Origin of the sequence: Micromonospora pallida, assembly GCF_900090325.1 — a bacterium.
Classification (GTDB): domain Bacteria; phylum Actinomycetota; class Actinomycetes; order Mycobacteriales; family Micromonosporaceae; genus Micromonospora; species Micromonospora pallida.
In genome coordinates this window covers 3592214-3649502 of sequence record NZ_FMHW01000002.1, presented here as the reverse complement: position 1 = coordinate 3649502, position 57289 = coordinate 3592214, and the positions used below count along the sequence as shown (strand labels likewise).

The window sequence follows — 57289 nt, the reverse complement described above, 5'->3', positions numbered from 1 at the left end:
ATCGCGTACGCCACCGGTGTCGGGGTGGTGCCGGTACGCAAGGCAGGCAAGCTGCCCCGGGCGACCCACTCGGCCTCGTACGCGTTGGAGTACGGCGAGGCGACCCTGGAGGTGCACCAGGACGCGTTCACCGCCGGTCACCGGGTCCTGGTGGTCGACGACGTCCTCGCCACCGGGGGCACCGCCGAGGCCACCCTCGACCTGGTCGAGCGGGCCGGGGGCACGGTGGCCGGATTCACCGTCCTGATGGAGTTGGCCTTCCTCGGCGGCCGGGAGCGGCTGGCCCCGCGTCCGGTCCATGCCCTGCTGACCGTTTGATCCGACAGCCGTCGGACGGACCCGGCGCGGGCCCTCCGGCGGAGCGGCACACCAGGTCCCCGGCGGGTAGCATTGCCCTTTGCTGACCGGGCGGGGCGACCCGCCGGCGGCACCAGCACGGCGCCCGCCCGGAGACGGGCGGGTGGCCGGAGCGCCAGCCGGTGACGGCGGCGCGAGCAGAGCAGACGCGAACAGCGTAAAATTGCCGGCCCCGGTCGGCCTGGAGTAAAATCGCCGGCCCCGGTCGGCGGCGTACCCGGTCGACCGGTTACGGTCGGCTCTTTCCGGCGAAGGGTGAGGAGGCCGGTGTCCTACGATGTCGTTCCTCCGGTGGAGGGCACGGTGCATCCGACAGGCGACGCGGACAGCTCGGCGACCGACCGGACCGGCCTCGGTCCGGCCCGACCTTCCGGTAACGGCAGCGCTCCGACCGGCGTCGGTGAGACCGGCCTCCCGGCGGCCCCGAACGGCGACGGCCCGGCGCCCCTGGGCGCCCCGCTGCTGGCCGACGACCCGAACGACCTCCCGCCGGTGGGTGGGTTCGCCCTGGCCAACGCCCCCACCGGTCGACGGGTCCGGGCCCGGCTGGCCCGGTTCAACGCGCCCTGGCAGACCTCCCAGGTCAGCGAGGTGCTGGAGCCGCTGATCTCCACCCACCGGGAGAACCACCCCAAGGCCGACGCCCGCCTGCTCCAGCGTGCCTTCGACATGGCCGCACGGTGGCACTCCGGGCAGTACCGCAAGTCCGGCGACCCGTACATCACCCACCCGCTCGCGGTCGCCACCATCCTGGCCAACCTCGGCATGGACACCACCACCCTGGTGGCGGCGCTGCTGCACGACACCATCGAGGACACCGAGTACACCCTCGACCAGATGAAGGTCGACTTCGGCGGCGAGGTCGCGCTCCTGGTCGACGGGGTCACCAAGCTCGACAAGGTCAAGCTCGGCGACGCCGCCAAGGCGGAGACCATCCGCAAGATGGTGGTCGCCATGGCGAAGGACCCCCGGGTGCTGGTCATCAAGCTCGCCGACCGGCTGCACAACATGCGTACCCTCACCTTCCTGCCCCGTCCGAAGCAGGAGCAGAAGGCCAAGGAGACGCTGGAGATCCTGGCTCCGCTGGCCCACCGGCTGGGTATGAACACCATCAAGTGGGAGTTGGAGGACCTCGCCTTCGGCACGCTGTTCCCGAAGCGGTACGAGGAGATCCAGCGCCTGATCGGTGAGCACCAGCCGCAGCGGGAGGCCCTGCTCAAGCAGGTGACCCAGAAGGTCGGCACCGACCTCAAGGCCGCCAAGATCAAGGCGGAGACCACCGGTCGGCCGAAGCACCTGTACTCGATCTACCAGAAGATGATCGTGCGGGGGCGGGACTTCAACGACATCTACGACCTGGTCGGCGTGCGGATCCTGGTCGACACGGTGCGGGACTGCTACGCCGCCCTGGGGGTCATCCACGCGAACTGGCAGCCGGTGCCCGGCCGGTTCAAGGACTACATCGCGATGCCCAAGTTCAACATGTACCAGTCGTTGCACACGACGGTCATCGGGCCGACCGGCAAGCCGGTCGAGATGCAGATCCGCACGTACGCCATGCACCGCACCGCCGAGTTCGGTATCGCCGCGCACTGGAAGTACAAGGAGCACAAGGGCACCCAGATCGTCGGTCCGCCCGCGCACATCGACGAGATGACCTGGCTCCGGCAGCTGCTGGACTGGCAGCGGGAGGCGGCCGACCCGAGCGAGTTCCTCGACGCGCTGCGCTTCGACCTGTCCAGCCAGGAGGTGTACGTCTTCACCCCGAAGGGTGACGTCATCCCCTTGCCGACCGGGTCGACGCCGGTGGACTTCGCGTACGCGGTGCACACCGAGGTGGGGCACAAGTGCATCGGAGCCCGGGTCAACGGCAAGCTGGTGCCGCTCGAGTCGACGCTGTCCAACGGCGACGTGATCGAGATCTTCACCTCGAAGTCCGACACGGCCGGCCCGACGCAGGACTGGCTCGGCTTCGTCAAGAGCCCCCGGGCGCGGACGAAGATCCGGCAGTACTTCAACAAGGAGCGGCGCGAGGAGGCGATCGAGGCCGGCAAGGACGCGATCGTCAAGGCGATGCGCAAGCAGGGCATGCCGTTGCAGCGGATGCTCACCTCCGACGCGCTGATGACGATCGCCCGGGACCTGCACCTGGCCGACGTGGCCTCGCTCTACGCCGCGGTGGGGGACAGCCAGGTCTCCGCGCAGTCGGTCGTGCAGCGGCTGATGGCCGCGTACGGCGGCGAGGAAGGCGCGGTCGAGGACATCGCCGAGACGGCGGTGGCGACCCGTCCGCCCCGCAGCCGCGCCGCCAGCAACGATCCGGGCGTGGTGGTCCGGGGCGTCAGCGACGTCTGGATCAAACTGGCCCGCTGCTGCACCCCGGTCCCGCCGGACTCCGTCTTCGGGTTCGTCACCCGTTCCGGCGGGGTGAGCGTGCACCGGGACGACTGCGCCAACGCCGAGGACCTCAAGGCGCAGGTCGAGCGGGTGGTCGAGGTCAGTTGGAAGCTCACCTCCGCCTCCACGTTCCTGGTCGCCATCCAGGTCGAGGCCCTCGACCGGCACAAGTTGCTCGCCGACGTGACCCGGGTGCTCTCCGAGGAGCGGGTGAACATCCTCTCCGCCACCGTCACCACCACCCGCGACCGGGTGGCGGTGAGCCGGTTCAGCTTCGAGATGGCCGACCCCAAGCACCTCGGACACCTGCTGGCCGCCGTCCGTAAGGTCGACGGCGTCTTCGACGCGTACCGGGTGACCTCGGGCGCCTGACCCCGTCGAAACGGGCCGGTCACGTCGCCGTCCCCACGGACACGAGAACGCCCGCCGGGTTGACCGGCGGGCGTTCTCGTGGAAGGCGGGTCAGCTCACTTCTGGATCTCGCTCATGGTCAGCTTCTTGATGACGACCTCCTTCTTCGGGTGGCCGCCACCGGCCTGCTGGCCGAAGGCGTTGTCGTGCCCGGCCGCGCCGACCTGCTTGACGATGTCCATGCCCGAGGTGATCGTGCCGAGGACCGTGTAGTCCGGGCTGAGCTGCGAGTCGCCGTACACGATGAAGAACTGGCTGCCGGTGCTGGCCGGCTGGCCGGAGTTGGCCATCGCGATGACGCCCTCCGGGTACGGCGGACGCTTGTCGGTGGGCAGGTTCTCCTCGGCGAACCGGTACTGCGGGCCGCCGGTGCCGTCGGTCTCCCGCCAGCCCTTGCCGGTGGCGCTCGGGTCGCCGCACTGCAGCACCTGCAGCCCCTCGGTGACCAGCCGGTGGCACTTGCTGTTGTCGAAGAAGTTCTTGCTGGCCAGGTGGGTGAAGCTGGCCGCCGTGCAGGGCGTGTCGGCAAGGTTGACCTTGGCGGTGATCGGCCCCAGGTTGGTGTCGATCGTCATGGTCTGGGTACCGACGTTCGGCTGCTGGCTGCCAGGCAGGCCGACGTCCTTGACCTGCGGCGTGCGCTGCTCGGCGGGCGCCTCGTCCCAGACGCAGAGCGAGGTGCCGGCGGGCGTGGCCGTCGTGTCGCTGCTCTCGTCGTCACCGAGGCTCGCGACGAGCCACACCGTGCCGGCGACCACGAGCAGCAGGGCCGCCCCCGCCCCGACGATCGCCTGCGTCTGCCGGCGCCGACGGGCCTTGGCCGCACGCTCGGCCATCTCCCGCTCGAGTCGGGCCCGCGCCGCCGCGCGCTGCCGCTCTCTGGTGGACGTCACGGTCACTCCTCGTATGTCTCGGCGGTCAGTTGCCGCGAAGGTGCTGTGGACCGGCCGGTCAGCCGGCGGACGGGGTCGCCGACGGTGCAGCGGCCGGGCTGCTCGGCGCGGGCGCGGGCGTCGCCGCCGGCGTCGTTGCCGGTTCACCGACGGTCAGGCTCTGGATCACCACGTCGGTCTTCGGCTTGACCTTCGCCCCCGACCCATTGTCCACGGTCTCCAGGGTGCCGACCTTCTCCACCACGTCGAGCCCGCCGGTGACCTTTCCGATGACCGAGTACGCCGGCTCCGCCGGGTTGAAGTCCTTGAAGAAGATCAGGAACTGGCTGCTGTTGGCGCCCGGCGGGCTGGCGATCATCGCCACGGTGCCCTTCGGGTACGCCGGCGGCTGGTCCGCGGCCGGGCTGGGCGACGGCGCGGCGGCGGGGACGTTCTCGTCGTAGAACGAGTACGTCGGGCCGCCGAGGCCGGTGCCGCTCGGGTCGCCGCAGCGCAGCGCCCCCTCGGTGGTGATCTCGTGGCACGTGGTGTTGTCGTAGAACGAGCGGCCCGCCAGGTGCGAGATGCTCGCCGCGGCGCACGGCGCCCCGGCCAGGTCCAGCTCGACGGTGATCGGGGCGCCCTGGTTGGTGGTGACGGTCATCGCCCGGGTGCCGGAGGTGGGCAGGCCCGTGGTCGCCGGTGTACCGACGTCCTTCAGGTTGCTGTTGGCCTCGGCGTTCTGCGGCGTCCAGGCGCAGACGTCCGCCTCGGCCAGGTTCTCCTCCGGGTCCCGGTCGAAGCCGCCGAGCGCCCAGACCGAACCGACCACGACGAGGGCGAGCACCACCCCCGCGCCGACACCCGCCTGGATCTGGCGGCGGCGCTTGGCGCGGGCGGCCCGGCGGGCCATCTGCCGGTCGAGCTTCTCCCGTGCGAGCCTGCGCTGCCGGTCCCTGCTGGAAGCCACCCGCGCTCCCCTTCCTCTACCCTGGTCGTCATGGCGGACGGGCGCCGGGCGCCGCCGGGCGCAAGTGCGCCACGCCACACGCCCGCCAGAGTGTACGGGTACCGGCTGGGAATGTGGTGTACCAGGTCGGTCAAGGGGTCTATCGTCACCTTTCACTGGTCGTGTGGCCGTGCCCACCGGGGGTGGCCGCGACGGCCCGTACGGCTAGGCTGCGGTGAGGGTACGCACCGACGAGAAAGGGGAGCGGACGTGCTCGTGGCCGGCTTTCCCGCGGACGCCTTCGGCACCAACTGCTACGTGGTCGCCACCGCACCGGGGGAGCAGTGCGTGGTGGTCGACCCCGGTATCGGCGTGATCGACCGGCTCGACGCGCTGCTCGCCGAGCACCGCCTGCACCCGGCCGCCGTGCTGCTCACCCACGGTCATCTCGACCACACCTTCTCGGTCGCCCCGGTCTGCGGGGCGCGGGGCATCACCGCCTACGTCCATCCCGACGACCGGGAACTGCTCGCCGACCCCGCCAAGGGCCTCTCCATGGACCTGAGCCAGCTCTTCGGCGGTCGCCTGCCGTACAGCGAACCGGAGGACGTCGCCGAGCTGACCGACGGCGCGACGCTCGCCCTGGCCGGGCTGGAGATCACCGTCGACCATGCCCCGGGCCATACCGGCGGGTCGGTGCTGTTCCGGATGCCCGGCGCCGGCTCGTCCTGGGAGGCCGAGCAGATCTGCCTCTCCGGTGACGTGCTCTTCGCCGGCTCGATCGGCCGCACCGACCTGCCGGGCGGCAGCATGCCCGCGATGGTGACCAGCCTCCGGGAGAAGATCCTCCCGCTGGCCGACGACACCGTCGTACTGCCCGGCCACGGCCCCGCGACCACCATCGGCCGCGAGCGCGCGAGCAACCCGTACCTCATCGAGGCCGCCGACGACGGCGGCGCGCGCTCGACCGCCCCGACCCGAGGCTGGTAGTCCCCGCACCCGCGCGGCGCGCGGGCGATCGACGTCATCCCGCGCGGCGCGCGGGAGTTCAAGGAGTACCGATGAGCAAGCCCATGCCCATTTCCGGCTTCCCGGAGTGGACGCCGTCCCAGCGCATGATCGAGCAGTACGTCCTCGACCGGCTCCGCGACACCTTCGAGCTGTACGGCTTCGCCCCGTTGGAGACCCGCGCGGTCGAGCCGCTGGACCAGTTGCTCCGCAAGGGGGAGACCTCCAAGGAGGTCTACGTGATCCGGCGGCTGCACGAGGAGGAGGGCGCCGCCCCCACCGCCGAGGACACCCTCGGCCTGCACTTCGACCTGACCGTGCCGTTCGCCCGGTACGTGCTGGAGAACGCCGGCAAGCTCCAGTTCCCGTTCCGCCGCTACCAGATCCAGAAGGTGTGGCGGGGGGAGCGCCCGCAGGAGGGGCGCTACCGGGAGTTCCTCCAGGCCGACATCGACATCGTTGACCGGGACACCCTCGCGCCGCACCACGAGGCGGAGATGCCGCTGGTGATCGGGGACGCGCTGCGCGGCCTGCCGATCCCGCCGGTGCGCATCCAGGTCAACAACCGCAAGGTCTGCGAGGGCTTCTACCTCGGCCTGGGGCTGACCGACCCGGAGGCGGCGCTGCGCGCGGTGGACAAGCTCGACAAGATCGGCCCGGACAAGGTAGCCGAGCTGCTGGGCGAGACCGCCGGGGCGACCGAGGCGCAGGCCAAGGCGTGCCTGGCACTGGCGCAGATCTCCGCTCCGGACGCCTCGTTCGCCGCCGAGGTACGCGCCCTCGGGGTCTCCCACCCGCTGCTCGACGAGGGGATCGAGGAGCTGACCCGGGTGGTGGAGACCGCGGCGGCGCACGCGCCTGGCCTCTGTGTGGCGGACCTGCGGATCGCCCGTGGGCTGGACTACTACACCGGCACCGTCTACGAGACCCAGTTGCAGGGCTTCGAGCGGTTCGGCTCGATCTGTTCCGGCGGCCGGTACGACAACCTGGCCAGCTCCGGCGCGAACCGCTTCCCCGGGGTGGGCATCTCGATCGGGGTGAGCCGCCTGCTCGGCCTGCTCTTCGGCGCGGACCGGCTGACCGTGTCGCGGAGCGTACCGACCTGTGTGCTGGTGGCGGTGCCGACCGAGGAGCGGCGGGCGGAGACCGACCGGATCGCCCAGGCGCTGCGCGGTCGGGGAATCCCGTGCGAGGTGTCCCCGAGCGCCGCGAAGTTCGGCAAGCAGATCCGGTACGCGGAGCGGCGCGGTATCCCGTACGTGTGGTTCCCGGGCGCCGACGGGGCTCCGGACGAGGTCAAGGATATCCGCTCGGGTGAGCAGGTGGCCGCCGACGCGGGGGAGTGGAACCCGCCACGGGCCGACCTGAAGCCGCTGGTCAGCTAGCTGGGACGTTACTGGCGCGTACGCGATAAAGTCCCTACGGTGGCGTAGGTTACGCCACCGTAGGGAGAACTCGTGACCGCTAGCACCGCTCTCAGCCAGACCGCCCTGCTCCTGGAACTCGAACCCGTCGTCGAGCAGAACCTCAACCGCCACCTCAGCGTGGCGAAGGAGTGGTTCCCGCACGAGTACGTGCCGTGGAGCGAGGGGCGTACCTTCGACGGGCCGCTGGGCGGCGACGCCTGGTCGGAGACGGACTCGAAGCTGCCCGAGGTGGCCCGGACCGCGCTGATCGTCAACCTGCTCACCGAGGACAACCTCCCCTCGTACCACCACCAGATCGCCACCCTGTTCGGCCCGGACGGGGCCTGGGGCACCTGGGTGGGCCGCTGGACCGCGGAGGAGGGCCGGCACGGCACCGCCATCCGCGACTACCTGACGGTGACCCGGGCGGTCGACCCGGTGGCCCTGGAACGGGCCCGGATGGTGCACATGACGGAGGGCTACTCCAACAACCACGACCACGAGATCCTGCACACGCTGGCGTACGTGTCGTTCCAGGAGTTGGCGACCCGGATCTCGCACCGCAACACCGGCAAGGTGACCGGCGACCCGCTCTGCGAGGCGCTGCTGGCCAAGGTCGCCGCCGACGAGAACCTGCACATGGTCTTCTACCGCAACCTGCTCGGCGCGGCCTTCGAGTTGGCCCCGGGGCAGGCGATGCGCGCGGTGGCCGACGTCCTGGCCGACTTCCAGATGCCCGGCGCCGGCATCGAGGGCTTCGCCCGCAAGTCGGTGGCGATCGCCCTGGCCGGCATCTACGACCTGCGCCAGCACCGTGACGACGTGGTGGCCCCGGTGCTGCGGCAGTGGGACGTGTTCAACCTCTCCGGTCTCGACGCCGACGGCGAGGCCGCCCGTGACGAGATCGCCGCCCAGCTGGACACGCTGGAACGGCAGGCGTCCCGGTTCGAGGAAAAGCGCGCCGCCCGCGCGGCCCGCCTCGCCGCCTCCTCCTGACCCGTCGCGCCCTCGCCGGCCGGTGCGGGCGGCCCGGAGCCGCCCGCCAGCGCGACCGCGCGGCCGGACCGGCCTCCGCCGCGCGACGGGCCGGCGTCGGGTGCAGGTGGTCGGGGCGTGGGCCGGAGCCGACCGGTGCGGTGGGTGCCCAGGCCGTCGGAGGGTTCAGTCCTGTGTCGGTGCGGCGGCCGGCGGGCCGGGCAGGTCGAACAGGAGGCAGGTCGAGGTGGCGTGGGCGACGAGGCGGCCCCGCGCGTCGGTCAGGCGGGCCTCGGCCAGGGCGGTCCGGCGACCGCGTTGCAGCACGGTTCCCTCGCAGCGCAGCAGCCCGGAGGCGACCGTGGCCGGACGGAGGAACCTCGCGTTCAGGTCGAGTGAGGTGTAGCCGACCCCGGCCGGCAGGGTGGTGTGCACGGCGCACGCGGCGGCGGTGTCGAGCAGGGTCGAGATGACCCCGCCGTGGACGGTGCCGAGCGGGTTGTAGTGGAACTCCTGGGGGGTCAGCTCGACGGCCACCCAGCCCTCCTCGGCCTCCATCCGGGTCATGGCCATCAGCTGCATCACCGGGGGCGGGGCCAGTTCGCCGGCGATCATCGCCCGGATCAGCTCCAGCCCGCCGCGCTGGCCGAGGTGGGTGACGCTGGCGGTCGGGTCCGACCAGGAGAAGGTGCGGCTGCGTGTCGGGTCCTGGGTCTGTGTCACGGACTCAGCCTGGCAGCGCGTTGCTGCGTCTGTCAACGAGACCTAGCCTGGTCGGCATGAGACCCGTGGCACTGGACTGGTCAGTGGAGAACTGCACCATCGGTCGGGCGATGGCGATCCTCGGCGAACGGTGGACCCTGGTGGTGCTCCGCGAGGTGTTCAACGGCGTACGCCGTTTCGACGACATGCGGGTGCGCACCGGTATCCCCCGGCAGGTGCTCACCAACCGGCTGGCCACCCTGGTCGAGCAGGGGGTGCTGCGCCGCGAGCCGTACCGGGAGCCGGGGGCGCGGACGCGGTACGAGTACCGGCTGACCCGGATGGGTCTCGACCTGTGGCCGGTGCTGGTGGCGGTGCTCGCCTGGGGGGACCGGTACCTGGCCGACCCGGAGGGCTCCCCGTTGAGCGTGCGGCACCGCGACTGCGACGAGCCGGTGCGGGTGGAACTGCGGTGCGCCGCCGGACACGAGGTGACCGAGCCGCGCGACCTGGTGCCGAGGCCGGGCCCCGGGGCGCGCCGTCGGGCGGAGTGACGACCGGGCGGACGACCGTCGGGCGGAACGAGGACCGGGCGGGCGGCTATCGCCACCCGCCCGGGAGGGCTCGCGTTACCAGCGGAAGCCGGCGGCGTACGAGACGTTCGCCAGCACCTGCTGACCGGCGGTGTTCGGGTGGAAGTAGTCCCAGCCGGAGAGTTGGCTCAGCGTGAACGGGTAGCTGAACACGGCGTTGTCGTCGAAGTCGCAGTTGCTGCCGTACGCCGCACAGGCCTGGGCGAGTTGGGTGTTGTAGTCGACCACCCGCTGCCGGACCCGGGCCCGCCGGTCGACGTCGGCCTGGGCGGTCGAGGTGGGGTTCGCCAGCATCGACTGGCAGATGCCGAACAGCGACCAGGCGGTACGGGCGGCCAGGTCGCCCTTGCCGACCGACCAGAGCCGTTGGATGTCCGGAATGCTGATCAGGGCGACCCGGGCGTTGGGCAGGCCGGCCTTGATCCGGCTGAGCGCGGCGTCGATGTTCGCCCGGTAGGTGCCGACCGGGGTCATGCTCGACTCCGAGCTGGTGCAGGCGTCGTTCGCGCCCATCAGGACGGTCACGTAGCCGACGCCCTGGCTGACCGCGGTGGCCGCCTGGCCGGGCAGGTCGGCGGACTTCGCGCCGGTACGCGCGTCGTTGTGGTTGCGGCCGTTGATCGCGGGGTTGACCGCGCGGATCCGTAGGTAGTGGCCGTTGACGCCGGAGTCGTCGCCGGTGCTGAACGAGCGTGACGTGCAGTCGACGTACCAGCCGCAGGCGTTGAAGCCCCGGGTGATGGAGTCGCCGAGGCTGGCCATCGCCGACGGTGGTGGTCCGGCGTCGGCGGCGGCCGGGGCGGCCAGCAGGGGGACGCTGGCGGCGAGGGCGGTGAGGACGGTGAGCGCGCGGCGGAAGGGGGTCATCGGTGGGCCTCCGGATCGCGGGTGCCAAAGGGGGAAAGGCTGCGCTGGGCTGAGCATATAGATGGGTGTATGTATCGACAATGTTGCGCGTCGATGGCGCGCCCATGTCGTGGTGAACCGGCGGCGACCAGGTCTTGCAGATGAACTTAAATGTGTGAATACTTCAGCTCATCCGAACGGTTCCCCCAGGTCGTTCGGATGGTCCAGCAGGGCACCGCCGAACGGTGTGCCCCCGCCCCCGCTTTGGAGGATGTTCATGCGACCCACGAGGTCAACGCTCCGTCGCGCCGCCGCCGTCGCCTTCGCCGGAACCATGGTCGCCGGTTCGCTCCTCGGCGCACCGGCCCAGGCCGCCCCGGTCTCGCCCGCCTCCCCCGACGCCGCCGCCAGCCTGGCCGAGCGCCTCGGTGACCGCTCCGCCGGCGTCTACGCCGACGCCACCGGGAAGATGGTCGTCACCGTCACCGACGCCGCTGCCGCCCGCCAGGTCACCGCAGCCGGCGCCACCCCGAAGATCGTCAAGCGCGGGGCCGCCGAACTCGCGCGGGCCACCGCTGAGCTGGACCGCTCCGCCAAGATCCCGGGCACCGCCTGGTGGACCGACCCGGCCACCAACCAGGTCGTCATCTCGGTCGACAGCACCGTCACCGGCGCCAAGCTGAAGAAGGTCGAGACGGTCGCCGCCAAGCTCGGCGGCACGGTCCGCGTCGAGCAGGAGGCCGGCGTCTACAGCACCCGGATCTCCGGCGGCCAGGCCATCTACGCCGCTGGCGGCGGCCGCTGCTCGCTGGGCTTCAACGTCCGCAGCGGCACCACCTACTACTTCGTGACCGCCGGCCACTGCACCAACATCGCGTCGAGCTGGTACAGCAACTCGTCGCAGACCAGCCTGCTCGGCACCCGGTCCGGCACCAGCTTCCCGGGCAACGACTACGGCATCGTCCGGCACAGCAACAGCGGCAACGCGGCCGGCAACGTCTACCTCTACAACGGCACCTACCGGGACATCACCGGCGCGGGCAACGCGTTCGTCGGCCAGTCGGCGCAGCGGTCCGGCAGCACCACCGGCCTGCGCAGCGGCTCGGTGACCGCGCTCAACGCCACGGTGAACTACGCCGAGGGCTCGGTCTACGGCATGATCCGTACCAACATCTGCGCCGAGCCGGGCGACAGCGGCGGCTCGCTGTTCAGCGGCGGCACCGCCCTGGGTCTGACCTCCGGCGGCAGCGGCAACTGCTCCTTCGGTGGCACCACCTTCTTCCAGCCGGTCACCGAGGCGCTGAGCGTCTACGGGGTCAGCGTCTTCTGATCCGGATGATCCGGTAACTCGGACCGCGAGCGGGCCGTCGGGACACCGACGGCCCGCTCGCGTCTTTCCGGACACCGGGAATGCCTGGTCGAGGACGGGGTAGCGTCCGGCCGGTGAGCCTCTCCGCACCGAGCACCTCGGCTTGGGCCCCGTTGCGCCTGGCCGCCTTCCGCAGCCTCTGGCTGGCCGTGCTGGCCAGCAACGTCGGCACCTGGATGCAGACCGTCGGGGCACAGTGGCTCCTGGTCGACCAGCCCGGAGCGGCCGCCCTCGTGTCCCTGGTGCAGACCGCGAGCATGCTGCCGGTGCTCCTGCTCGCCCTGCCGGCCGGCGCGCTGGCCGACACCTTCGACCGCCGCCGCCTGCTCATCGCCGTCCAGTGCTCCCTGGCCGCGACGGGCACGTTGCTCACCGGGCTGACCGCCGTCGACCGGATGCCCCCGGCGCTGCTGCTCACCCTCACCTTCGCCATCGGCATCGGCCAGGCGTTGACCCTGCCGGCCTGGCAGGCGGTCATCCCCGAACTGGTCCCCCGGGCGCAGATCGTCTCGGCGTCCGCGCTCGGCTCGATCAGCGTCAACCTGGCCCGCGCCGTCGGGCCCGCGGTGGCCGGCGTGCTGATCGCCCAGGCCGGGGTCGCGGCGGTCTTCGGGCTGAACGCCCTCTCCTTCGTGGTCTTCGCCGTGGCCCTGCTGCGTTGGCGGCCGGAACAGTCCGGGGGCGACCCGATGCCGGAGCGGTTCACCGCCGCCCTGCGCGCCGGCGGCCGGTACGTCCGGCACTCCCCGGTGGTCCGCCGGATCCTGCTACGCGTCGCGCTCTTCGTGGTGCCCGGCAGTGCGCTCTGGGCGCTGCTGCCGCTGGTCGCCAGCCACCGGCTCGCCCTGGGCTCCAGCGGCTACGGCGTCCTGCTCGCCGCGCTCGGCCTGGGCGCGGTGGCCGGCGCGCTCGTCCTGCCCCGGGTGCGGCGCCTGCTCTCGGACAGTCAACTCCTGCTCGCCGCCGGGCTGCTCTTCGCCGCCACCCTGCTGGTGCTCGCCCTGGTGCCCCGGCCACTGCCGGTCACCGTGGCCCTGGTCCCCGCCGGGCTGGCCTGGATGACCGTGCTGTCCAGCGTCAACGCGGCGATGCAGCTCTTCCTACCCGGGTGGGTGCGCGCCCGGGGGCTGTCCGTGTACCAGATGGTGTTCGCCGGCGGACAGGCGCTCGGCGCGCTCGCCTGGGGTGCCCTCGGCGAGTTGACCAGCCTGGTGACCGCCCTGGCGGCGGCCGGGACGGCGACGGCGGTCGGCGCGCTGACCGTGCTGGTCTGGCCGCTGCGGGACACCCGGGGCGTGAACCGTGATCCGGCGATCTACTGGCCCGAGCCGCACCTGACGCTGACCGCGCACCCGCGCACCGGCCCGGTGGTGGTGACCGTCGCCTACACCGTGCCGCCCGAGCGGCAGGACGCGTTCGTCGAGGCGATGCGGGCGGTGGGGCGGTCGCGGCGGCGTACCGGGGCGATCCGGTGGGGGCTGTTCCGGGCGGGGGAGCGGGAGCACGGGTTCGTCGAGATCTACCAGGTCCCGTCCTGGGAGGAGCACCTGCGCCAGCACACCGGTCGGCTGACCGGCGCCGACCGGGTCGCCGAGGAACGGGCCCGTGCCCTCGTCGAGGGGGACGTCGTGGTCACCCACCTGCTTCCGGCCGACCCGGACTGACTGGGGGATCGGCGTACCGTGCTCTGCCGAGGCGGAGTGGCGACCGCAGCGTCAGCGCGACCAGCAGCGGGGCGAGCGCCTCCGCGCCCGCGGCCACCCGCTCGGCGAGCCCGATCCGGGAGCCGCCGGTGACCAGTTCCACCACGAACCACCCGACCAACGCCAGCAGCACTCCGGCCGCGCCGGCGCCCCACCGGCGCGGGACGGCCAGGGCCGGCCAGAGGGCCAGCGCGCCGAAGGCGACCGCGGCGGCGAGCCCGTGGGCGGGGGAGGAGCCGTGTGCGTCCGGCAGCGGGAAGGCCGCCACGGCGACCGTGGCGACGCCGCCCAGCGCGAACAGCAGGCGACCGGTGGCACGCAGCGGTCGCAGCCCGGCCGCGGTCACGCAGTGGCAGATTCCGAGCCCCAGCAGGGCGACGGTCATGATCCACCGGTCGGTGGCGTCGAGCGCCGCGAGGGCGCTGATCGTCCCGACCACCTGGTCGAACCCGCCGGGCTGCCGGGCCGCGCCGAGGGTCCAGCCACCGATCAGGAGAACCGGGGCGGCGGTGGCGGAGAGCAGGGCCCAGCGGGGTACGACGCGCACCTGCCGGACCGTACCGGGCCCGGCCGGCGGACGGTACCGGCGCGCCGGGAGACAGCCGGAGGCGCGCGGACGCCGACCCCGTCCCGGTGCCGGTCCACGGTCGACCGGATCGCCCGTCTTCTCCGGGTGAGGGCCGCCCGGTGCCGGTCCGCACCCGGTACCCCTGACACAATGCGAGGGGTATAGGTGGACCGCAGATGAGGAGACGCAAGTCGTGATCCGTACCCATGACGCCGGGAGCCTGCGCGCGGCGGACGCCGGCACCACGGTGACGCTCGCCGGGTGGGTGGCCCGCCGGCGCGACCACGGCGGTGTCATCTTCGTCGACCTGCGCGACGGCTCCGGCGTGGTCCAGGTGGTCTTCCGTGAGGAGGACGCGCACGCGCTGCGCAACGAGTTCTGCGTCAAGGTCACCGGCGAGGTGACCCGTCGTCCCGAGGGCAACGAGAACCCGGAGCTGCCGACCGGCGAGGTCGAGGTGACCGCGAGCGCGCTGGAGGTGCTCTCCGAGGCCGCGCCGCTGCCGCTGCCGGTGGACGACCAGGTCGAGGCCGGGGACGACGTCCGGCTCCGCTACCGCTACCTGGACCTGCGTCGTGGCGGCCCGGCGAGGGCGATGCGGCTGCGCTCCCGGGCCAACCAGCTCGCCCGGTCGGTGCTGCACGAGCGGGACTTCCTGGAGATCGAGACCCCGACGCTGACCCGGTCGACGCCCGAGGGCGCCCGGGACTTCCTGGTGCCGGTCCGGCTCCAGCCGGGCAGTTGGTACGCCCTGCCGCAGTCGCCGCAGCTGTTCAAGCAACTCCTGATGGTCGGCGGCATGGAGCGGTACTACCAGATCGCCCGCTGCTACCGGGACGAGGACTTCCGCGCCGACCGGCAGCCCGAGTTCACCCAGCTCGACATCGAGATGTCCTTCGTGACCGAGGACGACGTGATCGACCTCGGCGAGGCGATCGTCTCGGCGCTCTGGTCCGACCTGGCCGGATACGACATCCCCCGGCCGATCCCCCGGATCACCTGGCACGACGCGATGGCCCGGTACGGCTCCGACAAGCCCGACCTGCGCTACGGCGTCGAGCTGACCGAGCTGACCGAGTACCTGCGCGGCACCGCGTTCCGGGTCTTCGCCGGTGCGATCGACGCGGGCGGGTACGTCGGCGCGGTGGTCATGCCGGGCGGGGCGGCGCAGAGCCGCAAGGAGCTGGACGGCTGGCAGGACTGGGCGAAGGCGCGCGGGGCGAAGGGCCTGGCGTACGTGGTGCTCGACGCCGAGACCGGCGAGGCGCGCGGCCCGGTGGCGAAGAACCTCTCCGCCGAGCACCTGGCCGGGCTGGCCGACGCGGTCGGCGCGAAGCCGGGCGACGCGATCTTCTTCGCCGCCAGCGCGAACACCCGTGAGGCGCAGGAGCTGCTCGGCGCGGCCCGGGTGGAGATCGCCAAGCGGACCAACCTGGTCGACGAGAGCGCCTGGGCGTTCTGCTGGGTGGTCGACGCGCCGATGTTCGAGCGCACGGACGAGGGCGGCTGGACGGCCGTGCACCACCCGTTCACCTCGCCGAACGCCGAGTGGGTGGACCGGTTCGAGGAGGCTCCCGACCGGGCCCTGGCGTACGCGTACGACATCGTCTGCAACGGTAACGAGATCGGCGGCGGCTCGATCCGTATCCACCGGGGCGACGTGCAGCGGCGGGTCTTCGACCTGCTCGGCATCACCCCGGACGAGGCGCAGGACAAGTTCGGCTTCCTGCTGGAGGCGTTCAAGTACGGCCCGCCGCCGCACGGCGGCATCGCGTTCGGCTGGGACCGGGTCTGCATGCTGCTCGCCGGGGCGGACTCGATCCGTGAGGTGATCGCCTTCCCGAAGACCCGTGGCGGGTTCGACCCGCTGACCGGGGCGCCGACGCCGATCACCGGCCAGCAGCGGGCCGAGGCCGGCATCGACGCCAAGCCGAAGGCCCCGGCCGTCGCGCACACCGGCACCGCCGGCCCGGCCGCCCCGGTGGCCGACCCGACCTGATCCGCCGAGCGCGTCGGAACGACAAGAGCCGGGGTGGACCTCGTCCACCCCGGCTCTTGCGGATCCGTTGGCCGTCAGCCTTCGGCCGCGCGCTTCTGGGCGGCGATGACCTTGTTGAGCCGTTCCATCCGGGTGGCCAGGCTCATCATGCCCTCCAGCTTGAACGCCGGTGGGCGACGGCCGTCGACGTCGGAGAAGCCGTACCGCTCGGCGAGGTCACCGCAGGCGAGCACCTGCCCGGAGTCCGCCCGGACCGCCGGGTCGGCGAGGAGGTGGGCGATCGCCCGGCCCACGTACTCGGCCGAGTGGACCACCGCCGCCGGGCCGCTGCCCAGCGCCGACCAGGCCGCCTCGACCCGCTCGGTGCGGACGAAGCCCGGGTGCAGGCCGAGCGAGGTGATCTGGGTCTTGCGCAGGTCACCGGCCATGGCCCGGCTCAGCCGGTCGGAGGCGGCCTTGAACATGTCGTACGCCGCCTGGCCGAGGTAGGTGTTCCCGTCGGTGTAGCTGATCGTGACGATCACGCCGGTGTCCCGGGGGCGCATCAGCTCCACGGCGTGCCGGCTGGCGGTGAACTGGGCCCGCACCGACGCCGCGTACGCGTCGTACCGCCACATCGGCTGCTGCCAGAACGGGGCGTCGAAGCGGGCCTCGTCGGACCGCTCGTAGCCGCTCCAGGCGTTGTTGACCAGCAGGTCGAGCCGGCCGTCCTGCTCGCTGGCGATCCGCTCGAAGAGCGCGGCGACCTGCGCGTCGTCGTGGTGGTCGCAGCGCACCGCGATGCCCTGCCCGCCCCGCTTGGTCACCTCGTCGGCGGTGTCGTCGACGGTGCCGGGCAGCCCCTCGGTGCTTCCCTCGGAGCGGGTACTGCGCCCGGTGACGTAGACCGTGGCCCCGGCGTCGCCGAGGGCCAGGGCGACGCCGCGCCCGACCCCCCGGCTACCGCCGGTCACCACTGCCACACAGCCGGCCAGGGCCGGCGGCTCCCACCGACCGTCGTCGGTCGTCTGCTCGATGTCGTCAGGCACCCTGCTCGCTCCAGTACTCGAGGCTTCGTCGGTAGGCGTCCCGGTCGGAGACGTGCGGCAGGCCGTAGCGGCTGCGCAGCTCGTCCAGGGAGGACGGGAGGGCCCCGCCCGCGCACGCGGTCACCTCGCTGACGTCGGCGAGGACCTCCACGTACCGGCGGGACATCGGCGCCAGGGCGTCCAGTTCCGCCGCGGTCAGCTCGTCGGGGTGGACCACCCGGGGCGGGGTGATCCGCCGGCCCCGACGGGCGGCGTGCTCCACGCAGATCTCCACGGACTCGTCGACGGTCATCGCCTCCTTGCCGTAGGTCACCCAGTACTCCTGGCCGTGGTCGCCGGCGTCCATCGCGGCGATCGTGGCGAGGGAGAGGGTGTCCTGCGGGACGATGTCCACCAGGTTGCCCGGGTGGGCCGGGAAGATCTTGGCCCGGCCCCGGCAGATCCAGTCCGACATGAGCTGCACGATCTGGCCGCGCGAGGTCAGCCCGGTCGCCGCGTCGCCGATCAGGTTCGTCGGCCGGAAGATCACGTACGGCACGCCGGAAGCCCGCAGCAGTTCCTCGGCGGCGAGCTTCGAGCGGACGTACGCGTTGACCACGTTGGTCTCGCGCAGCGGCAGCGGGGCCGAGTCGGCCAGCGCGTGCACGAACGAGGTGCTCTGGTGGTAGATCGCCGCGTCGGCCCGACGGGCCAGCTCGATCACCTCGCGGGTGCCGTCGACGTTGATCCGCTGGTACCGCTCGGCCGGCTGACCCCAGTCGGTCAGCCCGCCGGAGTGGATGATCGCCCCGGTCCGGGCGACCAGCTCGGCGTAGGTGTCGTCGTCGAGGCCGAGCTTGGGGCGGGCCAGGTCGACCCGCAGCACCTCCACCCCGGGCCCCGACACCGTGCCGGAGTTGACCAGGCACACCACCGGCCGTCCGCCCAGCTCGCGGACGATGGACTGACCGACCACACCGGAGGCGCCGGTGAGGACGGTGACCTTCTCTCGGCTCATCCCCGGCGGTCCTTCCACTCGTACACCCGGGACAACACCTGGAAACCGGCGAAGCTGATCGGCTCCGGCGGGAAGTTCGGCCGGCGCGCGTCGACGAAGGCCAGCGTCGAGTAGTCGGTCTGCTCGCCGAGGATCAGGTCACGCAGGATCCGCCCGCCGGTGTGGGTGGCGGCGATGCCGTTGCCGCAGTAGCCGTACCCGTAGTGCAGGCCGGGCCGCAGCGACCCGAAGTGCGGCATCATGTCCCGGGTGATGTCGATGACGCCGCCGTAGGCGAACTCGAACCGCACGTCGTCCTTCCAGGCCGGGAAGAACCGGCCGAACGACTCGGTCAGCTCCTGGTAGATCGCCGCGTTCTCGTGGTGCGCGCGGTCGAACGGGCTGCGCGGGTAGTAGTACGCCCGCCCGCCGGCCCACATCACCCGGTTGTCGGCGGTGAAGCGGGCACAGTGGAGGAAGGTCTTCGCCTCGACCAGCCCCTCCCGTCCGGGCCAGTGCACCCGGCCGAGCTGCTCGTCGGTGAGCGGCGCGCTGATCAGCACGTAGCTCCACATCGGCAGCACGGTCCGCCGGAACTCCGGGAAGGTGTACTGCGACGCGCTGGTGGCCAGCACCACCTGCGGCGCGCGGACCAGACCGGTGTCGGTCACCACGGTGTGCCGCCCGCCCGGCGCCGCCGCCGGGTCGACCCGGAGCACGGGCGTGCGCTCGTGGATGGTCACGCCCGCCGCGCGCAGCGTCCGGACCAGGCCCCGAGCCAGTTTGAACGGGTTGACCAACGCCCCGCCGACCCGGACCGCGCCCTTGATCTCGGGGGAGTCGACGTAGGCGCGGGCCTCGGCCGCGTCCATGATCTTGGTGTCGCTGCCCAGTCGGAGGGCGAGCTTCCGGTCGTGCTCCAGCCGGGCGAGCTGCCCGTCGTTGAGCGCCACCATCAGGTAGTCGTTCGCCTCGTACTCGGCGTCGACCTTCTCCCGACGGCAGAACCGGCCGATCTCCAGGATGGACCGACCGACGATCGCCGACGCCTTGCCGGCCGCCTCCTCGCCGTAGACCCGGATGAGCTGGTCCAGGTCCTTGCCGAGGGTGGGGGTAACGAAGCCGTCGGCGGTGCCGGAGGCCGCGCCCCCGGCGATCCCCGCGTCGAGCAGGTGGATGGAAAGCTCCGGTCGGGCCTTCTTCAGTGAGTACGCGGTCCACATGCCGGTGAACCCGGCACCGACGATGGCGACGTCGCAGTCGACGTCGCCGGTCAGGGCGTCCTGTGGTTCGGCCGCCTCGGTGGTCTGCCAGTAGACCTCATGTCGATAGTTCGGCACAGCACTCCAATCGCTGACCCGTCGCGCCGACGACGGTCAGACCGCCTCGAGGACCAGTCGGGCCAGCCCGAGGTGACGGCGTTCGAAGTGTCCGACGGTGGCGGAGAGGTACCGCTCGTAGTCGGTGACCTGCTCCGGGCCCACCAGTTCCAGCGCCCGCTCCCGGTTGCGCTGGAGCCCGGCCAGCCACTCCGCGCAGGTCCGCGCGTAGTGATCCGGGTCGTTGCGGACCGACACCACGTCGAAGATCCGCTCGCTGCCCTGGATGACCTCGGCCAGGTCGGGGATCTCGGACTCGGTAAAGATCCGCTCGATGATGAAGAGCAGGTCCCGGACGGTCTGCCGGTCCATCCGGGCGTTGTTGCCCTTGATGTTGGTCTGGATGGCGATCCGCCCACCGGCGGGCAGCCAGCCCCGGGCCCGGGCGAAGAACTCCCGGTACGCGGCGACCCGCGCCGATCGGGACAGTCCCTCCCGGGCGAAGTGCTCGAACGCGCCGATCGAGATGATCGCGTCGTACGGCTCGGTCGGGGTGTGGTCCAGCCAGTTCTGGACGTGCACCTCGATCCCGTCCGACGCGCGTGCCCGGACCCACTCGGCCTGGGAGTCGCTCAGCGTCAGTCCGACGACCTGCTTCACCTGGTGCGCGCCGGCCAGGCGCTCCATCAGCCCGCCCCAACCGCACCCGACGTCGAGCACCCGGCGTGCGCCGGTCGCCCGTGCCCCCTCGATGAGGTAGTCGAATTTGCGGAGCTGGGCGGAGTCGAGGTCGTCCTCCGGGTCCGACCACATCGCGCAGCTGTAGGCCATCGACCCACCAAGCCAGAGCGCGTAGAAGTCGTTGGAGAGGTCGTAGTGCTGCTGGATGGCGTCCATGGACGCGCCGTCGTAGCGGCCGGAGCCGGGATCGGCTCCGGCCGCCGTGGTCGGGGCGTCGGCCAGCGATGCGTGGACGGACACTGCCCTATGCCTGGAGCTGTGCCGTGGTGTTGGCCAGGTCGACCAGATCACCGATGGTCTTCACGTCCGCCGCGCGGGACGGGTCGAACTCGATGCCGAGCTGGTCCTCGATGCCGTAGACGATGTCGGCCACCTGGAGGCTGGACAGCCCCAGGTCGTCGAAGGCCGTCTGCGCGCCGAGGTTGACCTCGTCGGCGCTCTTTCCACGCAGTTTCTTCTGCACCATTTCGCAGACCTGTTCAACGGTAATCACTGCGTAACTCCTCAGGCACGTGGGGTGATTGTGCTTTCGGCAGCGAGAGGTGTCACTGATCGCTGCGTCGAAAATGCGTATCGTCGGTCCCTCTGGACCGGACCGTCGGATCATGCCACAGTGGAAGAGATTCGGGCGACCCTCTGTCGCGACCTTGTGTGTGGACGATCCCCCGTGCATGATGGGCACCCTTGGGGGCATAAGCTTCGGGGGCCATCTATAATGGACAGACCGTACCGGGCAGTCGATTATCTGATCAGCTCGTTGCACCAAGTCGGGGTGCGGCACATATTCGGCGTCGGCGGCGCCAACATTGAGGATCTTTACGACGCGGCGCACCATTCCGCCGGAGCCGTCCGCGCAGTGGTGGCGAAGCACGAGTTCTCGGCCGCCGCCATGGCCGACGGTTACAGCCGGACCACCGGCCGGCTCGCGGTGGCCGTCTCCACCTCCGGCGCGGGAGCGATGAACCTGGTCCCCGGGGTGGCCGAGGCGTACGCCTCCCGGGTGCCGCTGCTGGCGGTAGTGGGGCAGCCGCCGCGTCCACTCGAGGGCCGGGGGGCCTTCCAGGACACCAGCGGCCTGGCCGGCTCCTTCGACGCGTACCGGTTGTTCTCCTCGATCAGCCGGTACTGCGCGCGGGTCGACGACCCGGCGGAGCTCGCCCCGGCGTTGGCCGACGCGCTCACCGCCACCCGGACGCTGCCCGGGGGACCGGCGGTGCTGCTGCTGCCGAAGGACGTGCAGCAGGCCCTCCTCACCGACCCGCCCCCGATCGACGAACTGCTGGCCGTCCGGCACGCGCCGGTGGCCGCCTCGGTGGCCCGTGAGCGCGCCGCCGACCGGTTGACCGAACTGGCCGGCGAGTCGGTGCTGGTCATCGCCGGGGACGAGGTGGCCCGGCGCGGCGCCCGCGCGGAACTGGCCGAGTTCGTCGCCGCACTGGACGCCCGGGTCGCCGTGGTACCGGACGGCAAGGACGTCTTCCCCAACCACGACCCGCGCTTCGTCGGCGTCGCCGGGGTGATCGGGCACCCGAGCGTCACCGACGCCCTGCGCCGGGCCCGGCTCTGCGTGCTGGTCGGCACCCGGCTGCCGGTGATGGCCCGGGGCGGGCTGGACGCCCTGCTCGCCGGCACCGAGCTGGTCTGCTTCGGCGCCGAGCCGGCCTTCCCCGACCCGGACGCGCTGCACGTCGACGGCGACCTGCGGGCCGAGCTGCGGGCGGTCACCGCGCGGCTGCGCGCCGCCGGGGAGGCCCCGCCGCCCCCGGCCGAGCCAGACCTGCGCCACCTCAGCGTGCCGCCGTTCGAGGGGGAGGGCATGCGGCTGCGCGACGCGGTCGAGGCGATCGCCGCCGCCGTGCCGGACCGCGCCACCGTGGTCGCGGACGCGGGCAACGCCGCCGCCGGCGTCATCCACTGGGTGCCCACGCCGCGCGACGGCCGGTTCGTCGTCGCGCTGGGCATGGGCGGCATGGGACACAGCCTCGGCGCGGGCATCGGGGCCGCCCTCGGCACCGGCAACCGCAGCTACGTGGTGATCGGCGACGGCGGGTTCCTGATGCACGGCATGGAGATCCACACCGCGGTCGAGCACGACCTGCCGGTGACCTTCGTGGTCGTCAACAACAACGCGCACGGCATGTGCGTCACCCGCGAGCAGCTCTACTACGACGACGCGTACACGTTCAACGAGTTCCGGCCGACCGACCTGGCCGCCGGGATCCGGGGCATGTTCCCGACCCTGACGGTCACCCACGCCCGCACGCCGGACGAACTCCGAGCCGCCCTGGCCGCGTCCGGGGCCGCCCGGTCACCGGCCGTGGTCTGCGTCGACGTGAGCCCGCGCGAGATTCCACCCTTCGTACCGTTCCTCAACCATCTCGACACCGTCAGTACCCAAGGAGCACCCCATGACCAGCCCGTCGTCGCCGTTGGCTGACATCCCGAACCTGCTGCGCTGCGAGACCACCCCGCGGGAGGCGGCTCTGGCCAAGGCCGCGGAGATGACCCACGCGGTCTACCCCCACGACGCGGTGTACGGGCAGTTCTGCACCGTGCAGGACTACATCGACTGCCCGCCGGAGGACCTCTTCGACTACCTGGTCGACCTGCGCAACCTCGACGAGTGGACGTACAGCACCCGGCACTTCGAGCCGGTTCCCGGCGCCACCGACGGGCTGCACCTCGGCTGGGACACCCTGGCCGACGACACCCGCATCTACGCGAAGGTGGTCGCCAACCGGGAGGCGCTGACCGTCGACTACCACTGCGCCTGGGACCAGGGCGACGAACTGTGGATGATCTACATCAACCGGATCATCCCCGCCGAGCTGGTGCTCAACAAGCCCGGCTCGGTGCTGGTCTGGACCAACTGCCGCCACCCGTACTACGACGACAACCCCAACAAGCACCTGGTGGCGGACCCGAACCGGGTCTGGGTGGGCGACATGTGGCCGCTGTTCTACGCCGGCCACCGGGCCGAGCTGGACAACCTCAAGGCCATCGTCGAGTACCGGCACAGCCGGGGCATCCCGGTGACCGGCCACGTGGTGCGCGAGGGGGCCTCGGTATGACAGTTCCGGTCAGCCTGGTCGAGGTCAACAGCGCGCTGCCGGAGAACCGGGTCGCCACCGACTTCTACCGTGGTGCGGACGCCGCGCTCGACGACAGCGTGATGTTCAAGTCGCCGAAGTACCGCCGGCACATGGGACCGGAGGAGAGCGCGGCCGACCTGATCGTCAAGGCCGCCCGGCCGGTGCTGGACCGGGCGAAGGAGCGCGGTGACGGGCCGGTGGACCTGCTCATCACCAACGTGCTCCTGCCCGACCTGCCGTTCACCGGCGCCGGGGCGGAGGTCGCCCACCGACTCGGCGAACGCCCGGACTGGGTGCTCGACGTGCACAACGGCGGCTGCGTCTCCTTCGTCTACATGCTGAAGCTCGCCAAGCAGATCATGCAGTCCGGCGGGGCGAAGACCGCGCTGCTGTGCAACGTGCAGAACAGCGCCGGCCAGGTCTTCACCCAGCCGACCATCCGCACCAAGTCGCACGCGCCCGTGCCGGGCGACGGCTGCGGGGTCGGCTATCTACGGATCGGGGACGAGTCCCCGATCCTCGACGTGGAGATCCAGCAGTACGTCGAGTACGCCACCGATGTCGGGCTGGCCTTCGACGACGCCCGGAAGTACTGGCAGCCGGGGCAGAGCGAGATGGACGTCAGCTTCACCGACTCCAAGGTCGCGAAGATCATCGGCCGGGGCAACCAGCTCGTTCCCAAGGTGGTCACCGCGCTCTGCGACCGGCTGGACACCCGTACCCCGGACATCGACGTGCTGATCACCAACCAGCCGAACCGGATGTTCCTGCGCAACTGGCGGGAGGCGCTCCAGCTCAAGCCGGAGCGGCACCTGGACACCTTCGACGAGTACGGCAACCTGTTCGGCGCGGCCGTGCCGATCACGCTGACCGACGCCGTCCGGGACGGGAAGGTCCGCCAGGGCGACCTGCTCGTCCTTGCCGGCTTCGCGCACGCCGGGGACATGGCCGGCGCCGCCGCCATCCGCTGGCAGGCCGGCGTGTAGCCGTCCGGATTCGCTGGCAGGCCGGCGTGTAGCCGTCCGGATTCGCTGGCAGGCCGGCGTGTAGCCGTCCGGATTCGCTGGCAGGCCGGCGCCTAGCGGCTCCACCTGGCTCGACGACGAAGCCGGGGTGGGGATTCCGAATCCCACCCCGGCTTCGTCGTGTCGCGGTCGACGGCCTCAGCGCACGGCGACCCGGGCCAGCGGACGCAACGCGTCGGACGCCAGCAGCGTCCGGCACCGGAACCGCTGGATCTTGCCGCTGGGCGTCTTCGGCAGCGTGCCCTTCTCCAGGAAGACGCACTCCGCCAGCGGCACCCCGGCCTTGGTCATCGCGATCGCCGCCGCCTCGTCGGCGAAGGCCGGGTAGTCGGTGCTGCGGCTCTTCAACTCCACGAGCAGCACCAACTCGCTCCGGCCGTCCTCGACGACGTCGACGATCACCGCGCAGCCCTTGCGGACCGGATCCAGGGCGTCGATCGTGCTCTCGATCTCCCGCGCGTAGACGTTGCGGCCGCCGACCTGGAGCAGGTCGTCCGAGCGGCCCACCACGTACAGCTCGCCGTCGTGCAGGAAACCCAGGTCACCGGTACGCAGCCGGCCGTCGACGAACCGGGCCGCGGTGCGCTCCGGGTCGGCGAAGTACCCGCTGGCGAGACTGGGCGAGGCGATCCGGATCTCGGAGAGGCGGCCGGGTTCGGCGACCGCCACCTCGACCCCGTCGCACGGCCGGCCGGTGGAGACCACCCGGGTCGCCGCCGGATCGTCCGCCGCGCACGCCACCACCTCGCCGTCGGCCAGCCGGTTGCCGTCGACGTCGAGGAAGCGTGGTGCCTCGTCGTGCGGGCACGCGGTCACCGCCAGGGTCGCCTCGGCCAGCCCGTACGCCGGCATCAGCGCCTCCTCCCGGAGCCCCTGCGGGCCGAAGGCGGCCACCGTGCGCCGTAGCGCCTCCCACTCCACCCGCTCCGCCCCGACCACGCAGACCCGCAGCCGCAGCGGGGCGGCCAGCGCGCCACTGCCCTGTCCCCGGGCGGCCAGGTGCAGCGCGGTGCTGGTGCCGGCGGTCATGGTGGCGCCGTACTCGGCCATGTCCCGGAACCAGGTCCGGGGCGACATCATGAACCGCTCCGGAGTGGACAGCACCAGCCCGAAGTCGTGCGCCCAGGCGTAGAGCAGGCAGCCGAACATCCCCATGTCGTGGGAGAGCGGCAGCCAGGAGGCCACTGTCTCCTCGCCGGGCACCCCGCCGGCCATGGCCAGGATCATCTCCAGTTGGCGGCCGATGGCCCGGGTGGTCAGCGCACACCCCTTGGGCACGCTGGTGCTGCCCGAGGAGTACTGCACGAACGCCAGGTCGTCCAGGCCCGGCGGAGTCTCGTCGATCCGGCCGTCACCGGCCAGCGACTGCCAGGACCGCACCGCCAGTCGACGGTGCAGCGACTCCGGCAGCAGCGGGGCCAGCTTCTCGTCGGCCAGCAGCACCGGCGCGTCGAGGTTGGCGACCAGCGTCTCCAGGTGACCGGCGTACTCCTGCCGGTCCATGCCCCGGGTGGGCACCGGCAGCGACGCGACGGCCCCGCCGGCCATCCAGGCCCCGAGCAGGCCGCGGACCGCCTCCGGGGAGTTGTCCAGGATGGCGGCTACGTGCCGGCCGGGGCGCACCCCGGCGCGGCGGAGGGTGGCCGCCGCGCCCCGGGCGTCGGCGACCACCTCCGACCACGGCGTCGTGGTGAATCCGTTGCCGGCCCAGGCGTGCAGCCGGCCCCGGCCCCCGGCTCCGGTCAGTCGCTCCCACAGCTGCACGGCGTCTCCTTCCGGGCCGGTACGACGGTCGGTGTCCTCATTCGACGTCGGTGACCGAGACCAGCTCGGACGCGCGTCGGCGCTCGGACAGCGGCGGGGCCGCCGGTGCGGTCAGCAGCTCGTCGGCGGTGGTGGCCGGGGCGCTGTCCGCCTTGACGTTGCCGACCAGGCTCACCCCACCCTCGCGCATGGCCAGCCGCTCCGGGTCGATCCGGATCACGTGGGTGGCCAGGCCGACCTTCTCCAGCGACCAGATGAAGATGGCGCTGATGTCCACCTCCCACCACTTCATGCCGTGCCGGGCCGAGCGGGGGAAGGCGTGGTGGTTGTTGTGCCAGGCCTCACCGAAGGAGGGGATGGCCAGCCAGGCCACGTTGCGGGAGTGGTCCAGGGTGCCGAACCGGCGACGGCCGAAGTAGTGCCCGACCGAGTTGACCGCGTAGGTCATGTGGTTGACCAGGAACAGCCGGACCAGACCACCCCAGAGGGCACCGGTCAGCGCGCCGGTGAGGGTGCCGGTGAGGGCGAGCCCGATCAGGCCGGGCAGCACGATGCCGGCGGTTACGACCAGCACGAACTTCTCGCTGATCCAGCGCAGCGCCTTGTCCCGGACCAGGTCCGGGCAGTACCGCATCGGCTCCGACTTCAGGCCGACGTCGAACAGCCAGCCGAGGTGCGCGTGCCACAGGCCCCGGAGGATGCCCTTGACGCCGGGCTCGAAGCCCAGGTGCGGGCTGTGCGGGTCGCCCTCGCGGTCGGCGACCCGGTGGTGCCGCCGGTGGTGTGCGGCCCAGATGATCGGCGGGCCCTGTCCGGCCATCGCCCCGGCCGTGGCCAGGGCGAGGTAGATCGGACGGGTGGTCCGGAACGCCCGGTGCGTCAGCAGCCGGTGATAGCCGGTGGAGATGCCGAACGCGCAGATCGTGTACATGACCACCAGGGCCACGAGATCCGACCAGCCGAACAGCCTGTTCCAGAGCAGGACCATCGCCACCAGGACGCCGATCAGCGGCGCCACGGACGCGGTCAGGATGAACCAGCGGTGTTCTCTGCCGTCCATGTACCTACCTCTTGGTCTGTATGTATGAGCGGTGCGATCGCGGCGCGTTCCCGCCCCGTCGGCCGGACGGCCGGGGGCGCGGCCCGTTCCCGGCCGCCCGTGAATGGCGGGTCGACCGGGTGGGACCGTGGGGCGGAATGGGGTCGACGGGCGGGACGCATTGCCGCCCGGAACAACCACCTGTACGTTTTGGGTAACGGTGTGGTGCACGCGCTGTCATCCGGCGGCCCCCGTCCACGGCTCGCGCAGTAAACAAGTACCGCACTTTATCGAAAGTGGATGGCATTGACTATCACCTAGCGGCGCGTGTGATCCACTCTGGACCGGCACAAGTACGTCTGATCCGTCCGATTGAATATGTGCTGTTACAAAGGCCAGTCTTCGCCGCCGATCCGCTGATCCAGTCCACTGGCGACAACGCCGAGTCGGACATAGGGGATGGGACCGCCAGCATCGGTGAATAGCTGATACGGTCGGCGTGCGTTCAGCGCCGGTCGCAGCAAGGAGAAGAACATGTCCAGTCAGCCAGCCGTCGGGCTTCCCGCCGGCCACCTCACGATGCGGCTCGCGCACCGGGCGATGCTGCGTGACCTGGGCCGGATCGCGACCACCGCCACGGCCCTGGCCGACTCACCCGACCCGGCGCAGGCGACGGCCCTGACCGACTACGCCGACCGGATCCTCCAGATCATCGAGCACCATCACGAGGGAGAGGACGAGTTCCTCTGGCCGATGCTGCGCGAGCGTGGCGCCGGTGAGGACGTGCTGACCCTGATGACCGAGGAGCACGCCGAACTGCTCGGCCACCTCAAGGACGTCACGGGGCGACTGACCGCCCTCGACGGGGCTACCGCCTGGGCCGGCTTCGGCGCGGCGGTGCAGCGGCTGCGCGACTCGCTCGCCGCGCACTGCGCCGACGAGGAGCGCGAGCTGACCGACCGGCTGGCCCCGGCGCTGGACGCGTCCGCGTGGAGCCGGTTCGAGCGCAACATGGTCAAGACCGCGCCGAAGTGGACGCTGGCGTTCATGCCGCCCTGGCTGGACTCGGTCGCCGAGCCGGCCGAGCGGGCTGGGGTGCCGGCCCGTCCGGTGGCCAAGCTGATGGCCGGGTCGCTGCGCCGTCGCCAGCAGCGTGCCTTCGGAGACTGACTGGCCCCTCCGGGCCGCCCCCCGTACCCACGAGCCGTTCCGGCGGTCGCGGCGGGCCCGCTCCGACGCACCGACCCGCCGCCGGCCGGTGCCCGTCCCCCGACCGTCCGGGCCCCGGGCGGAGAACCCCTGCAATCCACTGAGCACTGCTGAGGAGTCGTGATGGTGCAAGCCGCCGTGCCCGAAGGGGACCAGATGTTGAGCCGTGGGCGGGTCGCGCTCCTGCTCGCCATCACCTGCGGCGCCCAACTGCTCGTCATCTTCGACGAGACGGTGGTCAACCTGGCCCTGCCGTCGATCCGCACCGACCTGAACTTCTCCACGTCCTCCCTGGCCTGGGTGGTCGACGCGTACATGCTGCTCTTCGGCGGTTTCCTGCTGCTCGGCGGCCGGGGCGCGGACCTGTTCGGCCGGCAGCGGATGTTCCTCATCGGTCTGGTCGTCTTCGTCGGCGCGTCGCTGGGCGGCGGGCTGGCCCAGACCGACACCGCGCTGATCATCGCCCGCGGCGTGCAGGGCTTCGGCGCGGCGCTGCTCAGCCCGGCCGCGCTGAGCATCCTGGTCAGTGCCTTCACCAACGCCGAGCAACGGGGCAAGGCGCTCGGCGTCTGGGGTGGCCTCTCCGGCATCGCCGGCACCACCGGAGTGCTCCTCGGCGGTCTGATCACCGACACCATCGGCTGGCGCTGGGTGTTCTTCATCAACGTCCCGGTCGGGGCGCTGCTGCTCGCGCTCACCCTGGCCGGTCTGCGCCGCAGCGGCGACCTGGAGGCCGCCGTCGGCCCGCGCCGACTGGACGGCTTCGGCGCGGCCACCATCACCGGTGGTCTGCTGCTGTTCGTCTACACCGTGCTGAACACCGCCCACCGGGAGTGGAGCGACCCGATCACCATCGGCGGTCTGGTCGGCTCGGTCGTGCTGATCGGGCTGTTCATCTGGTGGGAGAAGCGCGCCCCGGAGCCGCTGCTGCGCCTGGGCATCCTGGCCAACCGGCAGATCGCGGTGGCCAACATCCTCACCGTGCTGGCCGCCTCCGCGCTCTACGGCACCTTCTTCTTCCTCAGCCTCTACATGCAGGTGATCAACCAGTGGTCGCCGATCCGGGCCGGCCTCTCCTGGGCACCGCTCGGCCTCACCATGGCGGTCTTCGCCGGCGCGGCCATGCAGCTCACCCCGAAGCTGGGCACCCGCAACCTGATCCTGTCCGGCCTGGTGCTGGTCGGGCTCGGCCAGGTGCTGCTGCTGCGCAGCACCGTCGACGGGTCGTACGTCAGCGAACTGCTCCCCACCCTGATCCTCTCCGGCGCCGGCTTCGGCCTGGCCCTGGTGCCCCTGGTGGTCGCGGCGGTCAGCGGCGTGGCCAAGGAGGAGAGCGGCATCGCCTCCGGCCTGATGAACACCGCCCAGCAGGTCGGTGGCGCGGTCGGCCTGGCGGTCCTGGTCACGGTCGCCAACGAGCGGCTCTCCGGGCGGATCGGCGAGGGCGCGGCAGCGCCCTCGGCGCTGCTGGACGGCCTGCACGCGGCCTTCCTGACGGCGACCATCCTCACCGCCGCCGCCGTGCTGGTCACCCTCGCGCTGCCCAGCACCCGCGCCAAGGTCGACCTGGCGGCGATCCACGGCGGCTGAGCCGCCGACCAGTACGACACGGCGGGCCGGACCGGGCGAACACCCGGTCCGGCCCGCCGCCTTCCCGAAGACAGGAGTACGCGCAGATGGGCCACTACCGCAGCGACCTGCGGGACCTGGAGTTCAACCTTTTCGAGGTCTTCGGCGTCGAGGAGTTCCTCGGTGCCGACGGCTACCCCGACCTGGACGCCGACACCATCCGGCAGATCCTCGCCGAGGTGGACCGCTCCGCCCGGGAGGAACTGGCGGACGTGTTCACCGAGGGCGACCGCCAGCCGCCGGTGTTCGACCCGGCGACGCACACCGCCCCGCTACCCCCGGCGTTCGCCAAGGCGTACCGGGCGTTCCTGGACGCCGGGTTCTGGCGCCTCGGTGACCTGGCCCCGGAACTGGGCGGCACGCCCGCGCCCCGGATGCTCTGGCGGGCGATCGGCGAGCTGATGATGGGCGCCAACCCGGCGATCTGGATCTACGCCTCCGGCCCGCCGCTGGCCAACGTGCTCTGGCACGAGGGGACGGCGGAGCAGCAGCGGTGGGCCCGGATCTTCGTGGACCGGGAGTGGGGATCCACCATGGCGCTGACCGAGGCGGACGCCGGCTCGGACGTCGGCGCGGGGCGGACCACGGCGGTGCCGCAGCCGGACGGCTCGTGGCATCTCGAGGGGGTCAAGCGCTTCATCACCTCGGGCGAGCACGACCTCACCGAGAACATCGTCCACTACGTGCTGGCCCGACCTGTCGGGGTCGAGGGCGCCGGCGGGCCGGGCACCAAGGGGCTCTCCCTGTTCGTGGTGCCCAAGTTCCACTTCGACCCGGGAACCGGTGAGCTGGGCGAGCGCAACGGCGTCTTCGCTACCAACGTCGAGCAGAAGATGGGACTGAAGGTCTCCAACACCTGCGAGCTCACCTTCGGCCAGCACGGTGTGCCGGCGGTCGGCTGGCTGGTGGGGGACCGGCACGACGGCATCCGGCAGATGTTCCGGATCATCGAGTACGCCCGGATGATGGTCGGCACGAAGGCCATCGCCACCCTCTCCACCGGCTACCGCAACGCCCTGGCGTACGCGCGCGAGCGGGTGCAGGGCGCGGACCTGACCCGGATGGCCGAGAAGACCGCCCCCCGGGTCCGGATCATCGCCCACCCGGACGTGCGCCGGTCGCTGATGCTGCAGAAGGCGTACGCCGAGGGGCTGCGCGCCCTGCTCGTCTACACCGGACGGTGGCAGGACCGGATGGTCCACGGGCCGGACGCCGACCTGGCCGCCCGGGTCAACGACCTGCTCCTGCCGCTGGTCAAGGGGGTCGGCTCGGAGCGGGCGTACGAGCTGCTCGGGCACGAGTCGTTGCAGACCTTCGGCGGCTCCGGATACCTCACCGACTACCCGCTGGAGCAGTACGTCCGGGACGCCAAGATCGACACCCTCTACGAGGGGACCACCGCGATCCAGAGCCTCGACCTGGTCTTCCGCAAGATCGCCAAGGACCAGGGAGTGGCGCTGATGGCGCTGGCCGGCGAGATCGGCGAGTTCGTCGGCGCCGGCGCGGACGACGACCCGCTCGCCGAGCAGCGCGCCGCCCTGGGCCGGGCGGTGACCGACGTGCAGGGCTGCCTCGGTGCGATGTTCGAGTGGGTGGGCGCCGCGCAGGGCGGGGAGCCTCGCCAGCTCTACCTGATCGGGCTGCACAGCCGGCGGTTGCTGCTCGCCTTCGGTGACCTGCTGGTCGGCTGGCTGCTGCTCACCCAGGCCGAGGTCGCCGCGCGGGCCCTGGGCCGGGCCGACCTCTCCGCCGCCGACCAGGCCTTCTACACCGGCAAGGTAGCGGTGGCCCGGTTCTTCGCCCGGGAGGTGCTGCCCCGGCTCACCGCTGACCGCAAGATCGTCCAGGCGGCGCAGCTCGACCTGATGGACGTCCCCGAGGAGGCGTTCTGATCCACCGGCGGGCCCACCACCCCGGCGCGGTGGGCACCGTCTGGTGGGCCGACCTGGGCATGTTCCGACGCTGGCAGCTCGGGGTGCTGGACGACACCGAACGGGGGCGGCTCGCCGCCATCCGGCACCCCGGGCGCCGCCGGCAGTCCACCCTCGGCGCGGTGCTGCTGCGTCTCGCGGTCGCCGATCGGTGCGGCGTGCCGGCCGACCGGCTCCGGGTGGTCCGGTCCTGCCCGAGCTGCCCGGAGCCGCACGGCCGACCCCGGTTGCCCGGGCACCGGCTTTCGGTCGCCGTCTCCCACTCCGGCCGGCGGGTGGTGGTCGCGGTCAGCGACCAGGGCGAGATCGGGGTGGACGTGGAACGCCGCGACCCCGACCGCGCCGCGGCCGAGCTGGCGCTCTGGTGCCGGCGCGAGGCGGTGGTCAAGGCGACCGGGGACGGGCTGCGGGTACGCGTTCGGGACGTCCGGATCAGCCCGCCACCCGGGCCGCTCCGGCTGCTCGGCTACCCCGGGCGGCCCGACCTGCGGGCCCGGCTCTGGGACCTGCGCCCCGGCCCCGGCTACCTCGGCGCGGCGGCGTTGGTCGTCCCGACCGCCCCGACCGGCCGGGAACGGCTCGTGGAGCGCAGCGCCGCCACACTGCTCAGCCGCCGACCCCGGCCGGACGGTCTGCGGCGGCGTGCAGCCGGCCGGCAGCTCCACGCCGCTACGGCCGCCCAGCCCTCGTGCCGGGACAGGTCAGGTCGGCCACGGCGCCGGATGGTCCTCCGGTCCGTGGCTGCACGCAGTCGACGGGAGACGGACGGATGACGCTGCTGGTGGTGGGGGCGAGCGGGCACCTCGGCGGTGAACTGTGCCGGCGGGCGGTCGCGGCGGGGGAGCGGGTGATCGGCACCTACCACACCCGCGAGCCGACGCTGGCCGGCGTCGAGTCGCGCCGGCTGGACGTCCGCGACCGCGCCGCGGTCCGCGCGCTGGTCACGGCGGTACGCCCGGACGCGGTCGTCGGCACCAGCTACCGGTTCGACGACTGGGCGGTCACCGCGGACGGGGCGGCCCACGTCGCGCTCGCCGCCGCCGAGGCGGGCGCCCGACTGGTGCACGTCTCCAGTGACGCCGTACACGGCGGGCGCGCCGAACCGTACGCCGACGACGAGCCGCCCAGCCCAACGTTCCCGTACGGGGCGGCGAAGGCAGCGGCCGAAGTGACCGTCCGGTCCGTCCACCCGGCCGCCGCGCTGGTGCGTACCTCGTTGATCCTGGGTGATCGGCACAGCAAGCAGGTCCGGCTCTGCCTGGACGCCCTGGCCGGCCGGGCGACCCTCTTCACCGACGAAGTCCGCTGCCCGGTGCACGTCGGTGATCTGGCCGACGCCGTACTCACCCTGGTCGCCACAGACCATGCCGGTCCGCTGAACGTGGCTGGGGCGGACGCGCTCAGCCGGGCCGAGCTGGGGCTGTTGGTCGCCCGGCGGTACGGGTTGGACCCGATCGGGATGAAGACCACCACCAGCGGCAACACCGGGCGGGGTCGCCCGTTGACGGTGCTGCTCGACAGTTCCCGGGCGGCCCGCCTGCTCCCCGTCCGCCTGCGCGGCGCCCACGAGTTCCTGGCCCGCTGACCGTTCCCGGGCTTCGCTGCGTTCTTCCGCTTGTGTGGTAGCAGGGGACCCCTGTTACCGCTTTTCGACGTGCAGGGGTCCCCTGCTACCACCCCTGCTACCACCTCAGCCGGACGGGCGGGTCGCCGCGTCGATAGTGCACAACTCTTGTGCACAGATGCTGTGCACACTTATTGTGCAACTATGGCGAAGGAGCAGAGCGGCGGGCTGGTCAGCGTCCGCCTGGATGCCCGGCAGGCCCGGGTGCTGGCCCACCCACTGCGGTTTCGGCTGCTCGGCGCGCTGCGCACCGACGGCCCGGCGACCGCCACCACCCTCGCCCAGGCGCTCGACACCAACACCGGGGCGACCAGCTATCACCTGCGCCAGCTCGCCGAGGTCGGGCTGGTGGCCGAGGAGCCCGACCGGGGCACCGGCCGACAGCGCTGGTGGCAGGCGGCGCACCAGGTCACCAGCTTCGATCCCAGCGACTACGACGACGACCCGGACGCCCGCGCGGCGATCGAGTGGATCCAGGCCGACACCGTGCGCTGGATGACCGAACAGGTCGACCGGTGGCTCGCCGAGCGGGCGACGTACTCCCCGCAGTGGCGGGACGCGGCCGGCATCAGCGACGGCTTCCTGACCATTGGCCCGGAGCGGTTGCAGGAACTCAACCAGGAGATCTGGGACCTGATCCTCCGCTACCGGGAGGCGTCACCGCCCGACGAGCCGGACGCCCGGCCGGTCCACGTCGTCTACGCGACCCTTCCCGCGCAGGGGCAGGACCGGTGACCGCGCTGCTCACCGCCGACCAGGTCCGGCGGCGCTACCTGTTCCTGCACGGGCTCCGCTGGCTCCCGGTCGGCCTGCTGATCCCGGTCATGGTCCTGCTGATGCAGGAACGCGGCCTCACCCTCGCCCAGATCGGCCTGGTCACCGCTGCTCAGGGCATCGTCGTACTGCTGCTGGAGTTGCCCACCGGAGGGCTCGCCGACGCCCTCGGCCGGCGGCCGGTGCTGCTCACCTCCGCAGTGATCAACCTTGTCTCGCTGGCCCTGTTCGCGGTCGCCGACTCGTTCGCCCTCTTCGTCGTGGTCTGGCTGCTCCAGGGCGTCCATCGGGCGCTGGACAGCGGCCCGCTGGACTCCTGGTACGTCGACGCGACCCTCGCCGCCGACCCCGACGCCGCGTACGAGAAGGGGCTCGGTCTCGGTGGGACGGTCCTCGGGGTGACGATCAGCGCCGGTGCGTTGCTCGGTGGTGGGCTGGTCGCGCTCGGTCCGGTCGGCCCGGTGAGCGCGCTGACCACGCCGGTGCTGCTCGCCGTCGTCGTGCAACTGGCCGCCCTGGTGGCGCTCGGCACTCTCCTGGCCGAACCGCGTGCGGCCCGGGACCGGGGTGCGCTGCGCGCGTCGGTCGCTGCCGCGCCGGGCCTGGTCGGCCAGGCGTTCGGGCTGCTGCGCCGGTCCCGGGTACTCCTCGCGCTGGTCGCGGTGGAGCTGTTCTGGGGCTTTGGCATGGTCACCTTCGAGATCCTGCCTCCGGCCCGTCTCGCCGAGGTGACCGGAGACGCCGACCGGGCGGCGGCGCTGCTCGGCCCGGCCGGTTCGGTCGCCTGGCTCGCCTCGGCGGCCGGCGCCGCCCTCACCCCGCTGCTGATCCGGTGGTGGGGAGCTGCGCCCAGCGCCGCCGTACTGCGGGTGGTGCAGGGGGCGACCGTGGTCGGCATGGGACTGCTCGCCGGGCCGGTCGGCGTGCTTCTGGCGTACCTGGCCTGCTACACCGTGCACGGCGCGTCGAACCCACTGCACACTGGGCTGCTGCACCGGCAGGTGGACGGCCCGTACCGGACCAGCGTGCTGTCGTTGAACTCGATGGTGGCGATGCCGGCCGGCGCGTTGGGCGGGATCGTGCTCACCGCCTTAGCCGACGCCGCCGGGGTCCGGACGGCGATGCTGGTCGGCGCGGTGGTGCTGGCCGTCGCCGCCCCGCTTTACCTACCCGCCTGGCGGGCCGCCCGACGCGCCCCGAACACCCCGAACACCCCGGCCGCCCCCACCGGGACCGTCGCCCCCGCGCCGACCGCCGACTCCGCGACCCCAGCCGCCCCCGCGCCGACCGCCGACTCCGCGACTCCGGCCGGCCCCGCGCCGACCGCCGGCCCCCTCCGGGCCGCCGACTCCGCCGTCCCGGCCGGGACCGAAGCAGGGTGAGCCCTCAGCCGAGCTGCACCGAGCTGCGGGGGAGGACGTGGGTGAAGCCGAGCCGCCGGTAGAGGCGCAGCGCGCCGACGTTGTGGGTGTAGACGCCGAGCGCCACATGGTCGTACCGGGCGAAGAGGGCCCGGGTCATGCCGGCGGTCAGCACCGCGCCCAGGCCGCGTCCCCGCTCACCGGGCGCGACGGTCAGGCCGGCGAGGAAACCGATCACACCCCGGCTGCGGTCCGCGCCGCAGGCGACCAGCCGGTCACCGGCCCGGATGCCGTACCAGTCGACCACCCGGGGGTCACCGGGGCGCGAGGTGGTGCTCGGGAACGCTTCGTCGACCAGCGCGGTGAGCGCCGGGAGGTCGGCCTCGGTGAGGCGGACCACCCGTTCCTCGCCGGGCTGGTGCGGCGGCGGGGCGGCGGCCCAGAGGAAGTCCCAGTCGCTGTGCCGGGCGACCGGTAGTCGCCCGGTCAGCTCCGCCGAGCCCACCCGGGGCAGGTGCAGCCACTGTCCGGCGCGGACGACCCCTTCGGCGCGCAGCGCCGCGACAAGACCGACCGCCGGTCCGGCCGCGCCGAACGCCCCGCCGGCCGGCCCGGACTCGGCCGGCAACAGCCATCCCGTCACGTCGTCCAGCAACCACGCGCGCGGCTCGTCGTCCCGGCCGAGAACGTGCCGGACGTACGGGTGGTGACCGGTGGCCGCCAGGACCGCTCTCCGTCCGGGTACTGCCCGCGCTGCGCCGATCATGCCGCCAGGGTAGCCAGAGCGGGCAGGCCGTCCACCCTGGAGATTGATGATCGGACCGATTGGGTACATCACGGCGACGCACCCCAACCCCCGTGACCGGAGGACCGACATGCTCGCCATCGCTGCGGCCATAGTTTTCGGGCTTGCCCTGCTCATCGACCTTCTCAACACCAACTTCGGGGCGCCCGACCTGTTCAACTGGAACACCCTGGTACTGATCGGCCTGCTCCTGCTCTCGCTCTACCTGGCCGGTGTCGGCCGGGGCCCGCGCACCGGTGGCGGCGGGGGTTGGTATCGCGGACGCCGCCCAGGTCGCGGCTGACCGTTTCCGATCACCGCCGGCCCGTCCCACGCCGCGATTCCGGCGTCGTGGGACGGGCCGGTACTGTCTTCGTGATGGAGTCCGACGCCCTCTTCACTCTCGGTGATCCCGCCGCTGCGCCGAGCGCGCCCGCGGGGTTCGGCGGCACGCCCGCCGGGTCCGGGGTCGATGGCTTCGACCCCGCCGGCGCCGACGCGCCGCTGCCGGTGCGGATGCGCCCGGCGAACCTCGACGAACTGGTCGGCCAGGAGCACCTGCTCGCCCCCGGCTCGCCGCTGCGGCAACTGGTCGGCGGCACGACCCCGATGTCGGTGATCCTCTGGGGACCACCCGGTTGCGGTAAGACCACCATCGCGCACCTGGTGGCCCGGGCCACCGACCGCCGCTTCGTCGCCATGTCGGCGCTCACCGCCGGGGTGAAGGACGTCCGCGCGGTGATCGAGACGGCCCGCCGGCAGCGCCGCTCCGGTGGGCCGCCCACCGTGCTCTTCATCGACGAGGTGCACCGGTTCAGCAAGACCCAGCAGGACTCGCTGCTCGCCGCCGTCGAGGATCGGACGGTGACCCTGCTCGCGGCGACCACCGAGAACCCGTACTTCTCGGTCATCTCGCCGCTGCTGTCCCGCTGCGTGCTGCTGACCCTGCAACCGCTCACCGAGGACGCGGTCCGGGGCCTGCTGCGTCGCGCGGTCGTCGACGAGCGTGGCCTCGGTGGCACGCCGACCCTCGCCCCCGAGGCCGAGGAGCACCTGGTCCGCCTCGCCGGTGGTGACGTCCGCAAGGCGCTCACCGCGCTGGAGGCGGCCGCCGCCTCGGCCACGGCGCTCGGGACCGACCGGATCGACCTGGCCACCGCCGAGCAGGCGGTCGACGTGGCGGCGGTCCGCTACGACCGCGCCGGGGATGCCCACTACGACGTGACCAGCGCCTTCATCAAGAGCATGCGCGGCTCCGACGTCGACGCGGCGCTGCACTGGCTGGCCCGGATGCTGGTCGCCGGGGAGGACGCCCGGTTCATCGCCCGCCGGTTGGTCATCTTCGCCAGCGAGGACGTCGGCATGGCCGACCCCCTGGCCCTTCAGGTGGCGACCGCAGCCGCGCACGCGGTGGAGTACGTCGGCCTGCCCGAGGTCCAGCTCAACCTCGCCCAGGCGGTGATCCACCTGGCCACCGCCCCGAAGTCCAACTCCGCGACCACCGCGATCGGGGCGGCGATCCGGGACGTGCGCGCCGGCCGGGGCGGGCCGGTGCCGCGCGCCGTGCGGGACGCCCACTACTCCGGTGCCCGGGGGCTGGGCCACGGCACCGGCTACCGCTACCCGCACGACGACCAGCGGGGCGTGGTCACCCAGCAGTACGTCCCGGACGACCTCGTCGGCACCGACTACTACCAGCCCACGGAGCACGGCGCGGAGCGCGCGGTGGCCACCCGGCTGCCCCTGCTGCGCCGCATCGTCCGGGGCCGCTCCGGGGCGGCCGCCGTGCCGGTGGGGACCGGACCGAGCACGACGGACGCGGACGGCGTCCCGGCGGATGAGGGCGGCGTGGACGCCGCCAGGAAGGGTCACCAGTGACACCTCGTGGTGGGGAACGGCCGGAGGAGGGCCCGGACGAGCGGCGGGACCCGAAGGCCAGGGGACGCCGCTGGGGACGCAGCCGGCCCGACGCGGAGCCGGCGGAGCAGGTCAGCAGCGAGGAACTCGGCTGGATCGACGACCTGCGCAGCGCCAAGCGGCAGCGCGCCGGGTTGGGCCCGGAGAGGGCCGCCCCGGGGGCAGCCGAGGCGGCACCTGGTGCTCCCCGGCCACCCGCCGCGCCGACCCCGCCGACTTCCGGGCCGGCGCCGGGCGGTCCAGCTGCCCCCGCCCACCCCGCCGGCCCGGCGACTCCGCCGTCCGTCGCCCCACCCGCCCGGCGACCCGGGCGTCCGGACGGCCCGTGGCCGGGTTCCGCCGGCCCGGGGCCGCGTCCCGAGGCCGCCCCGTCGGTCCGCCCCGGCCCGGAGGCCCAGCCGTCGGTCCGCCCCGGCCCGGAGGCCCAGCCGTCGGTCCGCCCGGGTCAGGACGGCCCGCCGCCGGCCGGACCCATGCGCCGGCCACCCCACGGGTCCGAACCGGGCCAGTGGACGGCGGCCGGTGGACCGCCCCGCGCCGGCCGGGTCCCCGTCGAGGGCGCGGCCGGTGTGGCGCGCCCGCCCGCCCCGGACGACCATCCGGCGGCCCGGCGACGGGCCCTGGAGCAGGACGTCCCTCCGGTCCCGGCCTCGGGTAACGCGCCACCGGTACCCCGGTCGGGCAACGCGCCATCCGTTCCGGCGAACCCGGTGGCACCGGGTCCGGTGTCGGCGGGGGCGGGCCCGGTGGCCCACCACCCCGGCGACCGGTACGGGCCACCGCCGGTATCCGGCCGCCGACGTGCCGCCGGCGATCCCGACGACGAGGCGTCGACCGGCCGCCGCCGCGCCACCCCGGACGAGGACCGCCCGGCCGGGCGGCGTCGGGCCGCCGAGCCAGGCGATGCCGGTCGACCGGCGACCGGCTCGGCCCGCCCGTCGGTCCCCGGCCCGCCCGGGCCAGCCCCGGACCCACGTACCGCCCCGCCGCCCCGGGGGGCGGCTCGTCCCGGACCGGCCGCGCTGCCCCCCCACCCCGGAGCGGAGCAGGCCGCACCGGCGCGCGGCGCGGCGCACCCACCCGTTCCGGGCCCGGTTCCACCCGTTTCGGGCCCGGTTCCACCCGCTCCGGGCTCGGTTCCGCCTCCACCTGCTCCGGCCCCATCCGCGCCGGGTCCGGTCCCACCGCCGTCCGGTGCGGTCCGTCCGCCGGTGCCGGGTACCGTGCCGCCGCCGGTGGCGGGTGGCCCCGCCTGGCCGGCACCGGGTGCCCCCGTACCCGGGCCACGGGCGACGCCGGGCGCGCCGCCCGCTGCCGGCCCGGCCCGTGGGGCGGCCCGGCCTCCGGCTTCGGTCGACCCCGGCTCTCGGGGGAGCGCCCGCCCCGGGGCTGGTGAACCCGGTGTCGCGGGACCGTCCGTCGAACCGTCCGGCCCGCCGGAGGGCGCCGTGGGCCGTCCGGCCGCCGGCCCCGCCCGGGCCACCGCCACCCCGGTCGGCGGTCCACCGACCGTGACTCGGGCCACCGCCGCTCCGGTCTCCGGCCCGCCGCCGGTGGCCCGGGCCGCCGCGTCCGTCGGCCGCGCCGTCCCGCCCGGCGGCGACCCGGAACGCCCCGGTGCCGACCCCGGACCACCGGCCCGGGACGTCGGTGCCCACCCGGGTGGGGCGATCGCCCGTGCCGCCGTGGCACCGCCGGGCGCCCCGCCGCTGCGCAGTGCCGCCGGGACCGCACCGTCCGACGACGACGGTGCGCCGAGCGGCGGGAAGCTCCGCGTCGCCCGCTCCGAGCTGCGGCGGCAGATGCGGGAGCGCCGACGGCTGCGGCTCGGCGTGCTGGTCGCGGTGAGCGTGCTCCTGCTCGGCGCGGTGCCGGCCTTCTTCGCTGTCCGGGCGCTCAGCCGCGACCCGGTCTTCGGCTCCCTCGACGAACTGGACGTGCCCGCCTGGGCCGCGGCGGAGACCGTCGACAACGTCAGCGGCAGCCGCTGGTGCCTCCAGGACTGTCGGCTGCGGGAACGGACCGCCTCCTCGGACCGCTCTCCCGAGGAGACCGCACCGGAGTACGAGCGGGCGCTGGCCGCCGCCGGCTGGGAGCGCTGGAAGATCACCCGTTGCCCGGGGCAGCCTGCCCCGGGGGCGTACACCTGCTGGCGGCGGGACGAACTGACCCTGGACCTCTGGGTCCGGCCGCCGACGTGCGTGCCGCCGCCGGTCGACGGTCAACCGGCGGTCCCGCCGTCGCCGCTGGCGTCGCCGGCCGCAGCCGAGGACTGCGGCGGGTCGTTGGTGTCGTTGAAGGTCCGTAACGCTGTCGACGACGACCGGACCCGCCCGCAGCCCAGCACGGACCCGTCGCTCACCGGCGAGGATCCCTTCCCCACCTTCACCGACGATCCGCTGGAGGATCTGGCACCGTCACCGTCCTGAGCCGCCGTCCATCACTGACGGTAGGGTCTGGGGCTGGCGGACCGGCGCCGGTCACCGACCACTGCGGTGACCGGCAGGTCGGGATGGGACACGACGGTCGCACCTCCCACCGACGAGGGGTCGGCGGGACCATTGCTTGAGGAGGACACGCGTGGAGCTTGGAGAGGTCGCGGCGCTGGTCGCGGCGATCGCGTTCGCGATGCTGGTGCTGATCCTGACGCTGCCCATCCTGCGACTGCGGCACACCGTGGACGCCACCACCCGCATGATCAACGACCTCAACGAGCGCAGCGCGCCGCTGCTCGGCAACGTCAACACGACGGTGGAGAACGTCAACGTGGCGCTGACCCAGGTGCAGACTTCGCTGGACGGGGTGAACATCCAGCTCGCCAAGGTCGACAACATGACCAGCCACGCCCAGAACATCACCGCCAACGTGGCGAACCTCGCCACCGTGGTCTCCGCTGCCGCCGCCAACCCGCTGGTCAAGGTCGCCGCCTTCGGGTACGGCGTCCGTCGCGCCGCCGCCGCCCGCCGGCACGCCGAGACCGAGCGTGAGGTCCGCGACACCATCAAGCAGCAGCGGCGGGCCGCCAAGCGCGGCGACCGCTGACCCGGCCGACGGGAGGAGGAGGGCATGAGGCGTCTGTTCTGGCTCGGCATCGGGCTCGCCGTCGGCGTGGTCGTGGTCCGCAAGGCCACCCGCACCGCGCACGCGTACACGCCGCAGGGCATCGCCAGCTCGCTGACGGAATCGGCTGGCGGGCTGATGGAGTCGCTGCGTAGCTTCGTGGAGGACGTCCGGATCGGGATGGCCGAACGCGAGCAGGAGATCCACGAGGCGTTCGCCCGGGGCGAGGCGTTCGACGACCAGTTCGCCGAGCTGCGGGAGGACCCGCGTATCGGTGACCGAGAGATCTTTCCGGAGGAACCCCAGCGATGAAGACGGCGGAGATCAAGCGGCGGTATCTCGCCCACTTCGAGGCCAACGGCCATGCCGTGGTGCCGTCCGCTCCGCTGCCCGCCATCAGCGACCCGAACCTGCTGTTCGTCAACGCCGGCATGGTGCAGTTCGTCCCGTACTTCCTGGGTCAGCAGACCCCGCCGTACCCGCGGGCGGTCAGCGTCCAGAAGTGCATCCGGACGCCGGACATCGACGAGGTCGGCAAGACCAGCCGGCACGGCACGTTCTTCCAGATGAACGGCAACTTCTCCTTCGGCGACTACTTCAAGGCCGGGGCGATCCCGCTCGCCTGGGAGCTGTCCACGAAGCCGGTCGCCGAGGGCGGCTTCGGGCTCGACCCGGAGCGGATCTGGCCCACCGTCTACCTCGACGACGACGAGGCGTACGACATCTGGCGGTCGGTCGGCGTGCCGGTGGAGCGGATCGTCCGGCGGGGTAAGAAGGACAACTACTGGTCGATGGGCATCCCCGGCCCGGCCGGCCCGTGCTCGGAGCTCTTCTACGACCGGGGCCCCGCCTACGGGCGCGAGGGCGGTCCGGAGGTCGACGAGGACCGCTACCTGGAGTTCTGGAATCTCGTCTTCATGCAGTACGAGATCGCGGACGTCACCAGCAAGGAGCACTTCCGGATCGTCGGCGAGCTGCCGAAGAAGAACATCGACACCGGCATGGGGCTGGAGCGGATCGCCTCCATCCTCCAGGGCGTCGACAACCTCTACGAGATCGACGAGGTCCGGCCGATCCTCGACCGTGCCTCCGAGCTGAGCGGCAAGCGGTACGGCACGAGTTCCGGCCAGGTGGCCGCCGAGTCGCACCCGGACGACGTCCGGCTGAGGGTGGTCGCCGACCACGTGCGGACCGCGCTGATGCTGATCGGCGACGGGGTGACCCCGAGCAACGAGGGGCGTGGCTACGTGCTGCGCCGGATCATGCGGCGGGCGATCCGGGCGATGCGGCTGCTCGGCTACCAGGACCGGGCGCTGCCCGAGCTGCTCCCGGTGGCCCGGGACTGCATGTCCCCGTCGTACCCGGAGCTGGCCACCGACTTCGACCGGATCTCGCAGTACGCCTACGCCGAGGAGGACGCCTTCCTGTCCACCCTGCGCGCCGGCACCACGATCCTGGACACGGCGATCAGCGAGACGAAGCAGGCCGGGAAGCCGGCGCTCTCCGGTGACAAGGCGTTCCAGCTGCACGACACGTACGGCTTCCCGATCGACCTGACCCTGGAGATCGCCGCCGAGCAGGGGCTCACCGTCGACGCCGAGGGCTTCCGCCGGCTGATGGCCGATCAGCGGTCCCGGGCCAAGGCCGACGCGAAGGCCCGCAAGACCGGGCACACCGACCTGTCGGCGTACCGGTCGGTGCTGGACGGCGGCGGCCCGGTCAGCTTCACCGGATACACCGAGACCTCCCGCGAGGCGACCGTCCGGGCGCTGCTCTCCGGCGGCGCGCCGGTCGCGGCGGCCGTCGAGGGGGACACCATCGAGCTGGTGCTCGACGCGACCCCGTTCTACGCCGAGGGCGGTGGGCAGCAGCCCGACCAGGGCCTGATCACCGTCGGCGGCGGCGAGGTCGAGGTCTTCGACGTGCAGCAGCCGGTTCCCGGCCTGGTGGTGCACCGGGCGAAGGTGCGCCGGGGCGAGGTGCGGGCCGGTGAGACCGGCTTCGCCGAGATCGACCTGACCCGGCGGCGGGCGATCTCCCGCTCGCACACCGCCACCCACCTGGTGCACCAGACCATGCGGAACTTCCTCGGCGAGTCGGCCACCCAGGCCGGTTCGTTGAACGCCCCGGGCCGGCTGCGGTTCGACTTCAACACCCCGACCGGGGTCGCGCCGAGCGTGCTGCACGACGTGGAGCAGCAGGTCAACGAGGTGCTCCTGGCCGACCTGGAGGTGCACGCCTTCATCACCTCGCTGGAGGAGGCCCGCCGGATCGGCGCGATGGCGCTCTTCGGCGAGAAGTACGGTGACGAGGTGCGGGTCGTCGAGGTCGGGGACTACGCCCGCGAGCTGTGCGGCGGCACCCACGTCGACCGGTCCGGCCAGCTCGGCCTGGTGAAGATCCTCTCCGAGTCGTCGATCGGCTCCGGGGTGCGCCGGGTCGAGGCGCTGGTCGGTATGGACGCGTTCCGCTTCCTGGCCAAGGAGCACCTGCTCGTCGCCCGGCTGGCCGAGCTGTACCGGGTGCCCAGCGACCAGGTGGCCGACCGGGTGGAGCAGACCGTCACCCAGCTCCGCGACGCCGAGAAGGAGCTGGAGAAGCTCCGCGCCCAACTGGTGCTCGGTGGTGCCGCGGCGCTCGCCGCGCAGGCCAAGGACGTGCGCGGGGTCGCGTACGTCGGCACCGAGGCGCCGGAGGGCGCGGGCGGCAACGACGTACGGACCCTGGCCCAGGAGATCCGGGGCCGGATCGATCCGGCCCGGCCGGCGGTGGTCGCGGTGGCTGCCCGCGCCAACGGCAAGGCCTCCCTGGTGGTGGCGGTGAACGGTGCCGCCCGCAGCCGGGGCCTGGCCGCGAACGACCTGGTCAAGGCGGCCTTCTCCGGCCGGGGCGGGGGCAGCCCCGACCTGGCCCAGGGCGGTGGCCTGCCGGCGGCCGAGGCGCCGAAGCTGCTGCTCACCGTGGAACAGGCGATCAGCGAGGCGTGACGTCCCAGTCGAGGGACACCAGGGCGGACCGGACGGTCCGCCCTGGTGTGTTCCTGCGGTACGGAGGCCGGCCCGACGTGGTCGGCGGGGGAGTGAACCCGATTGAGTGAATTCGTCCGGGGTGTCCGCCTCGGGGTGGATGTGGGACAGGTCCGGGTGGGTGTGTCGATCTGCGACCCGGACGGCATCCTGGCCACCCCGCTGGTCACCCTCGCACGGGACCTGAGCAGCGCGGACGACGCCGTGCCCAGCGACCTCGCCGCCCTGGCGCGGCTGGTCGTCGAGCACGGGGCGGTCGAGGTGGTGGTCGGCCTCCCGGTCAACCTGGCCGGCAAGCACGGACCGGCCGCCGCTCACGCCACCTCGTACGCGCACCGTTTGGCTGATGTAATAACGCCTGTTCCGGTGACGCTGACGGACGAGAGGATGTCGACCGTGGTGGCTTCTCGTAGGCTGGCCGAGCGGGGCGTCCGAGGTAAACGGCAACGTGCGGTGGTCGACCAGGCCGCCGCGGTGGAGATTCTGCAGAGCTGGCTAGAGGCGCAGCGGAGGCGGACGTAATGATCGACGACCTGGATCTCGGTTTCGACGAACGTGACCGGGGCGACAAGGGCCGGCACCGGCGCAGCGCCGTGCGCAAGCGCCAGGGCAAGGGCAAGGGCGGTGGCGGCCGGACCGTTCTCGCCCTGATGCTGGCGCTCGTCCTGCTCGGCGCGATCGGTGGTGGGGCCTTCTACGGCTTCGACCGGGTGCAGGGCTACTTCGTCACCCCCGACTACGACGGCGCCGGCACGGGCGAGGTGACCATCGAGGTCAAGCAGGGCGCGCTGATCGCCGACATCGCCAACGTGCTGTACGGCGCGGGTGTGGTGAAGAGCGCCCAGGCGTTCATCGAGGCCGCCGAGGAGAACTCGCGCAGCAAGAACATCCAGCCGGGCACCTACAAGGTGCGCAAGGAGATGAGCGGCGAGAACGCCCTCGGGATGCTCCTCGACCTCAAGAACAAGATCGTCAACGGGCTCACCATCCCCGAGGGGCTCACCGCCAAGCAGACGTACAAGCGCCTCTCGGAGCAGACGAAGATCCCGGTGGAGGACTTCGAGGCGGCGGCGAAGGACCCGGAGGCGCTCGGCGTCCCGGACTGGTGGTTCAACCGCAACGACGGCAAGAAGGTCGTCAAGTCGGTCGAGGGTTTCCTCTACCCGGACACCTACGAGATCGCACCGAAGGCGACCGCCGAGTCGATCCTCAAGGAGATGGTGCAGAACTTCCTCACCGTCACCGAGAAGATGGACTTCGCCAAGCGGGTGGAGAAGGAGCGCGGCGGGATCAGCCCGTACGAGGCGCTGATCGTCGCCTCGCTCGCCCAGGCCGAGGCCGGCAACAAGGACGACCTCGGCAAGGTCGCCCGGGTCGCCTACAACCGGGTCTACAGCGGCACCTTCGACTGCAGTTGCCTGGAGATGGACGTCACGGTCAACTACTACCTGGAGATGACCGGTCAGAAGACCAAGTCCTCCAAGGAGATGACCGCCAAGGACATGGACAACCCGAAGAACCCGTACAACCGCAAGCTGCCCGGCATGGTGCCGACACCGATCAACAACCCGGGCCTGCACGCGCTGGAAGGGGCGATGGACCCGCCGGAGGGCAAGTGGCTCTTCTTCGTGGCCATCGACAAGGAGGGGCACTCCGAGTTCGCCGAGACCTACGAGCAGCACCAGAAGAACGAGGACAAGGCGCGAGAGGCCGGCATCATCTGATGACGCAGGCCCGTCGGGCGGCGGTGGTCGGCAAGCCCATTGCCCACTCCCTCTCGCCCACGATCCACAACGCCGGGTACGCGGCGGCCGGGCTGACCGGGTGGTCGTACAGCCGCTTCGAGTGCGACGCGGCCGGCCTGCCCGGCCTGGTCGCCGACCTCGGCCCGGAGTGGGCCGGGCTGTCGGTGACCATGCCGGGCAAGGAGGCGGCGCTCGCGCTGGCCGACGAGGTCTCGCCGGTCGCCGCCGCCGTCAGTGCCGCCAACACCCTGGTACGGCGACCGGACGGCACCTGGTACGCGGACAACACCGACGTGGTGGGCATGGTCGACGTGCTGACCGCCACCGGGGTGACCTCCGGTGCCACGGTCACCGTGCTGGGGGCGGGCGGGACGGCCCGGGCGGCGATCGCCGCGGCGGCGCGACTGGCCGCCAAGTCGGTGACGGTGCTGGCCCGCCGTCCGGAGGCGATCGACGACCTGCGTCCGGTGGCCGGGGCGCTCGGGGTGCCGATGACCGGTGCCGACCTGGCGGACGCTCCCGCCCACCTCGACGCGGACGTGGTGATCTCGACCCTGCCCAAGGGCGTCGCCGACCCGTTCGCCCAGGTGACCGCCTGGCGGCCCGGGACGGTCTGCTTCGACGCGCTCTACGACCCCTGGCCGACCCCGCTCGCCGGGTCCGCGCAGGCGGCCGGCTGCCCGGTGGTCTCCGGTCTGGATCTGCTGCTCGCCCAGGCGGTCGGCCAGTTCGAGCAGTTCACCGGCGTCCCCGCCCCGGTCGAGGCGATGCGCGCGGCCCTCACCGCCGCCCGCTGACCCGAACCGGCAGTGTCGCTGTACCACCCGGGCGCCATCCGCCCTGGGAGATCCTCCGCCGTCGACTGCAACAAGAAGAAGAGAAGATAGGCATGACGCCGCCGCGACGCGCGAGTAGCCAGGTGGAGATCGGCGTGTACTTCCTTCCGTCGGTCGACTGGTCCGCCCCTGCCCGCGATGGCTCAGACCATCGGTTGCGCTCCGTCGGCGGGTCGGCAGCCTTTCGGCTGCCGGCCGGCTGCACGATCCTGGTCACCGAACGGCAGGCCCGGATGCTGCGGCGTGCCGGGACGCTGATGCGCCTCCACTTTGCCATGTTGCCCATCGCGCTCCTCCTCTTCGCTGGTAATCAGTTCGTGCTGGCATCCGATGGGTCCGGTGGATGGGTTGTGGCAGCGGTCGCCAGCGCCACCATGCTCTTGTTGTACCCGGTCGTGGCGCTGTGGCTCCGGCGTCTGGGCATGCCCTACCTCCGCGGGGACACGGTGGTGTTACCCGACGTCGACACCGTGCTGGCCGAGGAGTTGGCGAGACGCCATCCCGGCTACGTCAGGGTGTCCCGGTAGGCCGCTGGGCGGTTGAGGTGAGGGGGCCGGGCGCGGGGCGTCCCGCGTGACTGCCCCGAAGCGCCGTTGACGCCTGTGGTCGCCGATGCCGAAAGGGCCGCCCCGGAAGTCGGGGCGGCCCTTTCGGTCCTGTCTTCCCGGGTCAGGCTCCTGCGGCTGACTTGAGGTCGGCGGCTCGGTCGGTGTTCTCCCAGGTCAGTTCGGGGAGTTCGCGGCCGAAGTGGCCGTAGGCGGCGGTCTGCCGGTAGATCGGCCGGAGCAGGTTCAAATCGCGGATGATCGCCGCGGGGCGCAGGTCGAACACCTCACCCACGGCCTTCTCGATCCGCTCGACCGGCACGTTCTCCGTGCCGAACGTCTCGATGAACAAACTCACCGGGTGTGCCTTACCGATCGCGTACGCGACCTGCACCTCACACCGCTCCGCCAACCCTGCGGCGACGACGTTCTTCGCGACCCACCGCGTCGCATACGCGGCGGACCGGTCGACCTTCGACGGGTCCTTACCGGAGAACGCCCCACCACCATGCCGGGCGTACCCACCGTAGGTGTCCACGATGATCTTCCGACCCGTCAGACCCGCGTCACCCATCGGGCCACCGATCTCGAACCGGCCCGTCGGGTTCACCAACAACCGGTACCCGTCCGTGTCCAACCCCAGCCCATCCACCTCCGGGGTGATCACATGGTCCCGCACGTCCGGAGTCAGCAACGACTCCAGACTGATGTCCGCCGCATGCTGGGAGGACACGACCACCGTGTTCAGACGGACCGGCCGCAAACCGTCGTACTCGATGGTCACCTGCGTCTTACCATCCGGACGCAGGTACGGGATCGTCCCGTCCTTCCGCACCGCCGACAACCGCCGCGCCAACCGGTGCGCCAAAGCGATCGGCAGAGGCATCAACTCCGGGGTTTCCGAACACGCGAACCCGAACATCATGCCCTGGTCCCCGGCGCCCTGCGCATCCAACGCCGACTCCGACGACCCGGTCCGCAACTCGAACGCGTTGTCCACACCCTGAGCGATGTCCGGGGACTGCGCCCCGATCGACACACTCACCCCACACGACGCCCCGTCGAACCCCTTACGCGACGAGTCATAGCCGATCCCCAGGATCGTCTCCCGCACGATCGCCGGAATATCCGCGTACGCCTTCGTCGTCACCTCACCCGCGACATGCACCTGACCCGTCGTGATCAAGGTCTCCACCGCGACCCGCGAACGCGGATCCTCACTCAACAGAGCATCCAAAATCCCATCACTGATCTGATCAGCGATCTTGTCCGGGTGGCCCTCCGTGACCGACTCGGACGTGAAAAGGCGACGTGCCACAGTGCTCCTCTCGGGTCTCGACGTCCCGGCCGGGGTCGGCCGTCGTCGGTTCGGGGTCGGGTTACGCGTACGGCCGGGTCGTGGCGGTGCGGATTGCGGCCGGCAGCCGGGCCGGCACCCGATCCCGGTGTCGTCCCGTCCGAGACGCTAGGGGAGGAGGTACGAGCGCTTCTCCAGGCTGACTCGAGCCGTGCTCGCGGCCACTGGCGTCGAGCGCGACGGATTCGCCGGCTCGTGGTATGGCGGCGCGCATGGGCGTGGCCCGGTGCCGCCCCCGGTCCGTAGGGCGGGACGCGGTGGCCGGCGCGGGGCGACGAATGCGGGGCGTGACAGACTGACCGGTGTGCTGCGCTGGTTGACGTCAGGTGAATCACACGGTCCCGCCCTGGTCGCGCTCCTCGAGGGGGTGCCCGCCGGAGTCGAGGTCACCACCGGGGAGATCTCCGCTGAGCTGGCCCGACGGCGACTCGGCTACGGCCGGGGCGCGCGGATGTCCTTCGAGCAGGACGAGGTCGAGGTCATCGGGGGGCTCCGGCACGGGGTGACCCTCGGTAGCCCGGTGGCCATCCGGGTCGGGAACTCGGAGTGGCCCAAGTGGCGCACCGTGATGGCCGCCGACCCGGTCGACCCGGACGAGTTGGCCCGGCAGGCGCGCAACGCGCCGCTGACCCGTCCCCGTCCGGGCCACGCCGACCTGGCCGGCATGCAGAAGTACGGCCACACCGACGCCCGGCCGATCCTGGAACGGGCCAGCGCCCGGGAGACCGCCGCGCGGGTCGCCGTCGGGACCGTCGCCAAGGCCCTGGTGAAGCAGACCCTGGGCATCGACATCGTCTCGCACGTGGTGGAACTCGGCCCGGTCGTGGCCAAGCCGGGGCTGCGTCCCCGGCCGGAGGACGCCGAGCGGATCGACGCCGACCCGCTGCGCTGCCTCGATCCGGAGGCGAGTGCCCGGATGGTCGCCGAGGTCGACGCCGCGAAGAAGGCCGCCGACACCCTCGGTGGCGTGGTCGAGGTGCTGGCGTACGGGGTGCCGCCCGGCCTGGGCAGCCACGTGCAGTGGGACCGCAAGCTCGACGCCCGACTGGCCACCGCGCTGATGTCGATCCAGGCGATCAAGGGGGTCGAGATCGGCGACGGCTGGTACCAGGCGCGCTCCCGGGGCTCCGTGGCGCACGACGAGATCGTGCCCACCGCGACCGGAGTGCGTCGGGTGACCGACCGGGCCGGCGGCCTGGAGGGCGGCATCACCACCGGCGAGCCGCTGCGGGTACGAGCCGCGATGAAGCCGATCTCCTCGCTGAACCGGGCCCTCGCCACGGTCGACGTGACCACCGGCGAGCCGGCGACCGCGATCAACCAGCGGTCGGACGTCTGTGCCGTGCCGGCCGCGGCGGTGGTCGCCGAGGCGATGGTCGCCCTGGTGCTCGCCGAGGCCACCCTGGAGAAGTTCGGCGGTGACTCGGTCGCGGAGATCCGCCGCAACCTCGCCGGCTACCTCGAAACCCTGGTCATCCGGTGAGCGCGAGGAGCGCAGCGCAGCGGAGCCCCGCAGTCGCGAACGAAAGGGCGGCCCAGTGAGCCTGAGTCGTCCGGTGTGTGTGCTGGTGGGGGCACCGGGGGCGGGTAAGACAACCATCGGGAACGCGCTCGCCGCCGCGCTTGGCGTGGAGTTCCGCGACACCGACCAGGACATCGAGCGGATGGCCGGCAAGCCGATCCCGGAGATCTTCGTCGACGAGGGGGAGGCGCACTTCCGTACCCTCGAACGGGCGGCGGTGGCGGCGGCGCTGGCCTCCTGTCCCGGCGTGCTCGCCCTCGGTGGTGGCGCGATCCTCGCCGAGGAGAACCGCGTCGCGCTGGTCGGCCACACGGTGGTGCACCTCAGCGTGGAGCTGGTGGACGCGGTCAAGCGGGTCGACCTGGGTGCCGGCCGGCCGCTGCTGGCGATCAACCCGAGGGCGACCCTGCGGTACCTGATGGAGCAGCGCCGCCCGCTCTACGAGGAGGTGGCGACGGCTACTGTGGCCACCGACGGGCGTACCCGGGAGGAGATCGTCGCCGATATCCTGCCGCTGCTCGTCCGCTGACGCGTCCCCACCGGGTGCCACGGACGGTTCCGTGGCACCCAGGCATCTTCGGAAGGGTTGAGTAGTGTCCCGTACCGACCTCGTCATTCCCTCGGAGGCGGTCGCCGCGCTGCGGTTTCCCCCGGTCTCTCTGGTCGACGGAGGTCCAGCGGAGCCCATGACTGTCCGGCCCTGGCGGGGGTCGTTGTTTCGCCGGTCGGCGCCGGTCGCCCTTCCCTTCGACCCGGCCTCCGCGCCACGGGTGCGTAAGGCCCAGTCGGTGCAGCGGCTGGAAGCCCTGCTGCTCGGGCCGCTTCGGCTCGTCGTCGTTGCCGTGGGCACGGTGATGCTGGCCCGGACCTGGCTGGACCAGTCGTTCTCGTTCCTACCCTATGCCGCGGTGTTCGCGGCGCTGGCTCTGCAGGCGGTGAGTGCCCAGTTGAACGCGCGGGTCGTCCTGCCGCAGTACCCGCGGGCGCGGAAAGGGGGCGCGTTGGCGATCCGCGACGTGCCGGAGGAGGTCGCACGCCAGTGGACGGCCATGAATCCGGCGGTCCGTAGCGGCACCGACGCTGGTGGGAGCCGCTGACCGGCGGACCCGCAGCGGAGCCGGTCCGGGACCCGCTTCGCCCGGCTGCGGGCCTATGGTCCGGTATGCGGCCAGCAGGTGGACGCTTCGGTCGGATCACGGCACCGCTCGGTTAGGCTCCGCAGCGATGGACGAGATGACCCGAATCCCGGTCGGCGGCGAGCGCCCGTACGACGTACTCGTGGGACATGGCCTGGCGGACGCGCTGCCCGGCCTGCTTCCCGGCGCGACCCGTGCGGCGGTGCTGTACGCGCCTCCGCTGAAGGGCCTGGCCGACGCGCTCGGTGACCGACTGCGCGCGGCCGGCGTCGAACCGTTGCCGATCGAGGTGCCGGACGCCGAGGCCGGCAAGCAGCTTGAGGTGGCCGCCCGGTGCTGGGACCAGCTGGGGGCGGCGAACGTCACCCGCAACGACGTGGTGGTCGGGGTGGGCGGTGGCGCGGTCACCGACCTGGCCGGGTTCGTGGCGGCCTGCTGGCTGCGCGGGGTGCGCTGGGTACCGGTGGCGACCTCGCTGCTCGGCATGGTCGACGCCGCGGTGGGCGGCAAGACCGGGATCAACACCGCCGCCGGCAAGAACCTGGTCGGCGCGTTCCATCCGCCGGCCGGCGTGCTCTGCGACCTGGCCGCGCTGGACACGCTTCCCGCCGTCGACCTGACCGCCGGGCTCGCCGAGGTGGTCAAGTGCGGCTTCATCGCCGACCCGGTGATCCTGGACCTGGTCGCCAAGGATCCGGCCGCGGCGAGCGACCCGGCCGGTGGGGTGATCCGGGAGCTGATCGAACGGGCGATTCGGGTCAAGGCCGACGTGGTCTCCAGTGACCTGCGCGAGTCGGGCCTCCGGGAGGTGCTCAACTACGGCCACACCCTGGCCCACGCCATCGAGAAGGTGGAGGGCTACCGCTGGCGGCACGGCGACGCCGTCTCGGTCGGACTGGTCTACGCCGGCACGCTCTCCCGGCTGGCCGGCCGACTGGACGCGGCGACCGCCGAGCGGCACCGCGAGGTGGTGGCGGCCCTGGGTCTGCCGACGAGCTACCCGGCGGACGCCTGGCCGGAGTTGCTGGCGACGATGCGGGTGGACAAGAAGGCACGGGGCGCGCGGCTGCGGTTCGTGGTGCTCGACGGGCTGGCCCGCCCGGCGATCCTCGAGGGCCCGTCGGACGAGCTGCTGCACGCGGCGTACCAGGAGGGGGTGGCGGCGTGAGGAAGGTGTACGTGCTGAACGGTCCGAACCTGGGCCGGCTGGGCACCCGGCAGGTCGACGTCTACGGCGCGACGAGCTACGCCGACCTGGTGGCGCTCTGCGAGCGCACCGGCCGGGACCTCGGGCTGGAGGTGACGGTGCGGCAGACCGACGCCGAGCACGAGCTGATCGGCTGGCTGCACGACGCCGCCGACGAGCAGGCGGCCGTGGTGCTCAACCCGGCGGCCTGGTCGCACTACTCGTACGCGGTGCGGGACGCCTGCGCGATGCTGCGCGGGCCGCTGGTCGAGGTGCACATCTCGAACATCCACGCGCGGGAGGAGTTCCGGCAGCACTCGGTGGTCTCCGCCGTGGCGACCGGGGTGATCTGCGGCCTGGGTGTGGACGGCTACCGCCTGGCCCTGCACCACGTCGCCACCCTGGCCGCCGGCTGAGCCGGGCCCCGCCCGACCTGGTCGGTGGAGACCGCACTAGTAGACTTGCTGGGTCTGTCCGTCAATTGAAGATCAAGGCAGGAAATGGCCACCACCAACGACCTCAAGAACGGCCTGGTACTCAACCTCGACGGAGGGCTCTGGGCCGTCGTGGAGTTCCAGCACGTCAAGCCCGGCAAGGGTGGTGCCTTCGTCCGCACCACGCTGAAGAACGTGCTCTCCGGCAAGGTCGTCGACAAGACCTTCAACGCGGGCACCAAGGTCGAGACCGCGACCGTCGACAAGCGCACCATGCAGTACCTCTACGCCGACGGCGAGGACTACGTCTTCATGGACCTGGAGACGTTCGACCAGATCACCGTCCCCGGCGCCACCGTGGGTGAGGCGGCGAACTACCTCCTCCCCGAGGCCGAGGCGATCGTGGCCACGCACGAGGGTGTGCCGCTCTACGTCGAGCTGGCGACCAGTGTCGTGCTGGAGGTCACCTACACCGAGCCGGGCCTCCAGGGCGACCGCTCCACCGGCGGCAACAAGCCGGCCACCGTCGAGACCGGCGCGACCGTGCAGGTGCCGCTCTTCATCACCACCGGCGAGAAGATCAAGGTGGACACCCGCGACGGCCGTTACCTCGGCCGCTCCTGATGGCCGAGGCTCCCAAGCAGCAGATGCCGGCGCGCCGCAAGGCGCGCAAGCGGGCGCTTGACGTGCTCTACGAGGCGGACCTGCGCGGCCGGCCGCCGGTGGAGGTGCTCGCCGGCTACATCGAGCGGATCGAGAAGCCCCGCCCGGAGCACCTCGGCTACGCGGTCAGCCTGGTCGAGGGGGTGGCCGCGCACCTCGACCGGATCGACGAGCTGATCGCCAGCTACGCCGAGGGCTGGACGCTGGAGCGGATGCCGGTCATCGACCGCAACCTCGCCCGGATCGCGGTCTACGAGTTGCTGTACCACGACGACATCGACGACGCGGTGGCCATCAGCGAGGCCGTCGAGCTGGCCCGGCAGATGTCGACCGACGACTCGCCGCGCTTCCTCAACGGCATCCTCGGCCGGATCGCCGACTACGCCACCCGCTGAGCCGACTACGCCACCCGCTGGGCCGGGCCGCCGTGACCACCGGCGACCCCGCCAGCGGCCCGGCGGCCATGCCGCGCCCGGCCGCCGACTTGGCCGGACCACGGCACCGCCCGGCGACACCGCGAGACCGCCCGGCGTCGAGCAGGCCGTACGCGCCCGAGGGGCCCGCGCCGACCGGCGCGGGCCCCTCGAGGCGATAGCGGTGGTTCAGGACGCGAAGAACGCCCGGGGGTCGGCGACCAGCACGCCGTGCTCGTTCAGCCGCTCGATCAGACCGGAGGGCGAGGCGTCGTACACGATGGCCAGGGCCCGCAGGTCGTCGGCGCGGATCGAGAGGACGCGGCCGTTGTAGTCGCCACGCTGCTGCTGGATGGCGCGCGCGTACCGGGCCACGTAGGCCAGCTCCTCCGACGCCTCGTCGTAGAGCCGCTCCAGGTCCAGCACGATCTTGCTGGTCGGCTCGTGCCGTACGCCACTGCCGTCGGGCAGCAGCTCGGAGACGGGTACGCGGTAGAAGTCGGCCAGCTCGGCCAGCCGGGACACGGTGACGGCCCGGTCGCCACGCTCGTACGACCCGACCACGACGGCCTTCCACCGGCCGTTGGACTTCTCCTCCACCCCTTGCAGGGACAGGCCCTGCTGCTGGCGGATGGAGCGCAGGCGGGCGCCCAGCGACTTGGCGTATTCAGAGGGCATTCGGACACTCCCAGTGCTGCTCGGGGTTCTCCCAGCTATCGCTACGGAGCGTGACGGTACGGGGATTGCGACACGTGGTCAAGTGGTCGTGACACACCTGTTGGGATCGCGGGGTGGATCTATCCGCATTTCGGGACTGATTTGCGAATCAGCGGCCGGCCGGCGGAAGCCCCGGTGACCACTGGTAACGTGGCTGTAAGCCCCGGCCAGGGCCCCTCGCGGCCGGTCCGGGGAAGTCAGACGTCCTTTAACGACCCGTCCCGTGAGGCGGGGAAGGAGGTCCGCCGTGGCCTACCCGTCGGCCGCTCGGTCCCCGATGCCGAGACAACCCTCGGTGAAGGTGATCCTCGCCAGCGCTGACGTGCAGCGCGTGGTCGACCGCATCGCCCACCAGATTCTCGAGAAGACCCACGGTGCCGCCGACACCGTCCTGCTCGGCATCCCGACCCGGGGAGCGCCGCTGGCGCACCGGCTCGCCGCGCGGATCAGCGCCTTCGAGGACATCGCCGTACCGGTCGGTGTGCTCGACATCACGCTCTACCGCGACGACCTGCGTCGGCACGCGGTCCGGGCGGTCGGCCCGACCGAGGTGCCGCCGGGCGGAATCGACGGCAAGCGGGTCGTCCTCGTCGACGACGTGCTCTTCTCCGGCCGGACCGTCCGGGCCGCTCTGGACGCGCTCAACGACGTCGGTCGGCCCGCCTCGGTGCAGCTCGCCGTCCTGGTCGACCGGGGGCACCGGGAACTGCCCATCCGGGCCGACTACGTCGGCAAGAACATCCCGACCGCGCTCGCCGAGAGCGTCAAGGTCACCCTCGCCGAGGTCGACGGCACCGACGAGGTCAAGCTCTACGGGGGTACCCCCTCATGATCCGCCACCTGCTCTCCGGCGCAGACCTGGACGCGTCCACCGCCACCCTGGTCCTGGACACCGCCGCCCAGATGGCCACCGTCGCCGGACGGGAGGTCAAGAAGCTGCCGGCGCTGCGCGGCCGGACCGTGGTCAACCTTTTCTACGAGGACTCCACCCGGACCCGGATCTCGTTCGAGGCGGCGGCGAAGCGGCTCAGCGCCGACGTGATCAACTTCTCGGCGAAGGGGTCCAGCGTCGCCAAGGGCGAGAGCCTGAAGGACACCGCGCTCACCCTCCAAGCCATGGGCGCCGACGCGGTGGTCGTCCGGCACCCGGCCTCCGGTGCCCCGCACCGGCTGGCGAACTGGGTCGACGGGAGCGTGGTCAACGCCGGCGACGGCACCCACGAGCACCCCACCCAGGCGCTGCTCGACGCGTACACGATGCGGTCCCGGCTGGGCCGGATCGCCGGCCTGCACGTCGCCGTGGTCGGGGACGTGCTGCACAGCCGGGTGGCCCGCTCCAACGTGCTGCTGCTGTCGACCCTCGGCGCGAAGGTCACCCTGGTCGGGCCGCCCACCCTCATCCCGATGGACATCGCGCAGGCCCTCGCGCCCGGCACCGACGTCTGCTACGACCTCGACGCCGTGCTGCCCGAGGCGGACGTGGTGATGATGCTGCGGGTGCAGCGGGAGCGGATGTCCGACTCCTACTTCCCCTCCGCCCGTGAGTACGCCCGCCGCTACGGCCTGGACGGGCCCCGGATGCGCCGTCTGCCGGAGCACGCGATCGTCATGCACCCCGGCCCGATGAACCGGGGCATGGAGATCACGGCCGAGGTGGCCGACTCGCCCCGCTCCACCATCGTCGAACAGGTCACCAACGGGGTCTCCGTCCGGATGGCCGTCCTCTACCTGCTGCTCGGGGGGAACAAACTATGACCGCGTACCTGATCAAGGGGGTCAGCGTCCTCGGCGGCGACCCCACCGACCTGCTCATCCGCGACGGCGTGGTGGCGGAGACCGGCCCGGGGCTGACCGCGCCGGACGCCACCGTGGTCGACGCGACCGGGCTGGTCGCCCTGCCTGGCCTGGTCGACCTGCACACCCACCTGCGCGAGCCCGGCCGGGAGGACGCCGAGACCGTGGAGTCCGGCTCCCGGGCGGCGGCGCTCGGCGGCTACACCGCGGTCTGCGCGATGGCGAACACCTCGCCGGTCGCCGACACCGCCGGCGTGGTCGAGCAGGTCTGGCGGCTCGGCCGGGAGGCCGGGCTGGTCGACGTCCAGCCGATCGGCGCGGTCACCGTCGGCCTGGCCGGCGAGCGCCTCGCCGAGCTGGGCGCGATGGCCGACTCGGCGGCCCGGGTGCGGATCTTCTCCGACGACGGGCACTGCGTCGCCGACCCGAAGCTGATGCGCCGGGCGCTCGAGTACGTCAAGGCGTTCGACGGGATCATCGCCCAGCA

At 72.3% G+C, this 57289-nt stretch carries 53 protein-coding genes and 1 pseudogene (2 of these 54 cut by a window edge); 39 read left to right on the top strand and 15 right to left on the bottom strand.

Going from position 1 to position 57289, the window contains the following annotated elements:
• Both GA0074692_RS14650 and GA0074692_RS14645 read left to right on the top strand, forming a co-directional pair.
• Nucleotides 1-318: the 3' portion of an adenine phosphoribosyltransferase gene (locus GA0074692_RS14650; protein ID WP_091644896.1), read on the top strand. The gene continues 246 nt to the left of window position 1, outside the view; the window shows 318 of its 564 coding nt (coding positions 247-564); its start codon lies off the left edge, out of view; its stop codon occupies nt 316-318.
• Nucleotides 319-846: 528 nt separating this feature from the next.
• Nucleotides 847-3126, top strand: a pseudogene (locus GA0074692_RS14645) (RelA/SpoT family protein); the annotation flags it as partial.
• 95 nt (nt 3127-3221) lie between these two features.
• On the opposite strand, the gene GA0074692_RS14640 reads toward GA0074692_RS14645, so the two are convergent.
• Both GA0074692_RS14640 and GA0074692_RS14635 read right to left on the bottom strand, forming a co-directional pair.
• Nucleotides 3222-4058 carry a peptidylprolyl isomerase gene (locus tag GA0074692_RS14640; RefSeq protein ID WP_091653472.1) on the bottom strand — a complete coding sequence of 279 codons (837 nt, stop codon included), beginning with the start codon at nt 4056-4058 and terminating at the stop codon, nt 3222-3224.
• Between the two features lie 58 nt (nt 4059-4116).
• On the bottom strand, nt 4117-5007 hold the full coding sequence (locus GA0074692_RS14635) for a peptidylprolyl isomerase (protein WP_091644891.1): 891 nt from the start codon (nt 5005-5007) through the stop codon (nt 4117-4119).
• A 249-nt stretch (nt 5008-5256) separates the two neighbouring features.
• Here GA0074692_RS14635 and GA0074692_RS14630 point away from each other — a divergent pair, with 249 nt between their 5' ends.
• The 3 genes from GA0074692_RS14630 (at nt 5257) to GA0074692_RS14620 (ending at nt 8396) form a co-directional block, all read left to right on the top strand.
• Nucleotides 5257-5976, top strand: a complete 720-nt coding sequence (locus tag GA0074692_RS14630; RefSeq protein WP_091644889.1) for an MBL fold metallo-hydrolase — start codon at nt 5257-5259, stop codon at nt 5974-5976.
• Nucleotides 5977-6047: 71 nt separating this feature from the next.
• Nucleotides 6048-7379 carry a histidine--tRNA ligase gene (gene hisS, locus GA0074692_RS14625; RefSeq protein WP_091644887.1) on the top strand — a complete coding sequence of 444 codons (1332 nt, stop codon included), beginning with the start codon at nt 6048-6050 and terminating at the stop codon, nt 7377-7379.
• A gap of 72 nt (nt 7380-7451) precedes the next feature.
• Complete coding sequence (locus GA0074692_RS14620; protein ID WP_091644884.1) at nt 7452-8396, top strand: acyl-ACP desaturase; 945 nt, start codon at nt 7452-7454, stop codon at nt 8394-8396.
• Nucleotides 8397-8561: 165 nt separating this feature from the next.
• On the opposite strand, the gene GA0074692_RS14615 is transcribed toward GA0074692_RS14620, so the two are convergent.
• Nucleotides 8562-9098, bottom strand: coding sequence for a PaaI family thioesterase (locus tag GA0074692_RS14615; RefSeq protein ID WP_091644880.1), 537 nt, complete (start codon nt 9096-9098; stop codon nt 8562-8564).
• A 56-nt stretch (nt 9099-9154) separates the two neighbouring features.
• On the opposite strand from GA0074692_RS14615, the gene GA0074692_RS14610 reads away from it, so the two are divergent.
• Entirely contained in the window at nt 9155-9631 is a 477-nt protein-coding gene (locus GA0074692_RS14610; RefSeq protein WP_091644878.1) for a winged helix-turn-helix transcriptional regulator, read from the top strand.
• A 75-nt stretch (nt 9632-9706) separates the two neighbouring features.
• Here the strand turns inward: GA0074692_RS14610 and GA0074692_RS14605 are convergent, their stop codons facing one another.
• Nucleotides 9707-10537 (bottom strand): SGNH/GDSL hydrolase family protein, encoded by an 831-nt coding sequence (locus GA0074692_RS14605; RefSeq protein ID WP_091644875.1) that lies wholly within the window; start codon nt 10535-10537, stop codon nt 9707-9709.
• 256 nt (nt 10538-10793) lie between these two features.
• Between GA0074692_RS14605 and GA0074692_RS14600 the strand changes: the two genes are divergently transcribed.
• Entirely contained in the window at nt 10794-11846 is a 1053-nt protein-coding gene (locus tag GA0074692_RS14600; protein ID WP_091644872.1) for a S1 family peptidase, read from the top strand.
• Nucleotides 11847-11959: 113 nt separating this feature from the next.
• A complete protein-coding gene (locus tag GA0074692_RS14595) occupies nt 11960-13549 on the top strand; it encodes an MFS transporter (protein ID WP_245730310.1) in 1590 nt (529 codons plus the stop codon).
• On the opposite strand, the gene GA0074692_RS14590 is transcribed toward GA0074692_RS14595, so the two are convergent.
• Nucleotides 13518-14135, bottom strand: coding sequence for a DUF998 domain-containing protein (locus GA0074692_RS14590; protein WP_091644867.1), 618 nt, complete (start codon nt 14133-14135; stop codon nt 13518-13520). The two genes, GA0074692_RS14595 and GA0074692_RS14590, sit on opposite strands and share 32 nt — an antisense overlap.
• Before the next feature lie 214 nt (nt 14136-14349).
• Between GA0074692_RS14590 and aspS the strand changes: the two genes are divergently transcribed.
• The gene (aspS, locus tag GA0074692_RS14585) at nt 14350-16155 is read left to right on the top strand and encodes an aspartate--tRNA ligase (protein WP_091644865.1); all 1806 of its coding nucleotides are present in this window, start codon (nt 14350-14352) and stop codon (nt 16153-16155) included.
• Between the two features lie 74 nt (nt 16156-16229).
• Here the strand turns inward: aspS and GA0074692_RS14580 are convergent, their stop codons facing one another.
• The 5 genes from GA0074692_RS14580 to GA0074692_RS14560 are packed head-to-tail and all read right to left on the bottom strand — an operon-like array spanning nt 16230 to nt 20712.
• The gene (locus GA0074692_RS14580; protein WP_218106668.1) at nt 16230-17183 is read right to left on the bottom strand and encodes an SDR family NAD(P)-dependent oxidoreductase; all 954 of its coding nucleotides are present in this window, start codon (nt 17181-17183) and stop codon (nt 16230-16232) included.
• Nucleotides 17176-18180, bottom strand: a complete 1005-nt coding sequence (locus tag GA0074692_RS14575; RefSeq protein WP_091644862.1) for an SDR family oxidoreductase — start codon at nt 18178-18180, stop codon at nt 17176-17178. The genes GA0074692_RS14580 and GA0074692_RS14575 overlap by 8 nt, the downstream gene beginning before the upstream one ends.
• The gene (locus GA0074692_RS14570; protein ID WP_091644860.1) at nt 18177-19499 is read right to left on the bottom strand and encodes an NAD(P)/FAD-dependent oxidoreductase; all 1323 of its coding nucleotides are present in this window, start codon (nt 19497-19499) and stop codon (nt 18177-18179) included. The genes GA0074692_RS14575 and GA0074692_RS14570 overlap by 4 nt, the downstream gene beginning before the upstream one ends.
• Before the next feature lie 36 nt (nt 19500-19535).
• Nucleotides 19536-20459 (bottom strand): SAM-dependent methyltransferase, encoded by a 924-nt coding sequence (locus GA0074692_RS14565; RefSeq protein ID WP_245730309.1) that lies wholly within the window; start codon nt 20457-20459, stop codon nt 19536-19538.
• A 4-nt stretch (nt 20460-20463) separates the two neighbouring features.
• Nucleotides 20464-20712 carry an acyl carrier protein gene (locus GA0074692_RS14560; RefSeq protein ID WP_091644858.1) on the bottom strand — a complete coding sequence of 83 codons (249 nt, stop codon included), beginning with the start codon at nt 20710-20712 and terminating at the stop codon, nt 20464-20466.
• 222 nt (nt 20713-20934) lie between these two features.
• Between GA0074692_RS14560 and GA0074692_RS14555 the strand changes: the two genes are divergently transcribed.
• From GA0074692_RS14555 to GA0074692_RS14545, 3 genes are read left to right on the top strand one after another with little or no spacing between them, the layout of a single operon-like run.
• Complete coding sequence (locus GA0074692_RS14555) at nt 20935-22656, top strand: thiamine pyrophosphate-binding protein (protein WP_091644855.1); 1722 nt, start codon at nt 20935-20937, stop codon at nt 22654-22656.
• Nucleotides 22628-23290 carry an SRPBCC family protein gene (locus GA0074692_RS14550; RefSeq protein ID WP_091644853.1) on the top strand — a complete coding sequence of 221 codons (663 nt, stop codon included), beginning with the start codon at nt 22628-22630 and terminating at the stop codon, nt 23288-23290. Before GA0074692_RS14555 ends, GA0074692_RS14550 begins: the two co-directional genes overlap by 29 nt.
• Nucleotides 23287-24297: a 3-oxoacyl-ACP synthase III family protein gene (locus tag GA0074692_RS14545; protein ID WP_091644850.1), complete on the top strand. Its 1011-nt coding sequence runs from the start codon at nt 23287-23289 to the stop codon at nt 24295-24297. The genes GA0074692_RS14550 and GA0074692_RS14545 overlap by 4 nt, the downstream gene beginning before the upstream one ends.
• A gap of 177 nt (nt 24298-24474) precedes the next feature.
• Here the strand turns inward: GA0074692_RS14545 and GA0074692_RS14540 are convergent, their stop codons facing one another.
• Together GA0074692_RS14540 and GA0074692_RS14535 are read right to left on the bottom strand one after the other, a co-directional pair.
• The gene (locus tag GA0074692_RS14540) at nt 24475-26100 is read right to left on the bottom strand and encodes an AMP-binding protein (protein ID WP_091644847.1); all 1626 of its coding nucleotides are present in this window, start codon (nt 26098-26100) and stop codon (nt 24475-24477) included.
• Between the two features lie 37 nt (nt 26101-26137).
• Nucleotides 26138-27160 (bottom strand): acyl-CoA desaturase, encoded by a 1023-nt coding sequence (locus tag GA0074692_RS14535; RefSeq protein ID WP_091644844.1) that lies wholly within the window; start codon nt 27158-27160, stop codon nt 26138-26140.
• Nucleotides 27161-27673: 513 nt separating this feature from the next.
• Between GA0074692_RS14535 and GA0074692_RS14530 the strand changes: the two genes are divergently transcribed.
• The 7 genes from GA0074692_RS14530 to GA0074692_RS14500 all read left to right on the top strand — a co-directional run bounded on the left by GA0074692_RS14530 (nt 27674) and on the right by GA0074692_RS14500 (nt 35688).
• Complete coding sequence (locus GA0074692_RS14530; protein ID WP_245730308.1) at nt 27674-28309, top strand: hemerythrin domain-containing protein; 636 nt, start codon at nt 27674-27676, stop codon at nt 28307-28309.
• 162 nt (nt 28310-28471) lie between these two features.
• On the top strand, nt 28472-29938 hold the full coding sequence (locus GA0074692_RS14525) for an MFS transporter (RefSeq protein ID WP_091644842.1): 1467 nt from the start codon (nt 28472-28474) through the stop codon (nt 29936-29938).
• An 86-nt stretch (nt 29939-30024) separates the two neighbouring features.
• Complete coding sequence (locus tag GA0074692_RS14520) at nt 30025-31869, top strand: acyl-CoA dehydrogenase (RefSeq protein ID WP_091644840.1); 1845 nt, start codon at nt 30025-30027, stop codon at nt 31867-31869.
• Between the two features lie 29 nt (nt 31870-31898).
• Nucleotides 31899-32681, top strand: a complete 783-nt coding sequence (locus GA0074692_RS14515) for a 4'-phosphopantetheinyl transferase family protein (protein WP_091644838.1) — start codon at nt 31899-31901, stop codon at nt 32679-32681.
• Nucleotides 32678-33493 carry an SDR family oxidoreductase gene (locus GA0074692_RS14510; RefSeq protein ID WP_091644836.1) on the top strand — a complete coding sequence of 272 codons (816 nt, stop codon included), beginning with the start codon at nt 32678-32680 and terminating at the stop codon, nt 33491-33493. Before GA0074692_RS14515 ends, GA0074692_RS14510 begins: the two co-directional genes overlap by 4 nt.
• 183 nt (nt 33494-33676) lie before the next feature.
• Nucleotides 33677-34267: an ArsR/SmtB family transcription factor gene (locus GA0074692_RS14505; protein ID WP_091644833.1), complete on the top strand. Its 591-nt coding sequence runs from the start codon at nt 33677-33679 to the stop codon at nt 34265-34267.
• A complete protein-coding gene (locus tag GA0074692_RS14500) occupies nt 34264-35688 on the top strand; it encodes an MFS transporter (RefSeq protein WP_091644830.1) in 1425 nt (474 codons plus the stop codon). Before GA0074692_RS14505 ends, GA0074692_RS14500 begins: the two co-directional genes overlap by 4 nt.
• Before the next feature lie 4 nt (nt 35689-35692).
• On the opposite strand, the gene GA0074692_RS14495 is transcribed toward GA0074692_RS14500, so the two are convergent.
• Nucleotides 35693-36433, bottom strand: coding sequence for a GNAT family N-acetyltransferase (locus GA0074692_RS14495; protein WP_091644827.1), 741 nt, complete (start codon nt 36431-36433; stop codon nt 35693-35695).
• Nucleotides 36434-36542: 109 nt separating this feature from the next.
• Here GA0074692_RS14495 and GA0074692_RS14490 point away from each other — a divergent pair, with 109 nt between their 5' ends.
• The 10 genes from GA0074692_RS14490 (at nt 36543) to GA0074692_RS14445 (ending at nt 47562) form a co-directional block, all read left to right on the top strand.
• Nucleotides 36543-36755 (top strand): hypothetical protein, encoded by a 213-nt coding sequence (locus tag GA0074692_RS14490; protein WP_091653463.1) that lies wholly within the window; start codon nt 36543-36545, stop codon nt 36753-36755.
• Nucleotides 36756-36829: 74 nt separating this feature from the next.
• On the top strand, nt 36830-38329 hold the full coding sequence (locus tag GA0074692_RS14485) for a replication-associated recombination protein A (protein WP_091644824.1): 1500 nt from the start codon (nt 36830-36832) through the stop codon (nt 38327-38329).
• Nucleotides 38330-40170: 1841 nt separating this feature from the next.
• On the top strand, nt 40171-40797 hold the full coding sequence (locus tag GA0074692_RS14480; RefSeq protein ID WP_091653460.1) for a hypothetical protein: 627 nt from the start codon (nt 40171-40173) through the stop codon (nt 40795-40797).
• A 151-nt stretch (nt 40798-40948) separates the two neighbouring features.
• Entirely contained in the window at nt 40949-41410 is a 462-nt protein-coding gene (locus GA0074692_RS14475; RefSeq protein WP_091644821.1) for a DUF948 domain-containing protein, read from the top strand.
• Between the two features lie 24 nt (nt 41411-41434).
• Nucleotides 41435-41740, top strand: a complete 306-nt coding sequence (locus tag GA0074692_RS14470; RefSeq protein ID WP_091644819.1) for a hypothetical protein — start codon at nt 41435-41437, stop codon at nt 41738-41740.
• Complete coding sequence (gene alaS / locus GA0074692_RS14465; protein ID WP_091644816.1) at nt 41737-44415, top strand: alanine--tRNA ligase; 2679 nt, start codon at nt 41737-41739, stop codon at nt 44413-44415. Before GA0074692_RS14470 ends, alaS begins: the two co-directional genes overlap by 4 nt.
• A gap of 102 nt (nt 44416-44517) precedes the next feature.
• Nucleotides 44518-44976, top strand: a complete 459-nt coding sequence (ruvX, locus tag GA0074692_RS14460) for a Holliday junction resolvase RuvX (protein WP_091644813.1) — start codon at nt 44518-44520, stop codon at nt 44974-44976.
• Nucleotides 44976-46178 carry an endolytic transglycosylase MltG gene (gene mltG, locus GA0074692_RS14455; protein WP_091644811.1) on the top strand — a complete coding sequence of 401 codons (1203 nt, stop codon included), beginning with the start codon at nt 44976-44978 and terminating at the stop codon, nt 46176-46178. Before ruvX ends, mltG begins: the two co-directional genes overlap by 1 nt.
• Nucleotides 46178-46996: a shikimate dehydrogenase gene (locus GA0074692_RS14450; protein WP_091644808.1), complete on the top strand. Its 819-nt coding sequence runs from the start codon at nt 46178-46180 to the stop codon at nt 46994-46996. Before mltG ends, GA0074692_RS14450 begins: the two co-directional genes overlap by 1 nt.
• A 122-nt stretch (nt 46997-47118) precedes the next feature.
• Nucleotides 47119-47562 (top strand): hypothetical protein, encoded by a 444-nt coding sequence (locus GA0074692_RS14445; protein WP_091644806.1) that lies wholly within the window; start codon nt 47119-47121, stop codon nt 47560-47562.
• 142 nt (nt 47563-47704) lie between these two features.
• Here GA0074692_RS14445 and metK read toward each other — a convergent pair whose 3' ends face one another.
• The gene (gene metK, locus GA0074692_RS14440; RefSeq protein ID WP_091644803.1) at nt 47705-48898 is read right to left on the bottom strand and encodes a methionine adenosyltransferase; all 1194 of its coding nucleotides are present in this window, start codon (nt 48896-48898) and stop codon (nt 47705-47707) included.
• Nucleotides 48899-49241: 343 nt separating this feature from the next.
• Here metK and aroC point away from each other — a divergent pair, with 343 nt between their 5' ends.
• The 7 genes from aroC (at nt 49242) to nusB (ending at nt 54273) form a co-directional block, all read left to right on the top strand.
• Nucleotides 49242-50420: a chorismate synthase gene (gene aroC / locus GA0074692_RS14435; RefSeq protein ID WP_091644800.1), complete on the top strand. Its 1179-nt coding sequence runs from the start codon at nt 49242-49244 to the stop codon at nt 50418-50420.
• A 61-nt stretch (nt 50421-50481) separates the two neighbouring features.
• Nucleotides 50482-50988 carry a shikimate kinase gene (locus GA0074692_RS14430; RefSeq protein ID WP_091653457.1) on the top strand — a complete coding sequence of 169 codons (507 nt, stop codon included), beginning with the start codon at nt 50482-50484 and terminating at the stop codon, nt 50986-50988.
• 64 nt (nt 50989-51052) lie between these two features.
• A complete protein-coding gene (locus tag GA0074692_RS34745) occupies nt 51053-51556 on the top strand; it encodes a hypothetical protein (RefSeq protein ID WP_176738451.1) in 504 nt (167 codons plus the stop codon).
• Between the two features lie 127 nt (nt 51557-51683).
• Complete coding sequence (gene aroB, locus GA0074692_RS14420; RefSeq protein WP_091644798.1) at nt 51684-52763, top strand: 3-dehydroquinate synthase; 1080 nt, start codon at nt 51684-51686, stop codon at nt 52761-52763.
• Entirely contained in the window at nt 52760-53197 is a 438-nt protein-coding gene (aroQ, locus tag GA0074692_RS14415; RefSeq protein ID WP_091644796.1) for a type II 3-dehydroquinate dehydratase, read from the top strand. Before aroB ends, aroQ begins: the two co-directional genes overlap by 4 nt.
• 84 nt (nt 53198-53281) lie before the next feature.
• Nucleotides 53282-53839, top strand: coding sequence for an elongation factor P (efp, locus tag GA0074692_RS14410; RefSeq protein WP_091644794.1), 558 nt, complete (start codon nt 53282-53284; stop codon nt 53837-53839).
• Nucleotides 53840-53862: 23 nt separating this feature from the next.
• The gene (nusB, locus tag GA0074692_RS14405) at nt 53863-54273 is read left to right on the top strand and encodes a transcription antitermination factor NusB (protein WP_176738695.1); all 411 of its coding nucleotides are present in this window, start codon (nt 53863-53865) and stop codon (nt 54271-54273) included.
• A 207-nt stretch (nt 54274-54480) separates the two neighbouring features.
• Here nusB and bldD read toward each other — a convergent pair whose 3' ends face one another.
• Nucleotides 54481-54969, bottom strand: coding sequence for a transcriptional regulator BldD (gene bldD / locus GA0074692_RS14400; protein WP_018253136.1), 489 nt, complete (start codon nt 54967-54969; stop codon nt 54481-54483).
• A gap of 286 nt (nt 54970-55255) precedes the next feature.
• Here bldD and pyrR point away from each other — a divergent pair, with 286 nt between their 5' ends.
• The 3 genes in view from pyrR to GA0074692_RS14385 are tightly spaced (each overlapping or abutting the next) and all read left to right on the top strand, a layout consistent with a single transcriptional unit that may run on beyond the window.
• On the top strand, nt 55256-55840 hold the full coding sequence (gene pyrR / locus GA0074692_RS14395) for a bifunctional pyr operon transcriptional regulator/uracil phosphoribosyltransferase PyrR (RefSeq protein ID WP_091644790.1): 585 nt from the start codon (nt 55256-55258) through the stop codon (nt 55838-55840).
• The gene (locus GA0074692_RS14390; RefSeq protein ID WP_091644787.1) at nt 55837-56763 is read left to right on the top strand and encodes an aspartate carbamoyltransferase catalytic subunit; all 927 of its coding nucleotides are present in this window, start codon (nt 55837-55839) and stop codon (nt 56761-56763) included. The genes pyrR and GA0074692_RS14390 overlap by 4 nt, the downstream gene beginning before the upstream one ends.
• A protein-coding gene (locus GA0074692_RS14385; protein WP_091644785.1) for a dihydroorotase crosses the window boundary here: on the top strand, nt 56760-57289 show its beginning. 748 nt of this gene lie beyond the right edge of the window; 530 of the gene's 1278 nt are visible here — the first part of the coding sequence; the start codon lies at nt 56760-56762; its stop codon lies off the right edge, out of view. Before GA0074692_RS14390 ends, GA0074692_RS14385 begins: the two co-directional genes overlap by 4 nt.

Bases quoted from the DNA above. Each gene is read 5' to 3' on its own strand.
- GA0074692_RS14605 (WP_091644875.1), bottom strand. From the start codon at position 10,537: ATGACCCCCTTCCGCCGCGCGCTCACCGTCCTCACCGCCCTCGCCGCC.
- GA0074692_RS14555 (WP_091644855.1), top strand. From the start codon at position 20,935: ATGGACAGACCGTACCGGGCAGTCGATTATCTGATCAGCTCGTTGCAC.
- GA0074692_RS14490 (WP_091653463.1), top strand. From the start codon at position 36,543: ATGCTCGCCATCGCTGCGGCCATAGTTTTCGGGCTTGCCCTGCTCATC.
- efp (WP_091644794.1), top strand. From the start codon at position 53,282: ATGGCCACCACCAACGACCTCAAGAACGGCCTGGTACTCAACCTCGAC.
- GA0074692_RS14545 (WP_091644850.1), top strand. From the start codon at position 23,287: ATGACAGTTCCGGTCAGCCTGGTCGAGGTCAACAGCGCGCTGCCGGAG.
- GA0074692_RS14505 (WP_091644833.1), top strand. From the start codon at position 33,677: ATGGCGAAGGAGCAGAGCGGCGGGCTGGTCAGCGTCCGCCTGGATGCC.
- GA0074692_RS14480 (WP_091653460.1), top strand. From the start codon at position 40,171: ATGCGGGAGCGCCGACGGCTGCGGCTCGGCGTGCTGGTCGCGGTGAGC.
- GA0074692_RS14485 (WP_091644824.1), top strand. From the start codon at position 36,830: ATGGAGTCCGACGCCCTCTTCACTCTCGGTGATCCCGCCGCTGCGCCG.
- GA0074692_RS14450 (WP_091644808.1), top strand. From the start codon at position 46,178: ATGACGCAGGCCCGTCGGGCGGCGGTGGTCGGCAAGCCCATTGCCCAC.
- GA0074692_RS14525 (WP_091644842.1), top strand. From the start codon at position 28,472: ATGGTGCAAGCCGCCGTGCCCGAAGGGGACCAGATGTTGAGCCGTGGG.
- GA0074692_RS14495 (WP_091644827.1), bottom strand. From the start codon at position 36,433: ATGATCGGCGCAGCGCGGGCAGTACCCGGACGGAGAGCGGTCCTGGCG.
- GA0074692_RS14550 (WP_091644853.1), top strand. From the start codon at position 22,628: ATGACCAGCCCGTCGTCGCCGTTGGCTGACATCCCGAACCTGCTGCGC.
- GA0074692_RS14575 (WP_091644862.1), bottom strand. From the start codon at position 18,180: ATGAGCCGAGAGAAGGTCACCGTCCTCACCGGCGCCTCCGGTGTGGTC.
- GA0074692_RS14470 (WP_091644819.1), top strand. From the start codon at position 41,435: ATGAGGCGTCTGTTCTGGCTCGGCATCGGGCTCGCCGTCGGCGTGGTC.
- GA0074692_RS14535 (WP_091644844.1), bottom strand. From the start codon at position 27,160: ATGGACGGCAGAGAACACCGCTGGTTCATCCTGACCGCGTCCGTGGCG.
- bldD (WP_018253136.1), bottom strand. From the start codon at position 54,969: ATGCCCTCTGAATACGCCAAGTCGCTGGGCGCCCGCCTGCGCTCCATC.
- GA0074692_RS14390 (WP_091644787.1), top strand. From the start codon at position 55,837: ATGATCCGCCACCTGCTCTCCGGCGCAGACCTGGACGCGTCCACCGCC.
- alaS (WP_091644816.1), top strand. From the start codon at position 41,737: ATGAAGACGGCGGAGATCAAGCGGCGGTATCTCGCCCACTTCGAGGCC.
- GA0074692_RS14520 (WP_091644840.1), top strand. From the start codon at position 30,025: ATGGGCCACTACCGCAGCGACCTGCGGGACCTGGAGTTCAACCTTTTC.
- aroB (WP_091644798.1), top strand. From the start codon at position 51,684: ATGGACGAGATGACCCGAATCCCGGTCGGCGGCGAGCGCCCGTACGAC.
- hisS (WP_091644887.1), top strand. From the start codon at position 6,048: ATGAGCAAGCCCATGCCCATTTCCGGCTTCCCGGAGTGGACGCCGTCC.
- GA0074692_RS14510 (WP_091644836.1), top strand. From the start codon at position 32,678: ATGACGCTGCTGGTGGTGGGGGCGAGCGGGCACCTCGGCGGTGAACTG.
- GA0074692_RS14530 (WP_245730308.1), top strand. From the start codon at position 27,674: ATGTCCAGTCAGCCAGCCGTCGGGCTTCCCGCCGGCCACCTCACGATG.
- GA0074692_RS14600 (WP_091644872.1), top strand. From the start codon at position 10,794: ATGCGACCCACGAGGTCAACGCTCCGTCGCGCCGCCGCCGTCGCCTTC.
- nusB (WP_176738695.1), top strand. From the start codon at position 53,863: ATGCCGGCGCGCCGCAAGGCGCGCAAGCGGGCGCTTGACGTGCTCTAC.
- mltG (WP_091644811.1), top strand. From the start codon at position 44,976: ATGATCGACGACCTGGATCTCGGTTTCGACGAACGTGACCGGGGCGAC.
- GA0074692_RS14610 (WP_091644878.1), top strand. From the start codon at position 9,155: ATGAGACCCGTGGCACTGGACTGGTCAGTGGAGAACTGCACCATCGGT.